Annotated in this window: 50 protein-coding genes and 2 pseudogenes; 37 read left to right on the top strand and 15 right to left on the bottom strand. The window is 71.8% G+C overall.

The features are described 5' to 3' along the window. Positions 1-207 precede the first annotated feature (207 nt). A complete protein-coding gene (locus ACFU5F_RS10610) occupies positions 208-621 on the bottom strand; it encodes a TIGR03618 family F420-dependent PPOX class oxidoreductase (RefSeq protein ID WP_383884873.1) in 414 nt (137 codons plus the stop codon). A gap of 210 nt (positions 622-831) precedes the next feature. Between ACFU5F_RS10610 and clpB the strand changes: the two genes are divergently transcribed. Continuing rightward, entirely contained in the window at positions 832-3,447 is a 2,616-nt protein-coding gene (gene clpB / locus ACFU5F_RS10605; protein WP_383884870.1) for an ATP-dependent chaperone ClpB, read from the top strand. A 203-nt stretch (positions 3,448-3,650) separates the two neighbouring features. Further along, complete coding sequence (locus ACFU5F_RS10600; RefSeq protein ID WP_383884867.1) at positions 3,651-4,190, top strand: YbjN domain-containing protein; 540 nt, start codon at positions 3,651-3,653, stop codon at positions 4,188-4,190. Between the two features lie 143 nt (positions 4,191-4,333). Here ACFU5F_RS10600 and ACFU5F_RS10595 read toward each other — a convergent pair. Then, a pseudogene (locus ACFU5F_RS10595) lies at positions 4,334-4,768 on the bottom strand (aminotransferase class I/II-fold pyridoxal phosphate-dependent enzyme); the annotation flags it as partial. A gap of 179 nt (positions 4,769-4,947) precedes the next feature. On the opposite strand from ACFU5F_RS10595, the gene ACFU5F_RS10590 reads away from it, so the two are divergent. The 3 genes from ACFU5F_RS10590 (at position 4,948) to ACFU5F_RS10580 (ending at position 8,698) form a co-directional block, all read left to right on the top strand. Beyond that, complete coding sequence (locus ACFU5F_RS10590; protein WP_228968564.1) at positions 4,948-5,502, top strand: Uma2 family endonuclease; 555 nt, start codon at positions 4,948-4,950, stop codon at positions 5,500-5,502. 242 nt (positions 5,503-5,744) lie between these two features. Then, on the top strand, positions 5,745-7,832 hold the full coding sequence (locus ACFU5F_RS10585) for a hypothetical protein (protein ID WP_383884864.1): 2,088 nt from the start codon (positions 5,745-5,747) through the stop codon (positions 7,830-7,832). 119 nt (positions 7,833-7,951) lie between these two features. Beyond that, the gene (locus ACFU5F_RS10580; protein ID WP_383884861.1) at positions 7,952-8,698 is read left to right on the top strand and encodes a UPF0158 family protein; all 747 of its coding nucleotides are present in this window, start codon (positions 7,952-7,954) and stop codon (positions 8,696-8,698) included. A gap of 224 nt (positions 8,699-8,922) precedes the next feature. On the opposite strand, the gene ACFU5F_RS10575 is transcribed toward ACFU5F_RS10580, so the two are convergent. Next, positions 8,923-10,167 (bottom strand): pyridoxal phosphate-dependent aminotransferase, encoded by a 1,245-nt coding sequence (locus ACFU5F_RS10575; protein ID WP_383884858.1) that lies wholly within the window; start codon positions 10,165-10,167, stop codon positions 8,923-8,925. A gap of 386 nt (positions 10,168-10,553) precedes the next feature. Between ACFU5F_RS10575 and ACFU5F_RS10570 the strand changes: the two genes are divergently transcribed. The 20 genes from ACFU5F_RS10570 to ACFU5F_RS10475 all read left to right on the top strand — a co-directional run bounded on the left by ACFU5F_RS10570 (position 10,554) and on the right by ACFU5F_RS10475 (position 31,940). Continuing rightward, complete coding sequence (locus ACFU5F_RS10570; protein ID WP_383884856.1) at positions 10,554-10,757, top strand: hypothetical protein; 204 nt, start codon at positions 10,554-10,556, stop codon at positions 10,755-10,757. A 307-nt stretch (positions 10,758-11,064) separates the two neighbouring features. Further along, positions 11,065-11,460, top strand: coding sequence for a hypothetical protein (locus tag ACFU5F_RS10565; RefSeq protein ID WP_383884853.1), 396 nt, complete (start codon positions 11,065-11,067; stop codon positions 11,458-11,460). Positions 11,461-12,019: 559 nt separating this feature from the next. Further along, entirely contained in the window at positions 12,020-12,571 is a 552-nt protein-coding gene (locus ACFU5F_RS10560; RefSeq protein ID WP_383884850.1) for a DUF2617 family protein, read from the top strand. 226 nt (positions 12,572-12,797) lie between these two features. Next, the gene (locus tag ACFU5F_RS10555) at positions 12,798-14,432 is read left to right on the top strand and encodes a polyamine aminopropyltransferase (RefSeq protein WP_383884847.1); all 1,635 of its coding nucleotides are present in this window, start codon (positions 12,798-12,800) and stop codon (positions 14,430-14,432) included. 159 nt (positions 14,433-14,591) lie between these two features. Beyond that, on the top strand, positions 14,592-15,455 hold the full coding sequence (locus tag ACFU5F_RS10550) for an SRPBCC family protein (RefSeq protein ID WP_383884844.1): 864 nt from the start codon (positions 14,592-14,594) through the stop codon (positions 15,453-15,455). 56 nt (positions 15,456-15,511) lie between these two features. Further along, positions 15,512-16,306, top strand: coding sequence for an aldose 1-epimerase (locus ACFU5F_RS10545; protein ID WP_383884841.1), 795 nt, complete (start codon positions 15,512-15,514; stop codon positions 16,304-16,306). Between the two features lie 118 nt (positions 16,307-16,424). Next, complete coding sequence (pyrE, locus tag ACFU5F_RS10540; protein WP_013001905.1) at positions 16,425-16,979, top strand: orotate phosphoribosyltransferase; 555 nt, start codon at positions 16,425-16,427, stop codon at positions 16,977-16,979. 180 nt (positions 16,980-17,159) lie between these two features. After that, a complete protein-coding gene (gene fbaA / locus ACFU5F_RS10535; RefSeq protein ID WP_319366426.1) occupies positions 17,160-18,182 on the top strand; it encodes a class II fructose-bisphosphate aldolase in 1,023 nt (340 codons plus the stop codon). A gap of 226 nt (positions 18,183-18,408) precedes the next feature. Further along, positions 18,409-19,881: an MFS transporter gene (locus tag ACFU5F_RS10530; protein WP_383884835.1), complete on the top strand. Its 1,473-nt coding sequence runs from the start codon at positions 18,409-18,411 to the stop codon at positions 19,879-19,881. Between the two features lie 101 nt (positions 19,882-19,982). Beyond that, positions 19,983-20,396 (top strand): DUF3151 domain-containing protein, encoded by a 414-nt coding sequence (locus tag ACFU5F_RS10525; RefSeq protein WP_383884832.1) that lies wholly within the window; start codon positions 19,983-19,985, stop codon positions 20,394-20,396. Between the two features lie 167 nt (positions 20,397-20,563). Continuing rightward, the gene (locus ACFU5F_RS10520) at positions 20,564-21,409 is read left to right on the top strand and encodes a tryptophan 2,3-dioxygenase family protein (protein ID WP_383884829.1); all 846 of its coding nucleotides are present in this window, start codon (positions 20,564-20,566) and stop codon (positions 21,407-21,409) included. After that, a complete protein-coding gene (gene kynU, locus ACFU5F_RS10515; protein WP_383884826.1) occupies positions 21,402-22,682 on the top strand; it encodes a kynureninase in 1,281 nt (426 codons plus the stop codon). Before ACFU5F_RS10520 ends, kynU begins: the two co-directional genes overlap by 8 nt. A gap of 375 nt (positions 22,683-23,057) precedes the next feature. Then, on the top strand, positions 23,058-23,954 hold the full coding sequence (locus tag ACFU5F_RS10510; RefSeq protein ID WP_383884825.1) for an alpha/beta hydrolase: 897 nt from the start codon (positions 23,058-23,060) through the stop codon (positions 23,952-23,954). Between the two features lie 187 nt (positions 23,955-24,141). Further along, positions 24,142-25,245, top strand: a complete 1,104-nt coding sequence (locus ACFU5F_RS10505) for an alpha/beta hydrolase (protein WP_383884823.1) — start codon at positions 24,142-24,144, stop codon at positions 25,243-25,245. Next, the gene (locus ACFU5F_RS10500; protein WP_383884820.1) at positions 25,238-26,461 is read left to right on the top strand and encodes an acyltransferase; all 1,224 of its coding nucleotides are present in this window, start codon (positions 25,238-25,240) and stop codon (positions 26,459-26,461) included. Before ACFU5F_RS10505 ends, ACFU5F_RS10500 begins: the two co-directional genes overlap by 8 nt. Positions 26,462-26,471: 10 nt before the next feature. After that, complete coding sequence (locus ACFU5F_RS10495) at positions 26,472-27,836, top strand: sensor histidine kinase (RefSeq protein ID WP_383884819.1); 1,365 nt, start codon at positions 26,472-26,474, stop codon at positions 27,834-27,836. Beyond that, on the top strand, positions 27,833-28,507 hold the full coding sequence (locus tag ACFU5F_RS10490; RefSeq protein WP_383884817.1) for a response regulator: 675 nt from the start codon (positions 27,833-27,835) through the stop codon (positions 28,505-28,507). The genes ACFU5F_RS10495 and ACFU5F_RS10490 overlap by 4 nt, the downstream gene beginning before the upstream one ends. Positions 28,508-28,629: 122 nt before the next feature. Further along, entirely contained in the window at positions 28,630-29,979 is a 1,350-nt protein-coding gene (locus tag ACFU5F_RS10485; protein ID WP_383884814.1) for a sensor histidine kinase, read from the top strand. Continuing rightward, on the top strand, positions 29,976-30,641 hold the full coding sequence (locus tag ACFU5F_RS10480; RefSeq protein ID WP_383884811.1) for a response regulator: 666 nt from the start codon (positions 29,976-29,978) through the stop codon (positions 30,639-30,641). The genes ACFU5F_RS10485 and ACFU5F_RS10480 overlap by 4 nt, the downstream gene beginning before the upstream one ends. A gap of 81 nt (positions 30,642-30,722) precedes the next feature. Next, complete coding sequence (locus tag ACFU5F_RS10475) at positions 30,723-31,940, top strand: cytochrome P450 (protein ID WP_383884808.1); 1,218 nt, start codon at positions 30,723-30,725, stop codon at positions 31,938-31,940. Here ACFU5F_RS10475 and ACFU5F_RS10470 read toward each other — a convergent pair. From ACFU5F_RS10470 to ACFU5F_RS10460, 3 genes are all read right to left on the bottom strand, one after another. Beyond that, on the bottom strand, positions 31,923-32,171 hold the full coding sequence (locus tag ACFU5F_RS10470; RefSeq protein WP_383884805.1) for a hypothetical protein: 249 nt from the start codon (positions 32,169-32,171) through the stop codon (positions 31,923-31,925). The two genes, ACFU5F_RS10475 and ACFU5F_RS10470, sit on opposite strands and share 18 nt — an antisense overlap. A gap of 192 nt (positions 32,172-32,363) precedes the next feature. Then, the gene (locus ACFU5F_RS10465; RefSeq protein WP_383884802.1) at positions 32,364-33,989 is read right to left on the bottom strand and encodes an ABC transporter permease; all 1,626 of its coding nucleotides are present in this window, start codon (positions 33,987-33,989) and stop codon (positions 32,364-32,366) included. Continuing rightward, on the bottom strand, positions 33,986-34,930 hold the full coding sequence (locus ACFU5F_RS10460) for an ATP-binding cassette domain-containing protein (RefSeq protein ID WP_383884800.1): 945 nt from the start codon (positions 34,928-34,930) through the stop codon (positions 33,986-33,988). Before ACFU5F_RS10460 ends, ACFU5F_RS10465 begins: the two co-directional genes overlap by 4 nt. Positions 34,931-35,053: 123 nt before the next feature. Here ACFU5F_RS10460 and ACFU5F_RS10455 point away from each other — a divergent pair, with 123 nt between their 5' ends. Beyond that, entirely contained in the window at positions 35,054-35,596 is a 543-nt protein-coding gene (locus ACFU5F_RS10455; RefSeq protein WP_383884797.1) for a GbsR/MarR family transcriptional regulator, read from the top strand. A gap of 85 nt (positions 35,597-35,681) precedes the next feature. Here the strand turns inward: ACFU5F_RS10455 and ACFU5F_RS10450 are convergent, their stop codons facing one another. Together ACFU5F_RS10450 and ACFU5F_RS10445 are read right to left on the bottom strand one after the other, a co-directional pair. Further along, positions 35,682-36,029, bottom strand: coding sequence for a VOC family protein (locus tag ACFU5F_RS10450; protein WP_383885041.1), 348 nt, complete (start codon positions 36,027-36,029; stop codon positions 35,682-35,684). A gap of 101 nt (positions 36,030-36,130) precedes the next feature. Then, a complete protein-coding gene (locus tag ACFU5F_RS10445) occupies positions 36,131-37,117 on the bottom strand; it encodes a LysR family transcriptional regulator (RefSeq protein WP_383884795.1) in 987 nt (328 codons plus the stop codon). Between the two features lie 68 nt (positions 37,118-37,185). Between ACFU5F_RS10445 and ACFU5F_RS10440 the strand changes: the two genes are divergently transcribed. Further along, the gene (locus tag ACFU5F_RS10440; protein ID WP_383884793.1) at positions 37,186-37,386 is read left to right on the top strand and encodes a hypothetical protein; all 201 of its coding nucleotides are present in this window, start codon (positions 37,186-37,188) and stop codon (positions 37,384-37,386) included. A 285-nt stretch (positions 37,387-37,671) separates the two neighbouring features. Then, positions 37,672-37,800 (top strand): hypothetical protein, encoded by a 129-nt coding sequence (locus tag ACFU5F_RS10435; protein ID WP_383884791.1) that lies wholly within the window; start codon positions 37,672-37,674, stop codon positions 37,798-37,800. A 92-nt stretch (positions 37,801-37,892) separates the two neighbouring features. Here the strand turns inward: ACFU5F_RS10435 and ACFU5F_RS10430 are convergent, their stop codons facing one another. Next, positions 37,893-38,336: a DNA-binding protein gene (locus ACFU5F_RS10430; protein ID WP_383884789.1), complete on the bottom strand. Its 444-nt coding sequence runs from the start codon at positions 38,334-38,336 to the stop codon at positions 37,893-37,895. Positions 38,337-38,513: 177 nt separating this feature from the next. Here ACFU5F_RS10430 and ACFU5F_RS10425 point away from each other — a divergent pair, with 177 nt between their 5' ends. After that, complete coding sequence (locus ACFU5F_RS10425) at positions 38,514-38,729, top strand: hypothetical protein (RefSeq protein WP_383884786.1); 216 nt, start codon at positions 38,514-38,516, stop codon at positions 38,727-38,729. Positions 38,730-38,871: 142 nt separating this feature from the next. On the opposite strand, the gene ACFU5F_RS10420 is transcribed toward ACFU5F_RS10425, so the two are convergent. After that, a complete protein-coding gene (locus tag ACFU5F_RS10420; protein ID WP_383884784.1) occupies positions 38,872-39,462 on the bottom strand; it encodes a hypothetical protein in 591 nt (196 codons plus the stop codon). Between the two features lie 608 nt (positions 39,463-40,070). Between ACFU5F_RS10420 and ACFU5F_RS10415 the strand changes: the two genes are divergently transcribed. The 3 genes from ACFU5F_RS10415 to ACFU5F_RS10405 are packed head-to-tail and all read left to right on the top strand — an operon-like array spanning position 40,071 to position 41,415. Next, on the top strand, positions 40,071-40,454 hold the full coding sequence (locus tag ACFU5F_RS10415; RefSeq protein WP_383884781.1) for a hypothetical protein: 384 nt from the start codon (positions 40,071-40,073) through the stop codon (positions 40,452-40,454). Between the two features lie 3 nt (positions 40,455-40,457). Further along, positions 40,458-41,027: a hypothetical protein gene (locus ACFU5F_RS10410; RefSeq protein WP_383884778.1), complete on the top strand. Its 570-nt coding sequence runs from the start codon at positions 40,458-40,460 to the stop codon at positions 41,025-41,027. A gap of 16 nt (positions 41,028-41,043) precedes the next feature. Next, entirely contained in the window at positions 41,044-41,415 is a 372-nt protein-coding gene (locus tag ACFU5F_RS10405; RefSeq protein WP_013001880.1) for a peptidase inhibitor family I36 protein, read from the top strand. Positions 41,416-41,495: 80 nt separating this feature from the next. Here the strand turns inward: ACFU5F_RS10405 and ACFU5F_RS10400 are convergent, their stop codons facing one another. Further along, positions 41,496-42,599, bottom strand: coding sequence for a diacylglycerol kinase (locus tag ACFU5F_RS10400; RefSeq protein ID WP_383884775.1), 1,104 nt, complete (start codon positions 42,597-42,599; stop codon positions 41,496-41,498). A gap of 197 nt (positions 42,600-42,796) precedes the next feature. Between ACFU5F_RS10400 and ACFU5F_RS10395 the strand changes: the two genes are divergently transcribed. Together ACFU5F_RS10395 and ACFU5F_RS10390 are read left to right on the top strand one after the other, a co-directional pair. Then, entirely contained in the window at positions 42,797-44,080 is a 1,284-nt protein-coding gene (locus ACFU5F_RS10395; protein WP_383884772.1) for an adenylosuccinate synthase, read from the top strand. A 195-nt stretch (positions 44,081-44,275) separates the two neighbouring features. After that, positions 44,276-44,569: a DUF3303 family protein gene (locus ACFU5F_RS10390; protein ID WP_383884770.1), complete on the top strand. Its 294-nt coding sequence runs from the start codon at positions 44,276-44,278 to the stop codon at positions 44,567-44,569. A 3-nt stretch (positions 44,570-44,572) separates the two neighbouring features. Here the strand turns inward: ACFU5F_RS10390 and ACFU5F_RS10385 are convergent, their stop codons facing one another. The 4 genes and pseudogenes from ACFU5F_RS10385 to ACFU5F_RS10370 form a co-directional block, all read right to left on the bottom strand. Further along, on the bottom strand, positions 44,573-45,223 hold the full coding sequence (locus tag ACFU5F_RS10385) for a hypothetical protein (protein WP_383884767.1): 651 nt from the start codon (positions 45,221-45,223) through the stop codon (positions 44,573-44,575). Positions 45,224-45,484: 261 nt separating this feature from the next. Continuing rightward, positions 45,485-46,219 (bottom strand): annotated as a pseudogene (locus ACFU5F_RS10380) (dolichyl-phosphate beta-glucosyltransferase); the annotation flags it as partial. Positions 46,220-46,392: 173 nt separating this feature from the next. Beyond that, positions 46,393-47,094 (bottom strand): GntR family transcriptional regulator, encoded by a 702-nt coding sequence (locus tag ACFU5F_RS10375; RefSeq protein WP_383884765.1) that lies wholly within the window; start codon positions 47,092-47,094, stop codon positions 46,393-46,395. A 153-nt stretch (positions 47,095-47,247) separates the two neighbouring features. Further along, positions 47,248-48,603 (bottom strand): aspartate aminotransferase family protein, encoded by a 1,356-nt coding sequence (locus ACFU5F_RS10370; protein ID WP_383884762.1) that lies wholly within the window; start codon positions 48,601-48,603, stop codon positions 47,248-47,250. 428 nt (positions 48,604-49,031) lie between these two features. Here ACFU5F_RS10370 and ACFU5F_RS10365 point away from each other — a divergent pair, with 428 nt between their 5' ends. From ACFU5F_RS10365 to ACFU5F_RS10355, 3 genes are all read left to right on the top strand, one after another. After that, positions 49,032-49,637, top strand: coding sequence for a DJ-1/PfpI family protein (locus ACFU5F_RS10365; protein ID WP_383884760.1), 606 nt, complete (start codon positions 49,032-49,034; stop codon positions 49,635-49,637). Then, positions 49,634-50,119, top strand: a complete 486-nt coding sequence (locus tag ACFU5F_RS10360) for a MarR family winged helix-turn-helix transcriptional regulator (protein ID WP_383884758.1) — start codon at positions 49,634-49,636, stop codon at positions 50,117-50,119. Before ACFU5F_RS10365 ends, ACFU5F_RS10360 begins: the two co-directional genes overlap by 4 nt. Positions 50,120-50,235: 116 nt before the next feature. Continuing rightward, on the top strand, positions 50,236-52,485 hold the full coding sequence (locus ACFU5F_RS10355) for a serine/threonine-protein kinase (protein WP_383884754.1): 2,250 nt from the start codon (positions 50,236-50,238) through the stop codon (positions 52,483-52,485). Positions 52,486-52,685: the final 200 nt, after the last annotated feature.

The following is a 52,685-nucleotide window of genomic DNA, read 5'->3' as shown; positions in this document are numbered from 1 at the left end:
GCTGTCCCTTACGCGATCCCCCCGTCGTTTAAAATCGCACCGCCGCTCCCCCCCCGCCGCGGCGCCCCCCGCACCTGAACACGGTGACGCCGCTGCAGGCTTACGGGGACATTTCTGGATGTCCGCCGGTATCGGAGCGGGCCCGCCCGTTCGTCCATCTGTCCGAAAGAAGGTCAATCGGCAGCGGACGGTGACCGTCGGCGACCGTCAGCCGCGCCCCAGTGCTCCGGTCAGTTCGATCTCGATGACGACCCGGAGCGGGTTGGGCCGCGGCTGCCTGCCGTAGCGCTCCGCGTACCGCCGTTCCGCCTCCGCGACCCGCTCCCGGTCCTCGTGGACGCGGCCGAGCCCCTCCAGGGTGGCCCAGCGAGCCCCCTCCAGCTGGCACACCGCGACCCGCGCGCCCCCGGCGCCCGCCGCGCGCACGTGCCGTGCCTTCGCGCTCCCCGAACGGGTGATCACCCGAGCGATCCGGGCCTCCGGGTCGTATGTGACACCGACGGGCACCACATGAGGGCTGCCGTCGGCGCGGAGGGTGGTCAGCGTGCACAGGTGGCGCTCCCGCCAGAAGGCGAGGTACGCGGCATCGGGGTCACCGGGGTCCACTCGATAAGTACTCACGGCCTGGAATCTAGCGGGATCGCGGGATACCCGGTCCCCACAGGCACTCGCAGGGGACTTCCCCGGGGTCGGTCGGAAACCCGAACCCGCCCGGAACCCTCCCCGCTCCACACTTGAGTGGAATAGACTCAACTTTATGTACGTTGCCCAAGTCACCGTGACCGGCGCAACGGCTGACGCAACGGCCGACGCCAGGAGGGAAACGCGAACGTGGACGCCGAGCTGACCAACAGGAGCCGGGACGCGATCAACGCGGCCAGCAACCGGGCCGTGTCCGAGGGACACGCCGACTTCACCCCCGCCCACCTGCTGCTGGCTCTGCTCCAGGGGCAGGAGAACGAGAACATCACCGACCTGCTCGCCGCCGTCGACGCCGACCAGGCGGCCGTCCGCGCGGGCGCGGAGAAGATCCTGGCCGGTCTGCCCAGCGTGACCGGCTCCACGGTCTCGCCGCCCCAGCCCAACCGCGAGCTGCTGAGCGTGGTCGCCGAGGCCCAGGCCAAGGCGAAGGAACTGGGGGACGAGTACGTCTCCACCGAGCACCTCCTGATCGGGATCGCCGACAAGGGCGGCCAGGCCGGCGACGTACTCTCCCGGCAGGGGGCGAACGCCAGGAAGTTGCAGGAGGCGTTCCAGAAGGCAAGGGGAGGACGCCGGGTGACCACCGCCGATCCGGAGGGCCAGTACAAGGCCCTGGAGAAGTTCGGGACCGACTTCACCGCCGCCGCGCGGGAGGGGAAGCTCGACCCCGTCATCGGCCGGGACCAGGAGATCCGGCGCGTCGTCCAGGTGCTCTCCCGCCGGACCAAGAACAACCCCGTCCTCATCGGTGAGCCCGGCGTCGGCAAGACCGCCGTCGTCGAGGGCCTCGCCCAGCGGATCGTCAAGGGCGACGTGCCCGAGTCGCTGAAGAACAAGCGGCTGGTCTCGCTCGACCTCGGCGCCATGGTCGCCGGGGCCAAGTACCGGGGCGAGTTCGAGGAGCGGCTGAAGACGGTCCTCGCCGAGATCAAGGACTCCGACGGCCAGATCATCACCTTCATCGACGAGCTGCACACCGTCGTCGGCGCGGGCGCCGGCGGCGACTCCGCCATGGACGCCGGCAACATGCTGAAGCCGATGCTGGCCCGCGGCGAGCTGCGCATGGTCGGCGCGACGACCCTCGACGAGTACCGCGAGCGCATCGAGAAGGACCCGGCGCTGGAACGCCGCTTCCAGCAGGTGCTGGTCGCCGAGCCGACCGTCGAGGACACCATCGCGATCCTGCGCGGCCTCAAGGGCCGGTACGAGGCCCACCACAAGGTCGTGATCGCGGACGCGGCCCTGGTCGCCGCCGCCACCCTCTCCGACCGGTACATCACCTCCCGTTTCCTGCCCGACAAGGCCATCGACCTCGTCGACGAGTCCGCCTCCCGGCTCCGGATGGAGATCGACTCCTCGCCCGTCGAGATCGACGAGCTGCAGCGGTCCGTGGACCGGCTCCGCATGGAGGAGATGGCCCTCGACAAGGAGACCGACGCCGCCTCCCGCGAGCGCCTGGAACGGCTGCGCCGCGACCTCGCCAACAAGGAGGAGGACCTGCGGGGCCTCACCGCCCGCTGGGAGAAGGAGAAGCAGTCCCTCAACGCCGTCGGTGAACTCAAGGAGAAGCTCGACGAGTTGCGCGGCCAGGCCGAACGCGCCCAGCGCGACGGCGACTTCGACACCGCCTCCAAGCTGCTCTACGGCGAGATCCCCACCCTGGAGCGGGCGTTGGAGGAGGCGTCCGAGGCCGAGGAGGAGGCCGCCGCGTCCAAGAACACCATGGTCAAGGACGAGGTCGGCGCCGACGACATCGCCGACGTCGTCGCCTCCTGGACCGGTATCCCGGCCGGCCGCCTGCTGGAGGGCGAGACCCAGAAGCTGCTCCGTATGGAGGACGAGCTGGGCCGCCGCCTCATCGGCCAGACCGAGGCCGTACGGGCCGTCTCCGACGCCGTGCGCCGCTCCCGCGCCGGCATCGCCGACCCGGACCGCCCCACCGGCTCCTTCGTCTTCCTCGGTCCGACGGGTGTCGGCAAGACGGAGCTGGCGAAGGCGCTCGCCGACTTCCTCTTCGACGACGAGCGGGCCATGATCCGCATCGACATGTCGGAGTACAGCGAGAAGCACAGCGTCGCCCGGCTCGTCGGCGCGCCCCCCGGGTACATCGGCTACGAGGAGGGCGGCCAGCTCACCGAGGCAGTCCGCCGCCGCCCGTACTCCGTCGTGCTGCTGGACGAGGTGGAGAAGGCGCACCCCGAGGTCTTCGACATCCTCCTCCAGGTGCTGGACGACGGCCGGCTCACCGACGGACAGGGCCGTACGGTCGATTTCCGCAACACGATCCTGATCCTCACCTCGAACCTGGGCAGCCAGTACCTGGTCGACCCGGTCACCCCCGAGGCCGAGAAGAAACAGCAGGTCATGGACGTGGTGCGGGCCTCCTTCAAGCCGGAGTTCCTCAACCGGCTCGACGACCTCGTCGTCTTCTCCGCCCTGGACAAGGCGGAGCTGGAGCGCATCGCCAAGCTGCAGATCGACCGCCTGTCCAAGCGTCTCGCCGAACGCCGCCTCACCCTGGAGATCACCCCCGAGGCCCTGGCCTGGCTCGCGGACGAGGGCAACGACCCGGCGTACGGGGCACGCCCGCTGCGCCGCCTCGTGCAGACCGCCATCGGCGACCGCCTGGCCAAGGAGATCCTCTCCGGCGAGGTCAAGGACGGCGACACGGTCCGCGTGGACACGTTCGGTGAGGGCGAGGGGCTGATCGTGGGCCCGGTCCCGTCGATGGAGAAGAAGCCGTGACGGGGAAGGACCGGGAGAACCCGCGATGCGGAAAGAGCCCGTGACAGGGACGGATCGGGGGTACCCGAAAGGTTCCCCGCCACGCTCGTAGCTGAATCCCCCGGCGGATCCGGCCAAGGGCGACGAACCGCGCGGGGCGGGGGTTGCCACCCCCCGCCCCGCATGGGAGAGGATGGCGGAATCCGTACGAAGGGAAAATCACGGTGAGCATCGACCCGTCCTCGATTCCGAACTTCGGGGGCCAGCCCGAGCCGCAGCCCCAAGGGCCGGCGGGCCCCGTCGTCCCGGATCAGGACCTCGTGAAGCAGCTCCTGGACCAGATGGAGCTGAAGTACGTCGTCGACGACGAGGGTGACCTCGCGGCGCCGTGGGAGGAATTCCGTACGTACTTCATGTTCCGTGGCGAGGGTGACCAGCAGGTCTTCTCGGTGCGCACGTTCTACGACCGCCCGCACCAGATCGACGAGAAGCCGTCTCTGCTGGAGACCATCGACGACTGGAACCGCCGCACCCTGTGGCCCAAGGTCTACAGCCACACGCACGACGACGGCACGGTCCGCCTCATCGGCGAGGCCCAGCTGCTCATCGGCACCGGCGTCAGCCTGGAGCACTTCGTCTCGTCGACGGTCAGCTGGGTGCGGGCCGCCATCGAGTTCGACAAGTGGATCGTCGAGCAGCTCGGCCTGGCCGAGGACGTCGACGAGACCGACGACAAGCCCAAGGACGGCGACGACGGGGAGTAGTCGCCGCCGCACGCCCCGCAGACCTCCGAGAGCCCGGCCAGGGCGCCCGCCGCACGGCGGCGCGCCAGGGCCGGGCTCTCGCCGTCTTCCGCCGGCCTGCCCTCTCGCTGTCTCCCGTCGGCCTGCCTCTCGGCGTCTCGGCGTCAGAACGCCGCCTTGAGCCGTTTGGCCGCCTCCTCCAACACGCCTGTCCGCTTGCAGAACGCGAAGCGAACAAAGGGGGCGCCCTGCTCGCGGTGGTCGTAGAAGACCGCGTTGGGGATGGCGACGACTCCGGCCCGCTCGGGCAGGGCCCGGCAGAAGGCGAAGCCGTCGGTCTCGCCGAGGGGGCGGATGTCGGTGGTGACGAAGTACGTGCCGGCGGTACGGAACACGCCGAAGCCGGCGTCCGCGAGCCCCGCCGACAGCAGGTCGCGTTTGGCCAGCATGTCCGCCCGGAACGCCTCGAAGTAGCTGTCCGGCAGCGCGAGGGCCTCGGCGACGGCGTACTGGAAGGGCCCGGACGCCACGTAGGTGAGGTACTGCTTCGCCGAGCGCACGGCGGTCACCAGCGCGGGCGCGGCCGTCACCCAGGTCACTCCTCGTTGGTCTGCCTATTCCTCTTCCTACGTCGTGCGACAGGCCCCGCTGCGGATCTCCGGCACCGGCGGTGAGCGGGCCGCGCAACCCGTCCGGTCCGGTCTGGCGGCCATCCCGACGGGCTCGGTGACACGGCACTGACCGTCGTATCCTGACCACACACGGGAAGGAGCCGTTGATGAGCGTCGACGCGATCGTGCACACCGAGTTCCCCAAGGGGTACACGGTTCTGTTCGGGGCCGACGGAAAGGTGATCATGACCCCGCAGAGCGAAGAGCACTCCAGCACCATCAGGTCGATGCAGATCGACTCCGCTCTTGCCCTCGGCCGTCACGCGAAGGTCACCTCCGATGTCTACATCGACTTCCCCGCCGACGAGAACTCCGCCCCCGATCTGGCGATCCTTCGCGAGGACGCCCGCCGGGAGGGCAAGCGCTACAGCTTCGAGGACGTCCTGCTGATCTCCGAGGTCGTCTCGACCTCCTCCGCACGCAAGGACTACGACGACTGCACCGCGAAGTACGGCCGCTACGGAATCCCGATCTACCTGGTCGTGGACCCTTACGCCCAGGAAGTCGTCCTCCACACCCAGCCGACCGCCACGGGTTACATCGCGGCCCACACCCACAAGTACGGCACGGGCAAGCTCCCCATCCCCCTGGCCGACGGCCGCACCTTCACCCTCGACCTCGACGAGCTCCCGCGCCCGGAGCCCGAGGCGGACGGCCGCTGACGAGGGACTACTCCCCGCCGGCCAGGCCACGCCAGGCCCGTGCCGTTCCGTGCCGCGAGCGCGTGCGACGAAGTCCGGTTCGCCGCAAGGAGGTTCGAAGCCGCGTTCGCTGCGGGCGACCACCACACGCACTGCCCTGAGGTAGCGGGCCCGCTCGTCCTCGGCCGAGTTGCCGGCCCCGGTTCGGCGATAGCGTGGCACGGCAAGGACTGCTGCTGACAGGTTGGACGAGTTTCATGCGGATGCGGTTCGAACCCGAGGCCGAGGAGGAGTTCGAGGCGGCGTGCGGGCTGCTGGTCGACCGCCTGGTCCGCTGGGCCGGGGAGCAGGGGCTGCCGGTGGACGGATTCACTGCCGAGGAGGCCCTGGACTACCGACACCGGGCGACTGCCGACGGCCGACTGGGGCTGTGGGAGCCGCGCCATGTGGAGGAACTACTGCTCTCCTGGCTTCCCCACCAGGTCACCGAGCTTCCCGGGGAGGAACGCGGCGACGCCCCGGGCACCTTGCGGACCCTGCTGCGCTATCTGCACGCCGCGCAGTTGGCGGACCCGCGCGGCCCCTCACTCCAGGATTCCCTTGCCGCGGTCGACAGGGTCGCGGACCGGCATCTGGCGGCGATGACGGACCGCACGCGCTGGGGACTGGCGAAGTTCTGGGCGATGACGGCCGCGGAGCAGGGCGTGGACGTCCAGGACGGGGCGGCGTTTCAGCGCTTCGCGGACCGGGCGCAGCGTGGGGAGGTCGCCTACGATCAGCAGGCCCTCGCCACGATCATGGAACGGCGGCTGACCGGCCGCGCGCTGTCCGGCGTGACCCGGGCCGAGCCGCAACTGCCCGTGATGCTTCCCCCGGACGACGGACTGCGCCGCCGGGCCGAGGCGTCGACGACCGTGGCGCAGTTGCGCGGACTCGCCGAATGGGCGGGGCAGGGCGGCCGACCGGTGACGGCGACGGGACGGCTGCGGATGGCGGAGGCCCGCGAGCTGGTGGACGTACTCGGCACCGGCGACAAGATCGAGGGGGTGCGCTCCTCTGCCGACCTGCCGCAGCTGGGCCTGCTGGTGGAGTGGGCGAAGAAGGCGCGCCTGGTCCGGGTGGTCAAGGGGCGGTTGTACGCGGTGGCCAAGGCCCGGCCGGTGCTGGCCGACCCGCTCCGGCTGTGGCTGCGCGCCTTCGACGCGTGCTTCGAGCTGCGGCAGGGCCTGATCGGGGCGCGTAGCGGCTGGCACGTCGAGTCGATGCTCTTCGACGTCTACGAGGATGTCCTGGAGGATGTACTGAACACGCTCTACAGCCTGCCGTACCCGATGCCCTGGCCGCGACTGCGCGACACGGTGCACCTGGCCTATCGAAGCTCCTTCCAACTCGACCGCGGGTTGGACCTTCAGCGCCGGATGTGGTTCGAGCACGCCGACCGGGACCTGCGCGCGGTGCTCGATCTGCTGGACGACCTGGGCGCGATCGAGCGTGACCGGGGGATGGCCGATCCGGTGTTCCTCGACATCGACCTCTCCGATGCCGGTCCCGAGCTGCTCGCGGACATGCCGCCGGAGCTCGCGGAGCTGCTGGGCGTCGCGGGGGCGGCAACGGACCCGGCGGCGCGGGAGCGTGCCGATGCCCGGCGAGAGGAGCTGACCGCCGGGCCGGTCGAGCTCATCCGTCTCACCGAGCTCGGTACCCGGGCCGTACGACAGCGGTTGCTGGCGGCCGGCAGGGACGCCCCGTTGGTCGGTGAACTGGCCCAGGCGCCGGCGGCCGGCCTGCTGGGGGTTCTGGCCGAGGAGTACGACCCGGACGCCGCCCGCACGGAACTGGCTGGCTGGATCACGGCCCGCGGCGAGCGGGAAGGGGCCCTGCGCCAACTGACCGACGCCGTAAGGACCATGACCTTCCGCACGCGTGCGCAGGCGATGCTCGACGTGCTGCTGACGGCGTTGCCGGACGGTGAGGGCGAGCGGCTGCTGCACACGTTGCGGCGGGACACACAGCTGGCGCCGCCGGCGCTGAACGCGCTGGCGCACCGTGAGTTGCTGTCCCCCGAGGACATGACCGATGCCGAGCAGCTGCTGGTGCTCGCCGAGAGCCTGCTTCAGCTCGTGGAGTTGGCGGGCGGCGGGGACGGCGCCGAGGAGACGCTGCGCGCCCAGGGCCTGCAGGCCAGGGACGCGGTTGCCGCCGCGTTGGACTCCGCGCACCCGGACCGGGCCGGACTCGACGAGCTCAGGCAGCTGGCGGCCCGGGCACTGGGTACCCACGGCGCCCGCACCGGCCGCGCGTGGAAGGCCCGGCGCTCGTCAGGCAAGAGCGGCCGCAAGCGGCGCCGCTGACCGGGCAACACCGCCTGCCCCCCAGGTGCCGGGTGCGCCGGCACTGGCACGGAGCCGGGCGGAGGGAAACCGATGGGTCCCGGCGCCGTACTTCTCGGTGGCGCGTTACCGTCGGGGTCGTGGATGAGGGATGGGGCGAGGACGGGCTGCGGGCCCTGCGTGGCGCGCTCCACGCGCAGGACGGAGTGGCGTTGCTTGCGGCGTTGCGTCGTGGACCCGTGCGTGAGGTGCTGCAGCTGGCCGGCGATGGTGTGGCCGGGGCCGCGGCGCAGGGCCTGCCGGGGACTGCGGAGATGGCGGCCTTGTTTCTCGGCGCGCACCTGGAGCGCGGCTTCCGGGGCGATGAGGAGCTGGCGGACCGGTTGCGCGCGGCTACGGGAGACGCGGCGGTGCCCCTCCTGCGCCCGCTCGCGGTCGATCTGGAGATGCTCGCCATGCTGCTGGAAGGCGACCCGGCCGAGTCCGGTGGCCGGATCGATCTGTCCACCGGGGAGTGCTGGCCTGCGTTCACCGATGAGCTGGGGCCTGGGCCCGAGGCTGAGGAGGACGACGATCCCGAGCGATGGCTGTACGTGCCGGCTCCGGGATCCCGGGCCGGTTACCGGGACATGGAGCTGTTCATCGAAGAGGTCGAGGACGTCGCCCTTGCCGACAGGCTGCGGATCGCCATGGGCGGGCGGGGTACCTTCCGGCGCTTCAAGGACGTCCTCGCTGGTGACGAGCGCTCCTGGAGCCGGTACCACCGGTTCCGCGATGAGCGACAGCGCGGACGGGCCCGCGCCTGGCTGGCCGAAGAGGGCTACTGCCCGCACATCACCTTCTTCGTAGAGCCCAGCTCGACTTCGTACCCTTCGGGGCCGGTATGACTCGTTGCTGCCCCTGTCCTGCATGATCCGGGGGCGCTGTCAGCGGGCCTGGCGGCGCCGGTTGATCGCTGATGGAAGCGTGTACGCCGACAGGCGGGTTGCGTGACATGACTGCCGAGCACCGGTGTCCCGACTCGACCAGGCGGCAGTCGGGTGCGGGTGCGCGGCGGCTCGGAGGCAACCAGGCCGTGCGGCCCGTGCATACGCTGGTACGTCTGTGGCTGTCAGGCGGCCAGCGTCTTGAGTCGGGAGGCCGCCTCCTCCAACACGCCTGTCCGCTTGCAGAACGCGAAGCGAACAAAGGGGGCGCCCTGCTCGCGGTGGTCGTAGAAGACCGCGTTGGGGATGGCGACGACTCCGGCCCGCTCGGGCAGGGCCCGGCAGAAGGCGAAGCCGTCGGTCTCGCCGAGGGGGCGGATGTCGGTGGTGACGAAGTACGTGCCGGCGGTACGGAACACGCCGAAGCCGGCGTCCGCGAGCCCCGCCGACAGCAGGTCGCGTTTGGCCAGCATGTCCGCCCGGAACGCCTCGAAGTAGCTGTCCGGCAGCGCGAGGGCCTCGGCGACGGCGTACTGGAAGGGCCCGGACGCCACATAGGTGAGGTACTGCTTCGCCGAGCGCACGGCGGTCACCAGCGCGGGCGCGGCCGTCACCCAGCCGACCTTCCATCCCGTGAAGGAGAAGGTCTTGCCCGCGGACCCGATGGTCACGGTCCGCTCCCGCATCCCCGGGAACGTGGCGAGCGGCAGGTGCTCGGCCTCGTCGAAGACCAGGTGCTCGTACACCTCGTCCGTCACGACCAGCAGATCCCGCTCGACGGCCAGCTCGGCGATCGCGGTCAGCTCCGCCCGGGTGAGGACGGTGCCGGTCGGGTTGTGCGGAGTGTTGATCAGCAGCAGTCGGGTCCGGTCGGTGACGGCGGCCCGCAGTTCGTCGAGATCCAGCCGGAAGCGCCGCTCCTCGCCCGTGTCACCGGACCCCCCGGCGGTTCCCTCGGACGGCCGTAGCGTCACCGGTACGCGCGTTCCGCCCGCCATCGCGATGCAGGCCGCGTACGAGTCGTAGTACGGCTCCAGGGCGACCACCTCGTCGCCCGGCTCCAGCAGGCCCAGCAGGGCTGCCGCGATGGCCTCCGTGGCACCCGCCGTGACCAGCACCTCCGTGTCCGGGTCGAACTCCAGCCCGTACCGCCGCCGCTGATGGTCGACGATCGCGGTCCGCAGCTCGGGGACGCCCGGCCCCGGCGGGTACTGGTTGCCCCGGCCGTCGCGCAGCGCCCGTACGGCGGCCTCGCGGATCTCCTCGGGGCCGTCGGTGTCCGGAAAGCCCTGGCCCAGGTTGATGGACCCGGTCCGCAGGGCGAGCGCCGACATCTCGGCGAAGATCGTCGTTCCGAACTCGGCGAGCCGCCGGTTCTGCGCCGGACGAGGGGTGCGGGCGGAGCTTGCGCTGGAGGTCATGGCCGTCATCCTGCGCCGAACCTCTGGAGTTCCTCAACTTCGCTTTGGCCGGTGGGACGACAGGGCATCCCCACGTCACGCACGGCTCATGGGGGGCCTGCACGGGGGAATGAAAGGCAGGTGCCGACATGGAGGTCGTCTTCTTCTTCGTCGTCGTGGGCGCGGTCGTTCTGATCAGCATCGTTTCGAGGGCGGGCAGCGGTGGCTCGCGGACGAGCCGGCGTGCGCACAGCTGGTGGGCGGACGGCGGATCGTCCCGCCACCGCGGTGGATCGTCCTGCAGCAGCGGGTCGTCCTGTGGTAACGGGGGTGGTTGCGGTGGTGGGGGTGGCTGCGGCGGCGGAAGCTGACCGCGGCGTCGCGACCCACAGGGGGCGGTGGCCGTGGACGAGGACATGAGACTGCTGCTGGTCGTCTGGGCCGGGTTCGCCGTGTTCATGGCGGTGATCGTCGTGGTGGGCCGCTGGCGCGAAGCCCGTCGCGACGCGGGTCGTGACGGGCGCCGCAGCTGGTGGACGGACGGCGGGGGATCGTCGGGCGGGTCGTCGTGCGGGGGCGGGTCCTCCTGCGGCGGTGGCTGCGGGGGCGGAGGGGACTGAGCGATGGCCGAGATGTTTCCGGTGTTGGGTGTCCTGCTGTTCGTGGCCCTGGTGCTGCTCGCCTCGCTGGTGGTGCCGATCGTCGTACTGGTCACGCGGGGCGGTGGCGGCGGTTCGTCCTGTGGGGGAAGCTCGTCCTCCTCGTGCGGCGGCAGCGGCGACCGACCTCGCGAGAGGCAAGCTCTGGACTTGCTCAACTCGGCTTTGGGCGGTCCATGGCGGGGGAATCCCCGCGACACGCAAGTGAGCGAGGCGCCCACGGGGGGCCGCTTCGGGGGACTCGGAAGAAAGAGGGGAGGGTGACGCCATGAACGCGATCGCGGTGATCGGCATCATCCTGGTGGTGGTCTGTGCGGTACTGGCGCTCATCGTGGCCGACAGCCGCCGCAGGACGCGCGCGGCACGGGCGGGGGCCCGAGGCGGCAGGACGTCCGGCCGCGGTGGCAGCGCCCACCGCGGCGCCCACCGCAACGGCGGCCGCGGCGACAGCGGCTCGTCGAGCAGCGACAACAGCTGGTGGGTGCTGGGGGCGGCCGGCGTCGGTGACAGCGGCTCGTCCCACTCCTCCTCGAACGACGACCGGGGTTCGTCGTCCGGGGGCTCGTCCTGCGGCAGCAGCAGCGGCTCGTCCTGCAGCAGCAGCTCGTCCTGTGGTGGGGGGTCCTCCTGCGGCGGCGGGGGCGGATGCGGTGGAGGCAGCTGACACGGGGCAGCTGAGCTCCACGACACGAGCGCCCGCCGGGAGGACCGACTCCCGGCGGGCGCTCGCGTGTGTGGTGCCTGCGGACGTCATGCCGCCGCGTGTGTAGCGCCGCGCGGACGGGGCAGACGGTCCGGTGTCCCGCACGCTGCCCGGGGCCGGCGCGCGGGTAGCACTTCTGTTCACGCCTGGGTGCGCCGGGTGGGCCCGGTAGTCCGACGGGCGCTTCCCCGTGTTCGCGCGCCTGGCGCGGCGGGCGCGTGGGGAGTGTGTCGGCCGACGGGGCGTACGCCTGGTTGAACAGTTGAGCTGGGCTGCCCTCGGGGGGATGGAAAGCACGCCAAGTTGGGTAAAAACGCTGTGGTTGCACCACAGTTCATGATTCCCTATAAATCGCCAACGCAGCCCCCGGACGTCCCTCCCGGCAGGCCTGACACGGCTGACCGGACCGACGGGGACGTCGTCCTCACCCGACCTGGCTGACCGGGCCACGATTCCCGGTGCCGACCGGGGTGCGCCGGACCCACTCCTCTTCATCGTTGCGTCGCTGCGGAGCCGACCCATGCTCACGACCCTGAACACCGCCTACACCGACACGCGCGCGGCAGACCTCGCCTGGGCCCTGGGCCGCGAGCCGCTGCCCGCGCTCGCCACGCTCGATCTCGAACTCACCGGCGCAAAGCTGCAGTTGCGGCTGCTCGGCGCGTCCCACCAGGTGCTCCTGGAGGAGGAGCGGGGCAGCCACTGCTCGGAGACGGTCGCGTGCATTCCGGGGTCCAGCACGCCCCTTCCGCTCGGCGTGGCCAAACGGGTGGGTGACTGGGAGTACGAATTCGCCGCCCGCGTCGAAGTGCTGTCACCGGGTTCCTTCGCCGGCCGCGCCCAGGAACTGCTGGCCCTCGTCTCCGACCACCCGCACGGCCTGGCCGGGGTCTTCCCCGGCAGCCCGCACGCGTTCACGGCGATGCTGGCGCAGCGGCACGAGGGGCAGGTGCACTGGCGTACGTGGCACGCGTATCCCCAGGACGGTCAACTGGTGGCAACGAGAACGAGGGTGGGGGTGAGGGTGCCGGTACCTGTGCCTCTGCCGGTGCCGATGCCCGCGGTGCTGTGAGGGTGCCTCATGGCTCGGTCCGGCTGGTTGGGCGGGTTCGGCTCCGGTGGGTCTTCTCGCGCAGCCCCTGTTTTTCAGGGGCGCGGGGAACTGCGCGAGAACGCTCCACGCACCCGCAGCCGCCCAACCACCCGAACTCCCGAGCTATGAGGCACCCGGCCAAGCGTCGCAGACCACCCGTGTGGGTGACCCGGCGGAGCGCGACCGTGACGGTAGCGTGCCAGGAGTGATCGAGCCGCACGCCCCCGCACCCCCCGGCGCCCCTCCCCCCTGGCGCGGCGACGGAGGCCCGGGCGCCCAGGCGTGGTTACCGGTCCGCCCGGGAGTCGGCCGCTTCCTCGTCCTCGCGGGCGTCTTCGTCTGCGCCGCCTGCGGACTCGTGTACGAACTGGAACTCGTCGCCCTCGCCTCGTACTTGATCGGGGACTCGGTCACCCAGGCCTCCGTGGTCCTCTCGGTCATGGTGTTCGCCATGGGCATCGGCTCCCTCGCCGCGAAACGCCTCTGCTCCCGTGCGGCCCTCGGCTTCGGTGCCATCGAGGCCGCCCTCGCTCTGGTCGGCGGCTGCAGTGCCCTCGCGCTGTACGCGGTGTTCGCCTGGACCGGCGACTGGGGCGGGATGTGGGCGAACGGCTCCCGCTACCTCCTCGTCGCGTTCTCCCTGGCCATCGGCCTGCTCATCGGCGCCGAGGTGCCCCTGCTGATGGAGCTGATCCAGCGCATCCGCCGCCAGGACGCGGGGGGCGCGGTCGCCGACCTGTTCGCGGCCGACTACGTGGGCGCGCTGGTCGGCGGCCTCGCCTTTCCCTTCCTCCTGCTGCCCTGGCTCGGCCAACTGACCGGCGCCCTGCTCACCGGCACGGTGAACGCCCTCGTCGGCGGCGCCCTCGTCCTCGGACTGTTCCGGCACGACCTGAGCCGCCGCGACCGGCGGCTGCTGCTGGCCGCCAATCTCGCCGTCCTCGGCCTCCTGGCCACCGCGGCCGCGCACGTCGACGACTTCGAGCGCGCGGCCCGGCGCGCGGTGTACGGCAAGGACGTACGGGTCGCGCTGCAGACCGACGTGCAAGAGGTGGTCCTCACCGGCGGCAGGGACGGCCGCCCGCTCGCCCTCTTCCTCGACGGCCGCCTGCGCATCAGCGGCCACGACGAACAGCGCTACCACCGGGCGCTCGTCCGCCCGGCCATGGACGCCGGACCCCACGCCCGCGTCCTCGTCCTCGGCGGCGGCGACGGCCTCGCCGCCCGCGAGGTGCTCCGCCACGAGGACGTCCGCCGGGTGGACATCGTCGAACTCGACCCGGGCGTGGTGCGTCTGGCCCGCACGGACCCCGCGCTCTCCGCCCTCAACGGCCACGCCTACGCCGACGACCGTGTCCGCGTCGTCACGGAGGACTCCTTCGCATGGCTGCGCGGCGCCCGTCCGGCCCGGCCGTACGACGTCGTGATCTCGGACCTTCCCGATCCCGGCATCACCGCCAGCACGAAGCTCTACTCGCGGGAGTTCTACGGCCTGGCTCGTGAGGTCCTGGCCCCCGACGGCCGCATGGTGGTGCACGCGGGCCCGGTCGCGTCCCGGCAGCGGATCTTCTGGACGGTCGACGCGACCGTGCGTGCCGCCGGCCTGCGCACCACGCCCTACCGGGTCACCGCCGGCGCCCCGGGCTTCGTCACCGGCCCCGACCGCACGGCCCACACCTCCCGCGCCCCCCACGACTGGGGTTTCGTCCTGGCGACGTGGCCCGGCGCCGCCCGCCCCCCGGCAACGGAGCTCGGCAGCGGGGCCGCCCGGCTCGACCCCGCCGACCGGATGCCGGGCCTGCCACCGTCGACGCTGGTGCACCCGAGGTACACCGGCTGAGCCGGGAGAGGCGTGTGAGGCGGGAGAGGCATACGGGAGGGGAGAGGCATACGGGGTGGAGGAGGCGTTCAGGTCGCATGGGGCCGGGTGGGGCGGAAAACGAGTGAGAACGCGTATGTACGGGTGCGGTGCCGTGTCACGTGGGTAGGCTCGGATTCCATGGAGCATGAGGTGTTCGTTCCGGTTCCCGTCGGCCGCCTCCGGGAGGCGCTGTCCGACCCCGAGCGGGTGGCCCGAGCGGTCCCCGGGCTCCAGCAGGACGCGGGCACCGCACCCGTTGCCGGCCGAATGAAAGTACGGATCGCCGGCCACACCATCACCTACCGCGGCACCCTCAGCGTCACCGCCCGGGACGACGGTTCCTACGCGGTGGAGGGCGACGCCACCGAGGCCCGGGGCAATGGCACCGTGCGGCTCGCCCTGACCCTCCGCCTCACCCCGGCCCCTGACGGCACCACCCTCACCTGTGCGGGCACCGCCACCGCCGACGGCCGTATCACCGAACTCCCGGCCGACTCGGTGTCCTCGGCGGTGACACGGCTGCTCGGAAGGTTCGCGGAGAACCTGGCCACGACGGCCGAGACCGAACCGAAGTCCACGGCCGACACAGACACCGGCACCGAATCCACGGCCGAACCAGCCTCGGAGACCGCGGAAACCGCCGACGAGCACCACGCCCCCGCCGAGTCCGAGCCCGAACCGCCCACCCAGTCCGAGTCCGAGCCCGAACCCCCCGCCTCCGTCTTCGAGACCGACGTCCCGGCCTCCGCCCTGGACCCCTTCGACGAGGAGGACTTCGTCGCCGGGGGCGAGCCGCCCGCGGAGGCCGCGCACGCCCGCCGGACGATGATCGGCCGCAGCGCGGAGGAGGTTGACCACGCGCCGCCCCGCGGCCGCTACGCCCCGGTCCCGGCCCCCGAGCCCGTCTCCGCGAGCGCCACCCTCCGCTGGGCCGCGCCCGCGGCGGCCCTCGCCGTGGCCTCCGCCATCATCGTGAGCCGGGCTCTGCGCAGGCGCCGCTGACGACACCGGCCGCGGGCGGCCAACTCCTCGGCGGGGTCGGCCAGTAGGGTCGAGGGGTGAGTAGCGAAGAGATCACGTTGGCCGCGGGTGACGCGGAGGTGGTGCTCGCACCGGCGAACGGTGGCCGGGTGGCGGGCCTGCGGGTCGGTGGCGCCGAACTGCTGCGGCAGGGCGAGCGGTTCGGGTGCTTCCCGATGGTGCCGTGGTGCGGACGCATCCGCGACGGACGGTTCCGCGACGGCGGCACCGTGCGGCAGATGCCCCTCAACGCCCCGCCGCACGCCATCCACGGCACCACCCGCGAGGGAGCCTGGCGCGTCGCGAGCCACCGCGGCACCGAGGCCGTGCTCACCTACGACCTCGTCGAGCCCTGGCCCTACCCCGGCCGCGTCACCCAGGTGGTGACCCTCACCCCGGACGCCCTCACCCTCACCATGTCCGTCGAGGCGTACGACTCCTCCTTCCCGGCCCAGATCGGCTGGCACCCCTGGTTCAACCGGAGCCTGGACGGCGACGGCGCGGACGTCACGGTCGACTTCACGGCCGCCTGGCAGGAGGAGCGCGGCGCGGACCACCTGCCCACCGGCAACCGCCTCGACCCCCGGCCCGGCCCCTGGGACGACTGCTTCGGCATGCCCGGCGGCGTGGACGTCACCCTCACCTGGCCGGAGCGGCTGGAACTGAAGGTCGCCTCCCGCGAGGAGTGGGTCGTGATCTACGACGAGCAGGCGGAAGCCGTGTGCGTCGAACCCCAGACCGGGCCGCCCGACGGCCTCAACACCCACCCCCGGCTGGTCACCCCCATCGACCCCCTCGAAGCCACGACGACCTGGACCTGGCGCCGCCTGTGAGCGGAGAGCGGGTGCGGGGGCGGATGCCGGGGCGCGCGAGCGGACGCGGGTGCGGGCGTGGGGGCGGGGCGCGCGGGGGCGTATAGCGGGCGTACCGGCCCCCCTTAAGCTGACTGCCATGACTGACGTGGACGTACGTGGATCTTTGCTGCAGCAGATCAAGGACAAGGCCGTGGTGCACGGCAGGGTGACCCTGTCGTCGGGTCTGGAGGCGGACTACTACGTCGACCTGCGCCGCGTCACCCTGGACGGCGAGGCCGCCCCGCTCGTCGGTCAGGTGCTGCTCGACCTGACCGCCGATCTCGACTTCGACGCGGTCGGCGGGCTGACCATGGGCGCCGACCCCGTCGCCGGCGCGATGCTGCACGCGGCCGCCGCGCGGGGCCGCCGGCTGGACGCGTTCGTCGTCCGCAAGGCGGCCAAGGCGCACGGACTGCAGCGGCGCGTGGAGGGGCCGGAGATCAGCGGCCGTCGCGTCCTCGTCGTCGAGGACACCTCCACCACCGGCGGCTCCCCGCTGGCCGCCGTCGAGGCCGTGCGCGAGGCCGGGGCCGAGGTCGTCGCCGTCGCCACCATCGTCGACCGGGCGACCGGGGCCGCCGAGAAGATCGAGAAGGGCGCCGGGGTCCCGTACCTCTTCGCGTTCTCGAAGGACGAGCTGGGCCTGGACTGACCGGCTGCCCGACGGCCGCCGGTACCGGGGGGAACCCCGAGGTCAGGGGTTACCGAAGAGTTCTGGACGCCCTGACCGGAGCATCGGGTCCCGTCTGGAAGGATGGGGCCGACGATGACGTCGCAACCCTAGGTCAGGGACCGTAAGCACAACGCCACCCGCACATACAAGGAGCGGACCATGCCCATCGCAACCCCCGAGGTCTACAACGAGATGCTCGACCGGGCGAAGGCAGGCAAGTTCGCCTACCCGGCCATCAACGTGACCTCGACCCAGACGCTGCACGCCGCGCTGCGGGGCTTCGCGGAGGCGGAGAGCGACGGCATCGTCCAGATCTCGACCGGCGGTGCCGAGTTCCTGGGCGGCCAGTACAGCAAGGACATGGTGACGGGCTCCGTCGCCCTGGCCGAGTTCGCGCACATCGTGGCCGAGAAGTACCCCGTCACGGTCGCGCTGCACACGGACCACTGCCCGAAGGACAAGCTGGACGGCTACGTACGTCCGCTGATCGCGGTGTCGGAGGAGCGGGTCAAGGCCGGCCGCAACCCGCTGTTCCAGTCCCACATGTGGGACGGCTCGGCCGAGACCCTCGCCGACAACCTCTCCATCGCGCAGGAGCTGCTCGCCCGCGCCGCCGCCGCGAAGATCATCCTCGAGGTCGAGATCACCCCGACCGGCGGCGAGGAGGACGGTGTCTCCCACGAGATCAACGACTCCCTCTACACGACGGTCGACGACGCGATCCGCACGGCCGAGGCGCTGGGCCTGGGCGAGAAGGGCCGCTACCTGCTGGCCGCCTCCTTCGGCAACGTCCACGGCGTCTACAAGCCGGGCAACGTCGTCCTGCGCCCCGACCTCCTCAAGGAGCTGAACGAGGGCGTGGCCTCCCGCTTCGGCAAGGAGTCCCCGTTCGACTTCGTCTTCCACGGCGGCTCGGGCTCCACGGAGGAGGAGATCCGCACCGCGCTGGAGAACGGCGTCGTCAAGATGAACATCGACACCGACACCCAGTACGCCTTCACGCGTCCGGTCGCCGCCCACATGTTCCAGAACTACGACGGCGTCCTGAAGGTCGACGGCGAGGTCGGCAACAAGAAGACGTACGACCCCCGCACCTGGGGCAAGCTCGCGGAGGCGTCGATGGCGGCCCGCGTCGTCGAGGCGTGCGGCAACCTGCGCTCCGCCGGCACGAAGATCAAGTAGCCCGACCGGGCCCGGACCGACCCGGGCCCCGGCTCCGGCCGCGTACCACCGCCCCTGCCCGCAGCCGCACACGCGCGGCCGCGGGCAGGGGCGTGTCCATGCCCGCGGCCGGGCGGCTCCCTCTCCCTCTTTGGCGCCGGCTCCGGTCCTCCGTACCGCTCCCGCCCCGGTCCCGCCCCGTCTCCGCACCTGGCCCCGGCGCCCGGCGCGCGGCATGATGCGGACCATGGCCGATGTACGCCTTGCCTCTGCCCAGGGCAAGTGGATCCTGCTGACCACGGTGCTCGGCTCCAGCATGGCCATGCTGGACTCGACGGTCGTCAACGTCGCCCTCCCGCGCATCGGCCTCGACCTGGACGCCGACCTCGCGGCCCTCCAGTGGACCGTCAACGCGTACATGCTGACCCTCGCCGGTCTGATCCTCCTCGGTGGTGCGCTGGGTGACCGTTTCGGCCGTCGCAAGGTGTTCGTCGTGGGCGTGGTGTGGTTCGCCGCGGCCTCGCTGCTGTGCGGCATCGCCCCGAACGGCGGTGTGCTGATCGCCGCCCGCGCCCTGCAGGGCGTCGGCGGCGCCCTGCTCACTCCCGGGTCGCTGGCGCTCATCCAGGCGTCGTTCCACCGCGAGGACCGCGCGAAGGCCGTCGGCCTGTGGTCCGGCTTCGGCGGCATCGGCGCGGCCGTCGGCCCGTTCCTGGGCGGCTGGCTGGTCGACGGCCCCGGCTGGCGCTGGGTCTTCCTCCTGAACGTCCCCCTGGCCCTGCTGTGCGTCCCGATCGCCGTCCGCCACGTACCGGAGTCGGCGGACAGCGGCAGCCACGACCGCGGCTTCGACATCCTGGGCGCGGTGCTCGGCGCCGCGTCCCTCGCGTTCCTCACCTACGCGCTGATCGAGGCCCGGGCGGGCACGCTCGCGGTCGCGGTCACGGCGCTCGCCGGAGTGGTGACGGCCGTGGCCTTCGTCCGCGTCGAACGCCGTCGCCCCGACCCCATGATGCCGCCGGAGATGTTCGCGTCCCGCCAGTTCACGGCGGTCAACATCGTCACCCTCTTCGTGTACGCGGCCTTCGGCGGCTTCTTCTTCCTCGCCGCCCTGCAACTCCAGGTGGTCGCCGGGTACTCCGCTCTCGGCGCCGGCACGGCCCTGCTCCCCATCACCGTCCTGATGCTGTTGCTCTCCGCCCGCGCGGGCGCCCTCGGCGAACGCGTCGGCCCCCGCATCCCCCTCACCGTCGGCCCCCTGCTGTGCACGGCGGGCGTGCTGCTGATGCTGCGCGTGGGCCCCGACGCCGTGTACGCCACCGATGTGCTCCCCGCCCTGCTGGTCATGGGACTCGGCATGGTCACCCTCGTGGCCCCGCTGACCGCCACCGTCCTCGCCTCGGTCTCCACCGACCACGCCGGTGTCGCCAGCGGCATCAACAACGCCGCCGCCAGGGCCGCGGGTCTCCTGGCCGTGGCGGCGCTGCCGCTGATCGCCGGGATGGGCCCGGAGGCCTACCGCTCGCCCACCCAGTTCGACAGCGCGTTCGACAAGGCCATGCTCGCCTGCGCCCTGGCCCTCCTGGCCGCCTCGGCCCTCGCCTACGCCACGGTCCGCCGCCCCACCCCCGACTGCCACCACCCCGAATGCCGCACCCACGGCTGCGTGACGGCTCCGCCGCTGGAGGGCCGGCAGAAGGGCGAGACCGCGCCGGAGTAGCGGGGAGCGAGCGGGAAAGGCGGGTGCGGTGTCCCGGGTCGCGCCGGGGTGGGGTTCGGACCCGGCGAACCACACCCTCCGCATGGGCCAGACTGGAGCCCATGACGATTCACGAAAACCTTCTCGGCGGCCCACCCCCGACCCACCTCCCCGACGCCCCGGAACCCCGCGAGCTCCTCGCGGGCGGCACACCCCCGGCCGACGTCGCCGCCAAGTACCCCACCTCCTCCCTCGCCTGGGCCCAGCTCGCCGACGAGGCGTACGAGCGGGGCAGCGTCGTGGAGTCGTACGCCTACGCCCGTACGGGCTACCACCGCGGCCTGGACGCCCTGCGCCGCAGCGGCTGGAAGGGTCACGGGCCCGTCCCCTGGGAGCACGAGCCGAACCGCGGGTTCCTGCGCGCCCTGCACGCCCTGGCCCGCGCCGCGGGTGACATCGGCGAGCAGGAGGAGTACGAGCGCTGCTCCCAGTTCCTGAAGGACTCCTCCCCGACGGCGGCGCAGACGCTGGGCTGACGCGCTGCACTGATCGAAGGGTTGTTCGGGCAGGTCCGCCTGGTGTGACCAGGCGGACCTTGCGGTGCGGGGGTGGTATCACCGAACATGCGGGTGGGGACCGGGGCCCCCGTGTCGGAATTCGGCAGGGGCGGACCGCTACCCGGAGCACACATCAGGAGACAGCGATGTCCCTCACGGCTCAGCCCCACGAGGCTTCGGAGCCCGAGACCCCGCATCTCGACTTCCAGGGCACGACCCCGTACGAGGACTACGTCCAGGCGGACGTCCTCACCCACCTCCAGCACCCCCTCTCCGACGACCCCGGCGAGATGGTCTTCCTGGTGACCACCCAGGTCATGGAGCTGTGGTTCACCGTCATCGTCCACGAGTGGGAGACCGCGACCGCCGCGATCCGGAACGACGACGTGGCGAGGGCCAGGGACGCGCTCAAGCGTTCCGTACGCGAACTGGAGGCCCTGAACGCCTCCTGGCGCCCGCTCGCCCAGCTCACCCCCGCCCAGTTCAACTCCTATCGCGCCGCCCTCGGCGAGGGCTCGGGCTTCCAGTCGGCGATGTACCGCCGGATGGAGTTCCTGCTCGGCGAGAAGTCCGCCTCGATGCTCGTCCCGCACCGGGGCGCCCCCCGCGTCCACGCCGAGCTGGAGAAGGCGCTGCACGAGCCGAGCCTCTACGACGAGGTGCTGCGGCTGCTGGCCCGCCGCGGCCACGCGATCCCCGAGTCCGTCGTACGCCGTGACGTCTCCCAGCGCTACGAGCCCTCCCCCGAGGTCGAGGAGGCGTGGACCGAGCTGTACTCCGGCGACCCCGACCACGAACTCGCCCGCCTCGGCGAGGCGTTGACCGACGTCGCCGAACTCGTCTGGCGCTGGCGCAACGACCACCTCGTCGCCACCCGCCGCGCGATGGGCTCCAAGGCCGGCACGGGCGGCTCCGCCGGTGTGGCCTGGCTGGAGAAGCGCGCCCGGAAGAACGTCTTCCCCGAGCTGTGGACGGCGCGCTCCCATGTCTGACATCACCGCTTCCCGTACTGAACTGGCCTCGCTGGCACAGGAGTTGGACGCGGCCGACGAACTGTCCGGCCTGCGCTCCCGCTTCGTCCTCGACGACGCCGTGTACCTCGACGGCAACTCGCTCGGCGCGCTGCCGGCGTCGGTCCCCGGACGGCTCACGGACGTCGTCCACCGCGAGTGGGGCGAGCTGCGCATCCGCTCCTGGGACGAGAGCGGCTGGTGGACCGCGCCCGAGCGGATCGGCGACCGTATCGCTCCGCTGGTCGGCGCGGCGCCGGGCCAGATCGTGGTCGGCGACTCCACGAGCGTCAACGTCTTCAAGGCGGTCGTGGCGGCGGTACGGATGGCGGACGAGGACTCCGGCTCCGCCGCCGACCGCCGCGACGAGATCCTGGTCGACGCGACGACGTTCCCGACGGACGGCTACATGGCCGAGTCGGCGGCCCGGATGACCGGCCGTACCCTGCGCCCGGTGACCCCGGCGGAGGTCCCCGCCGCCCTGAGCGACCGTACGGCCGCCGTCCTGCTCAACCACGTCGACTACCGCAGCGGCCGCCTCCACGACCTGCCCGCCCTGACGGCGGCGGTCCACGAGGCCGGCGCGTACGCCGTCTGGGACCTCTGCCACAGCGCGGGCGCCCTCCCCGTGGGCCTGGACGAACACGGGGTCGACCTCGCGATCGGCTGCACCTACAAGTATCTGAACGGCGGCCCCGGCTCCCCGGCCTACCTCTACGTCCGCCGGGACCTGCAGCCCCGTTTCGACTCGCCCCTCCCCGGCTGGACCTCCCACGCCGCCCCCTTCGCCATGCGTCCCGCGTACGAGGCCGCGGCGGGGGCTCCCCGGGGCCGGGTCGGCACGCCCGACATCCTGTCGATGCTGGCCCTGGAGGCGGCGCTCGACGTCTGGTACGGGGGCGGCGACGGCGGTTCCGCCGGGGCCGGGGTGACGACCGGCGCGGTGACGATCGACGCGGTCCGTGCCAAGTCCCTCGCCCTGACGGACTTCTTCCTGCGCTGCGTGGCGGCGTACGTCCCCGAGGGCCGGGTCGAGTCCATCACCCCCCTCGCCCACGCGGAGCGCGGCAGCCAGATCGCCCTGCGCTGCGACGACGCCGGTGACGTCATGAAACGCCTCATCCACCGGGGTGTCATCGGCGACTTCCGCCACCCCGACGTCCTCCGCTTCGGCTTCACCCCGCTCTACGTCACCTTCGCGGACGCGGAGCGCGCGGCGCGCGTGCTGGGGGAGACGCTGGGGGAGGCGGGGTAGCGGCGGAGGTGGGCCGGCGGGGGCGCCCCTGCCGTTCGAGTCCGAGGGTGGTCCGGTCGTTCCGGCGGCGGGGGATCCGCCGCCGGGGCGCCGGTGAGCGGCACCGCTCAGCTCCGACCGGGAGCCGGTGAGCGAGACCTCTCAACCCTCCGGCCCCCTGCCCTTGAGCCCCCGGCCCCGGCAGCTCCGCCCAGCTCTCGGCGCGTGCCTTGCGTCAGCCCGCGCCGCCCCACCCCGGGCTCCTGACCCGGCGTCACATGCCGGTGTCGACGCACGTCACGGGCCTGATACCGTCCCGCCAACGGCAGGCGCCCCCTTCCCAGGAACGCGCCCACCCAAACCCTTCCAAATCCGTTTCACCCGAGAGGTTGGCGCATGCCGGACGACGACGCCGCAGCCCGCGATGCCGCCGAAGAGGCATCCGCCTTCTCGCACCCGCCGGTCGCCCCCGACGCCACCGCGGCCTACGGCGACCACCCCGACCAGGTGATCGACTTCTACGCCCCCCGCACCCCCGACGCGGACGCGGGCCTCGCCCCGGTGGTCGCGGTCCTGCACGGCGGCGCCTGGCGAGCCCCCTACGACCGGCATCACATCACCCCCTTCGCGGACTTCCTCGCCCGCCACGGCTTCGTGGTGGCCAACATCGAGTACCGGCGAGGAAGTTCGATCCCCGCCCAGACCGGCCTCAACGGCACCCCCGCCCCGACGGCGGGCCGCTGGCCGGAGACGTTCGACGACATCGCCGCCGCCCTCGACGCCCTGCCGGACCTCGTCCGCGCGGCCCTGCCGCAGGCGGACCCCCGCCGTACGGTCGTCACCGGCCACTCGGCCGGCGGTCACCTCGCCCTGTGGGCGGCCGCCCGCCATGTACTCCCGCCCGACACGCCCTGGCGCACCTCCGGCCCCGCCCCCCTGCGCGGAGTCGTCGCCCTGGCCCCCATCGCCGACTTCGCCGTGGCCGAGAAGCTGGACGTCTGCGGCGGCGCTGCCGGTCAACTCCTCGGTGGTCAGAGCAAGTTCACCGAGCGCCGCCCCTACGCCGACCCCGCGCTCCTCCTCCCGACCGGCATCGCCACCACCCTCGTACAGGGCCGCTCCGACATCGTCGTCCCCCAGGCCGTCGCCGAGGCGTACGCGGACGCCGCGGCCAGGGCGGGCGAGGTCGTGGGGCTGACGCTGCTGGAGGACGTGGGTCACTTCCCGCTCATCGACCCGGCGGCGGACGCGTGCGCGGTGGTGGTGGAGGAGATCGCCCAACTGGCCTGGTGAACACCCGGCCCTGCCCCGGACCGGGGCACCGCCCCGGCCCCTCCCCGCTGATACCCGTAATACCTGAGAGCTACATGCCAGGTGAGCTCCCTGGCGGGACGCCGACGACGGCCCCCCTTCCTTAGCTTCCTTGCCAGAGCGGTCCGATGACGGGCCGCGTTGGCCGGGCAGGGAAGGGGCGGAAGACATGGGGGGCGCGAGCGCGACCCGGCCGGAGGCGGATCTCCGACCACCCACCGAACCACGCCCCACGGCGCGACCACCGTGGCCGTCCCCCACACCGACGGCGCGTCGGCGTCCCACCTCCGGGCTCCGGCGGTCCTCCTGGTTCCGGCGCCCCGCGACGGCCCGGCTGCGCCGGACGCTGCTCGCCCTCCTGGTGGCGGCGGCCGTGATCGTCCCCGTCTCCGCCGCGGCCAGACCGCGGATTCCGGCCCCGCCCCCGGCACCGCTCGCCCCGCCGACCCCGACGACGCTCCGGTCGACGTACGAGGCCAACCGCGCGAACGCCGCGGAGGCCGCCCGTATGGCCGAGGCTCACGGGGACCGCGGCCGAGCCGCGACCGACCGGTGGCTGGCGGCACCCACCCGCAGGCTCCTGATGTTCGACGGCCGGGGACCCGGGCAGGCCGTGGAGGTCCTGGGCGACCTGCTGACGGCCGACCACACAGCCGTCCTGGTCCCGGGCTCGGACACGAACCTGGACACCTACGACCGCTTCCACGGAGCCGCGCGGTCCCTGTACGACCGCACGGGCCCGGACACGGCGGTGATCGCCTGGCTCGGCTACGAAACGCCCGGCACGATCAGCACGACGGTCCTCACCCCCACCCGAGCCGAGCAGGCGGCCCCCCGCCTGCGCTCGTTCCTGCGCGAACTACGCGCTCTGGTGGGCGACTCCACCAGCCTCACCCTCATCTGCCACTCGTACGGCACGGTCGTCTGCGCCCACGCCGTCACCGGTCTCGACGACGCCGACGGCGTCGACGACATGGCCCTGATCGGCAGCCCCGGCACGGGGGTGGACAGCACGGCCGACCTGCGCACCTCGGCACGCGTATGGGCGGCCCGGGGCACGGACGACTGGATCGGCACGGTGCCCCACACCCGGACCGACCTCTTCGGCACGACCGTCGGTTTCGGCCCCGACCCCACGTCCCCCTCCTTCGGCGCCCGTGTCTTCACCGCGGGCACGGCCGGCCACAGCGACTACTTCACCCCCGGCTCCACCTCCCTCGACAACCTGGCCCGTATCACCCTGGGCACCCGCGCGGAGGTCACCCGTGCGTGACCACATCCGCCCGCTCACGGCATCCCGTACGGCCGCCCGCCGGGCCGTCCGGCGCATCGAGGCCGCCACCCCACCCCACCGGGACCGCGCCGTGGACGCCCTCCGGGCCCTCGCCATACTCGGCGTCATCCTGGGGCACTGGCTGGTCACCGCCCTGGTCGCGGACAGCGGCACGCTCCGCACCACCAGCCCCCTCCAGCACCTTCCCCGACTGGCCCCCGTCTCCTGGCTGTTCCAGACCCTCGCCGTCTTCTTCCTGGCGGGCGGCCACGTGGCCACCAGGAGCCACGCCTCGGCCCGGGCGCGCGGCGTCACCTACCTTCCCTGGCTCCGCGCCCGTCTGGCCCGTCTGTTCCGCCCGGTCGCCGCCCTCCTGACCCTGTGGACGGCGGTCACGATCGCCCTCCTGGCCGCGGGCACCCGCGTCGACACGGTCCACACCCTGGTGAAGCTGGCCCTGTCCCCGCTGTGGTTCCTCCTGGTCTTCGCCGCCCTCACAGCGGCGACACCCCTGCTGACCCGTCTCAACCCGCTCTGGCCCCTGGCCGTCGTCCTGCACGTGGACCTCATCCGTTTCGGCCTCGGCGGCCCCCAGAGCCTCGGCTGGATCAACCTGGCCGCGGGCTGGCTGGTCCCGTACACGCTGGGCGCCGCCTGGACCCGGGGCGAACTGGAGCACCCGCGCGCGGGCTGGACCCTGCTGCTGTCCGGCACGGCGGCGACGGCGGCCCTGGTCCTCTGGGCCGGCTACCCCGCGTCGATGGTCGGTGTCCCCGGGGCAGAGATATCCAACCTGAACCCGCCGACCCTGGCCGCCGTCACCTTCGGCCTGGCCCAGTGCGGTCTGGCGCTCCTGCTGCGCGGTCCGCTCCGTCGCGTCCTGCGGCGCCGGCCACTGACCTGGGCGGCCGTGGCGGTCGTCAACCTCTCGGCGATGACCGTGTTCCTCTGGCACCAGACGGCGATGATGGCGACGACCGCCACCGGTCTGACGGCAGGCCGCCTCCCCGGCCTGCACACCCTTCCCGACGACCTCCTCTGGGTGGCCGCGCGTCTCACCTGGCTGCCGGTGTTCGCCCTGGCGCTGCTGCTCTGCCGGGCGGCCTTCCACAACCACGAGAACCGCAGTCCCCGTACCCCGAACCAGGACACGGACCAGACCGCAGGGACGAGGACGGAGAGCGCGACGGTGACCAACGGGGTGCGACATGCCTAGGGTTGTGCGGATGAACGGGGTGGAGAAGCGGCTGACCAACGGCCTACGGGTGTTGCGTCAGGACCTGTGGAGCGGCAAGCCCCACCCTCTGCCGCCGTCGGTCTGGCTCCGCTGGCTGCCGCACGGGACTGTCTTCCTGGTCGCGTTCGGGACCACGCTGGCCGGCGTCGATCTCATGGCCGACAGATACGGACTGGGCCCGGAGTACAGCCTGCTGTGCGCGGCCGCGCAGGGCGTGGCCGTGTCGCTCGCGCTGTGGTGGCCGGTACCGGCGTGGTGGCTGTCGACCACGGTCATGGTCGTGGCGGCCGTGGGCGCCCGTGCCCACCTGACCGTCAATCCGCCGTCGGACAACGTTCCCTTCTGGCCGTGGAGCGGGCCCGGGATCTTCGCGCACGCCATGCTGCTGTTCCTGCTCGCACTGCGCCTGCCCACCCGCGTGTCCGCCGAGGTGTTGGCCCTCACCGTGCTGCTCACGTATGTCCTCCAGGAAGCCGTCGGCAGCCCGAACCAGGAGCCGTCGGGCGCGCTGGCGCTGGCGATGTTCGCCGGGGTCACCATCCTCGGCGGCGCTCTGCGAGGCCGCCGCGAGGCCCGCACCCAACTCGTCAGACAGACCAGCATCACCGCCGAGGAGCGCGCCCGCCGCACCGTGCTGGAGGAGCGCAGCCGTATCGCGCGCGAGCTGCACGACGTGGTCGCCCACCACATGTCTGTGATCTCCATCCAGGCCCAGGTCGCCCCGCACCTGACGGAGAACCCGTCCGAGGAACTGAAGGAGAACCTCCACGGCATCCGGCAGAACGCGCTGGAGGCCCTCACCGAACTCCGCCGCGTCCTCGGCGTACTGCGCTCCGAATACCCACCGGACGCCGGCCCCGACGATCCGCGGGGGAGAGCGGGCGTCACCGAGGGCACCGCCCCGCACGCCCCGCAGCCCACCCTGGACCGTCTCGATGCGCTCGTCGACAACACCCGCGCGGCGGGCCTCGCGGTCGTCACCGAGATCCACGGAGAGGTACGCCCGCTGCCTCCCGGCGTGGAACTGTCGGCGTATCGCATCGTGCAGGAGGCGCTCAGCAACGCCCTGCGGCACGCGCCGGGTTCGACCGTCCGCGTGGAACTCACCCACTTTCCGCGCGGTCTGCAGGTACGGGTCATCAACTCCCGTCCCGCCCGCGAGGCCCCACCGTCCCCCGGCGCCGGCCACGGGCTGCTCGGCATGCGCGAGCGGGCCGCGATGCTCGGTGGCACCCTCATGGCGACCGAGACCTCCCACGGCGGCTTCGCCGTCGTGGCCTTCCTCCCCCGCGACGGCCACCCCGGCGGCGAGCTCCGGCTCGCACCGGACACGACAGGAGAAACGAGTCCATGACGAGCAGCACCATCCGCGTACTGATCGCCGACGACCAGCAGATGGTCCGGCAGGGCTTCTCGGTGCTGCTCGACACCCAGCCCGACATCGACGTGGTCGGCCAGGCGGTGCACGGCCTCGACGCGATCGACAAGGTCGCCGAACTCGCACCGGACGTCGTCCTGATGGACATCCGCATGCCCGAGCTGGGCGGCATCGAGGCCACCCGGCGCATCACCACCGAGCGCCCGCACATCCAAGTCCTAGTCCTCACCACCTTCGACCTCGACGAGTACGTGTACGAGGCGCTGCGCGCCGGCGCGTCCGGCTTCCTCCTCAAGGACGCCTCCGCCGACCAGCTCGCCGAGGCGGTACGGGTCGTCGCGGCGGGCGACGCCCTGCTCGCGCCCGGTGTCACCCGCCGGCTCATCGCCGAGTTCTCCCGCCTCGGCACCACCCCCCGCGCCCCGCTCAAGGAACGTGTCGGCGACCTGACCGAGAGGGAGACCGAGGTGCTCTCCCTGATCGCGCAGGGCCTGTCCAACGCCGAGATCGCCCAGCGTCTCGTCGTCGCCGAGCAGACCGTGAAGACCCACGTGGGCCGCATCCTGGTCAAACTCGGCCTCCGCGACCGCACCCAGGCAGCGGTCTTCGCCTACGAATCGGGCCTGGTCCGCCCCACGGGTTACTGAGCGGACGACACCACCGGGGACACGCACGCCGCCCGGCGGTACCCGTAGTACCTGAGACGGACCCGGACAGACCCTCCTCACTGGTGACGACGCCGGCCCCGCCCTCCGCCTACCGTTTTCGTGTGACCGAGACGACCCAGACCCAGACGATGCCCTTGCGAGGCGGGGACAAGCCGAGCAGCCCGGAGTTCCGAGTGGCCATGGACGCATGGCGCAGGCTGCGCCAGGACCTGCTCCACGACGGGTTCGCCTATCGGCCGATGCCGCCGATGAAGATGGACGGCCCGTTCACCGGCCGGCTCTCCGGCCGTCTCCGCCAGTACGTGGCCTGGGCCCCGCACGCGGCCGTGGTGGCGGCCGGTCTGCTGTCGATGACGATCGCCGCCTCCTCCGGGGACGGAAGCGGGCTCACCAACGTCCTGGCCGCCGGCTTCGCCCTGTTCCCGGTCCTGCTCACCATGATCAGGCCCGTGGCGGCATTCTGGGCGTCCATGATCGCGGCGCCTCTGACCGCGGTGGGCAGCGGCCTGTGGGACGACTGGCCGTGGACGGCCGGCAGCTTCGCGACCCACCTCGTGGTGATGACGGTCGTGGCCCTGCGCACACGGCCGCGCATAGCCGCCTGGATGTGGGGCCTGACCGCGGCGTACGGAGCCTTCCTGGAGGCCACCATCGGCGGCGGCCACTACGCGGCGAACAACACGGTCCCGCTGCTCGTCGTCTCCGCCATGACCCTGCTGGCAGCCTCCGCCCTGTCCATACGCCGCACGGCCCAGCGCGAGGTGACCGCCCAGCAGACGGTGACCGAGCACGAGCGCTCCCGGCGCACCCTCCTGGAGGAGCGCACCACCATCGCCCGGGAGCTGCACGACGTGGTGGCCCACCACATGTCGGTGGTCGCCATCCAGGCCGAGGCCGCGCCCTACCGCGTGGAGAACCCGCCGCCGGAGCTGGAACAGGCCTTCGCCACCATCCGGGAGAACGCCGTGGCCGCTCTCACCGAGCTGCGCCGTGTCCTCGGTGTGGTCCGCGCCGAGGACTACGAGGCCCCGGACGCCCCCCAGCCCACCCTCGCCGACCTCGACGCCCTGCTCGCCAACGTGCGGGAGGCGGGGCTCACGGTCGACAAGGCGGTCACCGGAGCGGTCCGTGAGCTGCCGCAGGGCGTGGAGCTGTCGGCGTACCGCATCGTGCAGGAGGCCCTCAGCAACACCCTGCGGCACGCGCCCGGCGCCTCGGCCCGCGTGGAGATCGGCTACGTCCTCGGCGGGCTCGGCCTGCGCATAGTCAACGGACCGTCCCAGGACGTGATCCTGGTGAAGTCCCCCCACGGCACGGGTCACGGCCTCACCGGCATGCGCGAGCGCGTCGCGATGCTGAACGGCGAGATGACCACGGGCGGGACGGAGGACGGCGGGTACGAGGTGACGGTGTTCCTGCCGGTCTCCAGTGTGAGCGAGGGCGACGCATGACGATCCGCGTGCTGATTGCCGACGACCAGATGATGGTCCGCGAGGGCTTCTCCGTGCTGCTCAACGCGATGCCGGACATCGGGGTGGTCGGCGAGGCGGTGAACGGCCGGGAGGCGGTCCAGCGGGTCCGGGAGCTGTCGCCCGACGTCGTCCTGATGGACATCCGGATGCCCGAGCTGAACGGCATCGAGGCCACCCGGGAGATCGTGGCGTCGAACGGCGGGGCGAAGGTGCTGGTCCTGACCACGTTCGACCTCGACGAGTACGTCTACCAGGCACTGCGGGCGGGAGCCTCCGGCTTCCTCCTCAAGGACGCCTCGGCCCGCCAACTGGCCGACGGGGTGAGAGTGGTGGCCGCCGGGGAGGCGCTGCTCGCCCCGTCCGTCACCAAGCGGCTGATCACGGAGTTCTCCAAGCTGGTCCAGGCCCCCCGCCCCTCGGCGGCCACCCAGCTGGCGTACGGCGAACTCACCGACCGCGAGACCGAGGTCCTGGTTCTCATCGCTCAGGGCCTGTCCAACTCGGAGATAGCCGAGCGCCTGGTGGTCGCCGAGTCCACGATCAAGACCCATGTGAGCCGGGTCCTGGTGAAGCTGGGTCTGCGGGACCGCACCCAGGCGGCGGTGTTCGCCTACGAGGCGCGGCTGGTCACCCCCGGCTGACGGGCCCCGGGAGCGGGTTCTCCGAGGTCACGTGTCGGTTCCCCCTGGTCATGGGGCCCGCTCGCGGGTTAGCGTCCGGTCATGGCAGCTGCTTCCGATCTCGCTTTCGACCCGTGGGACCCCGACTTCGTGGCCGACCCGTACCCGGCGTACGCGGAGCTGCGGGACCGGGGCAGGGTGCAGTACTTCGAGCCCACGAACCAGTGGCTCGTCCCGCACCACGCGGATGTCTCGGCGCTGCTGCGGGACCGCAGGCTCGGGCGGACGTACCAGCACAGGTTCACTCATGAGGACTTCGGCCGGGTCGCGCCGCCGGCGGAGCACGAGCCGTTCCACACGCTGAACGACCACGGCATGCTCGACCTGGAGCCGCCGGACCACACCCGGATCCGGCGGCTGGTGTCGAAGGCGTTCACACCGCGCACGGTGGAGCGGCTGAAGCCGTATGTGGAGGGGCTGGCCGGTGAGCTGGTCGCCGGGCTGGTCGAGGCCGGTGGCGGCGACCTGCTCACGGATGTCGCGGAGCCGCTGCCGGTGGCGGTGATCGCCGAGATGCTCGGTGTCCCCGATTCGGACCGGGATCAACTGCGGCCGTGGTCGGCGGACATCTGCGGGATGTACGAGCTGAGCCCGTCGCAGGAGACGGCGAAGCGGGCGGTGCGGGCGTCGGTGGAGTTCTCGGAGTTCCTGCGGGAGCTGATCGCGCACCGCAGGGCGGAGCCGGGTGAGGACCTGATCTCGGGCCTGATCGCCGCCCATGACGAGGGCGACCGCCTCACCGAGCAGGAGATGATCTCCACCTGTGTGCTGCTGCTGAACGCGGGCCACGAGGCGACGGTGAACGCCACGGTGAACGGCTGGTGGGCGCTGTTCCGGAACCCGGAGCAGCTGGCGGCGCTGCGCGCGGACCACTCGCTGGTGCCCGGGGCGGTGGAGGAGCTGATGCGGTACGACACCCCGCTGCAGCTGTTCGAGCGGTGGGTGCTGGACGACATCGAGATCGACGGGACGACGGTTCCGCGCGGCGCGGAGATCGCGATGCTGTTCGGCTCGGCCAACCATGACCCGGCCGTGTTCACCGCCCCCGAGAAGCTGGACCTCACTCGCACGGAGAATCCGCACATCTCCTTCAGCGCGGGCATCCACTACTGCATCGGGGCGCCCCTCGCCCGTATCGAACTGGCCGCCTCGATGACGGCTCTCCTGGAGAAGGCCCCGACGCTCACCCTCACGACCGAGCCGACCCGGAAGCCCAACTTCGTGATCCGGGGCCTGGACGGCCTATCCGTCGAGATCTGAGAAGCTCCCACCGCCCGATCCCGATCCTGATCCCGACCTTCGTCGCCGGGCCGCCAGCAGGGCGATCACCAGGCAGACGGCGGCCGGGAGGGCGGCTCCGGCCAGGGCGACGAAGGGGAGTTCGGTGGCGAGGACGGTGTAGTCCATGTCCTCGCCCTCGAAGCCGCCCCGGAGATGGCGGCGCGTGCGGTCCGAGGTGCTCCAGGCGAGCGTCGCGGCCAGCATGCCCACCGCGGACAGCGCACAGCCCCCACACCCCAGGGCACTCTGCCGATCCACCGCCCGGCCCGGTCGCGTCCCCTGTTCCCCTGGCGCCGATTGCCCCGCTCGCCCCGCTGCTTCGGGCTGCTTCGGTTGCTCCATGGCGGACATGAGAGAAGGGACGCGCCCCGGTCGGCTGTGGTTCTCCCGGGCGCCCCGCCCTCAGCCGCTCAGATCCCGCCGCCGCAGCCCCGCCAGACCTCCCGCCACGAGCGCTACCGCGAGCCCGGCCAGTACCAGCACCGGTGTCCATTGCATCTCGCCGCCCGGCAGCTTCGGGAGGTGGCCGAAGGGGGAGAGGTCGAGGACGGCCTGAGGGGCGTCGAGGGCGGGCCCGATCCAGCCGATGAGGAGGACGGCGCCGGCGAGGCCCCAGGCCGCCGGTGCCGCTCGGGGCGCGAGCCCGTACAGCAGGACGGCGCTGCCGCCGATGACCCACACCCCGGCGACCTGGACGAGGCACCCGGCCAGGATCGGGCCGGCCTCCTTGCCGTAGCCGAAGGTGAAACCGAGGCCGGCGAGGAGCATGATCCACACGGTTCCACCGAAGGCGACGGCCAGGTGTCCGGCGGCCCAGCGCAGCCGGCCCACCGCGTTGGCGAGGAGGGGTTCGGCGCGCCCGGAGGTCTCCTCGCCGTGCAGGCGCAGCACCGAGCCGACGATGTACAGCGCGGCGATCAGACCGAGCATGCCGATCATGGAGGCGAGGAAGGCGTTGGTCAGACCGGACTGGCCTCCCATGCGTTCGAAGATCTCGCGGGCGCCCTCGTTGTCGCCGACGAACTCGGCCGTGCCCTCGGTCAGTCCGCCGTAGACGAGCCCGGCGAGGAAGAAGCCGATGCTCCAGCCGAGGACACCGCCGCGCTGCAACCGCCAGGCCAGCGCGCCGGCCGTGGCCAGCCGTCCGGCCGCCGGTCCCGGCCGGGTCGGCAGAAAGCTCATGCCGACGTCCCGCCGCCCGGCGAGTGCGTAGGCCACCGCGCCCTGAAGGACCGTCGCCGCTACGAACAGCAGCAGCACCCACCACCGCTCATCCGCGAACGAACGCTCGTTTTCCAGCCACCCCAGCGGCGACATCCAAGTCAAAAAAGACGAACCTTCGTTCGCGGAAGCGTCACCCGCCGCCCGCAGCACGAACGCCCCGCCCAGCACCCCCGCCGTCAGCCCCCGCGCCAGCCGCGCGCTCTCCGTCAGTTGGGCGACCACCGCCGCCATCGTCGCGAACACCATCCCGACGCCCGCGATCCCCAGCCCGAAGGCCAGCGCACCCGCCGCCCCCTGCCCGGCCAGCCCGAGCGTGACGATGAGCACCAGTCCGCCGTTCGCCACGGCCGCCGTGAGGAGGGCGGCGGTCAAGGACGACCGGCGCCCCACCATCCCCGACGCGACCAGCTCCTGCCGGCCGCTCTCCTCCTCGTCGCGGGTGTGGCGGATGACGACGAGGAGGCTCATGACGGCGGCGAGGAGACCCGCGTAGACGCCGACGCGCCAGGCGGTCAGGGCGCCGAGGGAGTCGTCGTAGACGGGGCCGACCAGGGCGCGCAGGGACGAGTTGGTGGTCATCTGGCGCATGAGGTCGGCGCGTTCGGCGGCGGTGCCGTACAGGCTCTTCAGGCTGTTCGGCATGGAGAGGACCATCAGCCCGGTCACCGCGACCCAGACCGGCACCATCACCCGGTCGCGGCGCAGGGCGAACCGCAACAGCGTGCCCGTGCCGGCCAGTTGGCGCGCCCCGCCGGACCGTACGGCGAACGGGCCGACCGGCTCGGCGGCCGTCCCGGCGGTCATCGCGCGACCACCCCTGCCGCCTCTCCTGCCTCTCCTGCCGTTCCTGTCTCTCCTGCCTCCTCCGCCTGGTAGTGCCGCAGGAACAGTTCCTCCAGCGTCGGCGGCGTCGACGTCAGGGACCGGACGCCGGACTCGGTCAGGGAGCGGAGTACGGCGTTGAGTTTGTCGGTGTCGACCTGGAGGTGGACGCGGTGGCCCTGGACGTCGAGGTCGTGGACGCCGGGGAGGCGGGTGAGGCCGTTCGGCGGGGCGGCGAGTTCGGCGGTGACGGTGGTCCGGGTCAGATGGCGCAGATCGGCGAGGGAGCCGCTCTCGACGGTGACGCCCTTGCGGATGATGCTCACCCGGTCGCACAACTCCTCGACCTCGCTGAGGATGTGGGACGACAGCAGGACCGTACGGCCCCGGTCGCGCTCCTCCCGTACACAGCGCTGGAAGACCTCCTCCATCAGCGGGTCCAGGCCCGAGGTCGGCTCGTCCAGGATGAGGAGGTCCACGTCGGAGGCGAAGGCGGCGACGAGGGCGACCTTCTGCCGGTTGCCCTTGGAGTACGTCCGTCCCTTCTTCGTGGGGTCGAGTTCGAACCGCTCGACGAGATCGGCCCGGCGCCCCGCGTCCAGTCCGCCCCGCAGCCGTCCGTACAGGTCGATGACCTCGCCGCCGGACAGGTTCCGCCACAGGGTCACGTCGCCGGGGACGTACGCGATCCGGCGGTGCACCTCCACCGCGTCCGCCCACGGGTCGCGGCCGAGGACCTGTGCGGCGCCCGAGTCGGCGCGCAGCAGGCCCAGCAGGACACGGATGGCGGTGGACTTTCCGGCGCCGTTGGGGCCGAGGAAGCCGTGGACCTCGCCGGTCTCGACCGTCAGGTCGAGGCCGTCCAGCGCGTGGGTCCGCCCGAAGGACTTGTGCAGTCCCGAGACGGTGATGGCCTTCGTCATGTTCGGAACGTACGCTTACTTCAGAAATTTGTGAAGTTAAGGAAGGGTGCGAATCGCCGGTAGGCTGGTCGGTGCTGTCTGACCAGGGGATATCGAGGAGATACCGAGGGAGTTGATCCAGGGATGACGGAACCGACGGCCGGGGCGGATGCAGGGGTGGATGCCACGGCGGCCGGTGCGGAGGCCCTGGGGCGTGATCCCGAGACGGTCTCCCGTTTCGTCGAGCACTTCGCGGCGCAGCTTGTCGAAGCGGGGATGCAGCGCATGGCGGCCCGGATCTTCGCCGCGCTCCTCGCCTCCGACACCGGCGCGCTGACCTCCGTCGAACTGGGTGAACAGCTGAAGATCAGCCCCGCCGCGGTCTCCGGCGCGGTCCGCTACCTCGCCCAGGTGCACATGGTGTCCCGCGAGCGCGAGCCGGGTTCACGGCGCGAGCGATACCGCGTCCACAGCGACCAGTGGTACGAGGCCCTCACCAACCGCGAGGCCATCATCAAGCGCTGGGAGGAGGCGCTGCGCGAGGGGGTCGTCAGCCTGGGCCCCGACAGCCCGGCAGGACGCCGACTCGCCGAGACCCTCGCCTTCTTCGAGTTCATCGAGACCGAACTCGAAGAGATGATGGACCGCTGGCGCGTCCACCGCGACGAGAAGTTCGGCCGGGGCTGACCGGCTCCCGGCGCCCAGCTCCCGGCGCCCGTGACCGATGGCTGGAGGCCAAGGTTAAGGCCAAGGCCAAAGCCGAGGCCGAGGCTCAAGATGATCTCCGGTCGCCGTGGGAGCGACGCCGGTCGAAGGCCGCTGCCGAGCTCCACCTTGAGGGACACGGGGCTCTCCACGGCGGTCCCGACGCGGCCCGTTGCCCCTTGACGCAGAACCGGTTGCCTTCCGGGCCGGCCTGTACGACGTACGGCCGTTCCGCAAGCGGTGGGCTCTGCGCATAGTGCCGCCAGTCGACACGCTGGGCACCCAGAGCCACCAGGCGGTCGACTTCCTCGTCGAGATCGAAGGGATGCGGGGACCCACCTCCGCAGGGCTCTCGCTCACGTCCCTCGCGATGGAGACACCGGGCTCCCCGGCGAGAGGTTCCAGGACGATCCAGTCGTCACCTTCCCTATCGGCAGCCCGGGGCTTCCCCGCGGCCATGGCCGCACTCCGGACACTGCCACATCGGCGGCGAGGCGGTGCGTCAGCCTCCCCGCGTCATACGGCTTCCACGAAACCGCGGCTCGTGGCTTCTTGTGCGGCTTGCCGAATGGCTCTGATGGTGAATTCGGAACGTCTTCGCCGCAACCAGGCGAGGGCGGATGTGGAGGGGGCGAGATCGACGACGTCGATGTATCTGATGCCGGGTCGTGGAAAGTACTCGCGGGCGGCTGCCGGCAGGAAGCACATCGCTTCCCCGGCGGCCACCGTGTGCAGCAGTGATTCCATGTCGGTGACGACCGGCCCGTAGTGAACGCGGCTGCCGTTGGGGCGGGGAACGACCGCCCAGAAGTCCCACCACAGCCGCGGAACCTGCTCGGGCATGTCGACCACCGGAACGCCGTCGAGCTGAGCCAGCGTGAGCCGCGGCAGGGCCGCCAGGGGATGCCCGGCGGAGAGGCAGGCCACTCGCGGCTCGGTGGCCAGGTGGTGCAGTTCGATGTCGTCCGTCACCGGAGGGCGGAGGAAGAACACGTCGGCCTCCTGCTGTGCCAGCGCGGCCATGTGGTCGCCGAATCCGAGGTTGACCAGTTGTACGGTCGTCCCGGGGTGACGGTCTCGCAGCAGGCCGAGTACGGCACGGGTGTGCGCCATGGACGCCTCGGCTCCCATGGTTCCCACGACGAGCCGTCCTGATGTCTGTCGCAGCTGTGCGTCGGCGACGCGCCGCAGCCGGTCGACAGCCGCGACCGCCGCCCGGGCTTCGCGGAGCAACGCCTGCCCTGCCTCGGTGAGAGTGATCGTCCGGCTGGTGCGCTCCACCACGCGCACCCCCAATCGTTTCTCCAGCTCTCTGATCTGCTGACTCAGCGCCGGCTGCGTGATGAAAAGGCGCGCGGCAGCACGCCCGAAATGGAGTTCCTCACTCAGCGTGAGATAGAGCCGAAGCTGATGAATGCTCGGTTCCTTCGATATGGATGCCCCCACGGAGAAGCCCCCTCTCACTCTCCAACTGGCTGCCATAACAGGCGCCTTATCGATCACCAGGCATCATGCGCTCCGGATTCGATGACATTCCTGTGTCGACCGTGTGATAGTCGACGGGCGGCCAGGTGATCAGTCTGATGGCGGTGGGGACCGTGGGCCAGGCCCGCCCCATGGAAGCCATAATGATCGGCGTGAGCTCCGGAGCAGTGAAGGGTCGGGCTCACGTCCAGAACATCGGCTGGTTGGCACCGCAATCCGATGCCATCATCACCCTGGGTACCACACGTGAGACCCGCAACCTGGAAGCCATCCGCATCTGGCTCTGATCCTCGCTCAGCTCCGGCAGAGTGACGGCCCGTCGAACCGGACATCACGCGACTGCGCCGGAGTCTCGCCCCCGGAGAAGCCTCCCTTTTCGCTCTCCAACCTGCTGCCATAGCAAACGGGTTATCGATCGGCAGGCGTCATGTATTCCTGATTCGATGACAGCCCTGTTCTGGTCATGTGATAGTCGACGACGTCACCTGATCAGTCTGACGGCACCTCGGTTCGGAAGTTCGGAGCAGGGGGTGCCGGTCTGTCTGATGTTCCCTTTCGGCAAGGAGAAGCACATGCGTATGCGTAAGGTCGTATTCGGCTTGTTCGTGGCGCTGGCGGTCGTGCTCGCGGTGGCACCGCTCACCAGCGCTGACAAGACCGAGACCCAGACCGTCGCCAACGGCAGGCCGGGCCCTCTGTAAAGGAGATATCGCCAGCGGAACGGCTGGGTCAGGTTTCCCTTTTCGTGAACAGGCGTTTCTTCCTGGTGCTGTGGCCGACTCCGAAGGCGACGCTACTGCCCGTCCGTTCTCTCCGTCCGGCTCGCCAGGCGTTCGTGGCGCTGCCTCGCCGCCTGGGGGGTCCGGAGGCCGAGGCCGAAGGCGATCTCCGGCCAGGTCATGCCGCGGCCCCGGGCCATGTCGAGGAGGCCGAGCTCCAGTTCGTCCATCTCGCCGCGGGCGAGGGGGATCAGGGTCAGGGCGGCGGTGATGTCGGCGCGGTCGACCTCGGCTTCGCCGTCGTCGAGGAGTGCGGCGCCGCTGAGCAGGAACGAGACCAGCCTGATCGCCTCGTGCGGGCCGAGGACATGGGGGTGGACCTGGCGGCGGCGCTGCCCGTCCGTGGCAGCGTGCCGCTCGGCGATGCGGAACAGGGACGTGTAGACGCGCTGGGCCCGGGCCTCGTCCGCGCTCGGGGGTGAGAAGGGATCGTTGGGCTGCGAAGGTGTGGACGGCATGTGTCCAGCATCAAATGCAAACAACTTGTTGTCAACGGTTTATTTACGCCCCGCTTCTTCCGCTCGCCCTTCCCCTTCCGCATCACCGGCTTTGGCAGCTGGCACGGCTCGGCGCCGCAACCCCCTGCTCGCCGCCCTCGCCGCGCCCTGTGAGCAGCGGGGCTACGAGCGCTTCGAATGGTGGGTGCTCGCCTGGAACGAGCCGCGATCGACTTCTGCAAGTCGCTCGGGGTGGAACTCCTGTGCGAGTGGACGGTGTGCCGGCTCACCGGTGAGCCCCTCACGTCCCTCGCCGCCCAGGCCCCGCCCGTCGTACGCGGCGCTCCCGCCACGGAGAGCGCCGGCCGGCGTGCCTTGCTCGACGTCGCCGGGAACAGTGCACGAGTGGAGTAATCATCAGCTCGTGGCCATGCCGCACGGATTAGCATGGAACGGTCATCCCCAAGGGATGCCTCCGTGCCGGAACCCCGGCTCGATTACGGCGAGCCGGGGTTTCCGCTGGTGCGGTGAGGCCTTTATGCCTCCGCTGTCGGACTCAGTGGTGACCGTGGATCACGCGGAAGCTGCCCACGACCGCCACGCCCTGCAACGGCTGCTGTCCGGCTACCGAGTGGCTGGAGCTGCGCGGGCCGACCGTGGCGACGGGAGCGCCGTTGTCGCAGGTGACCCCGTTGAAGAACTCGACGGTCCGGTCGCTTTCGTTCCGGATGTTGAAGCTGGTGGTGTTGATCGGCGGGACGATCAGGCTGTTCACATTGACCACGGCGATGCAGGAGCCGGGGTCGGCGGAGTAGGACCGCTCGTTGATGTAGATCCGTCCCTCTTCCCGGTTGTCACCCCGTCCCTCGCCGTGGCTCTCACCCCGGCCCTCGCCGCGGCTCTCACCCCGGCTCTCGCCCCTCTTGCCGCCCCAGCTCTCCTTGCCCCCGGAGTCGGACGAGGCGTTCGAGCCGGCCTCGGTGCCGGTGCCGTTGCCGCCGCGCGGGGCGACGGGGGCCGCGTCCTGGACGAGCGAGGTGGTCTTCGGGGCGGACTCCAGAGCGGAGCTGGCGTACGTGACACCTGTGGCGGCCGCGACTGCCACGCCGACGGAGGCGGCGATCACCGTGACTTTACGAGTGCGCAATGCACTTCCCCTTCTCTTCGTTCTCGTCGACAGGACCTGCCGACGAGAACGAACGTAATGAGGGCCATTTCCGCTGTCATGTCGAGAGAGCCAGACCCGGTGTGAAAATAGGGCTGGACGGCCGTATGAATCGTCGCCCCGGAGGGTGATGGTCGGCGCACCTGACGCCACATCAAAATATGGCAATGAGCTGGTGTTTTGATCCGAGCGGGACGTCATTCCGAAAGGCGCTGACGCATCGTCACTCTCATGGGGGTGCCGGTGGGGCCCCCATCTCTGAGCATCCGTCAGTCCTGCGTCGAGAGATGCGTCGCGGGACATGGCTGACGGACTCTCAGAAAGCTTCGGTGCGCGAGGAAATGGCCTTGCGTCCCCTCGCGTGAATTCACCGGAATCGGATCGCCGCATCGGCGTGTCGCGCACTCACCAAGGCATTTCTGTGTCTAAGGTGACCGCCTCTCTGTCGAGGTCGCGGCGTAGGCGACGCACGCCCCCCGCGCGCTCGCCTGAAGGGGTGGAAGCGGGCATATCGCCGGGTGCGCTGGGCAGGTCGCCGTGTCAGCTGTGGCTGGCCCCAGCCGTCCGACACCGTTCCCGGGAATCCGCCCATGCGCCAACTCGCCGTCCTGTCCGCGACCTTCGCCGTCCTCTTCCCCGCCGCCTCCCCGGCGGTCCCGGCCACCGCGCCGGCCGCCCCCGCCGCCGTTCCGCCGGGGCACGTGTACTTCTGGCCCGAGCGCGGTCAGATGGGTCCGGGCGGTGCCTGGGACTACGCGCCGCCCGGCTACCGCGAGGCCGACGCCCGCGTGAAGCGCCACGCGTACTCCTTCGACTCCCACGCCTCCATCAGCGTCTTCGCCATCCACTACAGGTCCGGCGGCGGCTGCCTCTACCGCGAGATCCGCCCCGACGACTACGACGACGACTGGAGCGAGTGGGCGACGAAGTTCGACGGTGTCAGCGACACGCGGATGGGCTGCGAGGCGGGCTGACCGATGGCAACCGCCGAGCGGACGGAGCCCGCGACGAACCCTCGCCGCCGTACGTTCTCCACCGCGCTCCTCGTCTGCGGGCTGCTCCTCGCCGCCGGCGCCACCGCGTGTTCGGCGCCCCCGGCCCCGCCCCGGCTCTCCCCGGACGACGTCATCAAGGCCGCCACACAGCGGCTCACCGACGCCTGCCTGACCGGCCAGGGGCTCACTCCGCCGCGCCCGGGACAGGGCGCGCCCCCGGACGCCGAGCGGGCAAGGGTCGCCGAGGCGCTGTTCGGGGCGGGGCGTACGGAGCTGTCGTTGCGGCTGCCCACCGGATACGTCGTCCGCGCCCACACCGACGGCTGCCTGGCCGCGGCCCAGCGCAGGCTCTACGGCGACCAGAGCCGCTGGTTCCGTGCCTCGACGATCGTCAACAACCTCAGGCCCGAGGCCGACCACACCGACCGCACCCTCGCCGAGGTCCGCGCCGCACACCGTACGGAACTCGCCGAGTGGGCGCGGCTGCGCGCCCGCGCCCTCACCGAAGCCACCCCTCTGATCCGAGCGGCCATGGCAATCCCCCACCCCTGAAGGGAAAAACAGCACAGTGAAGCGCTTCACCGCCCTGTTCTCCGCAGTCCTCCTCTCCGCCGGAGTGGTCCTCGCGTCGTCGGGCTCCGCCCAGGCCGCCGCTTGCGGCAGCGGCAACTTCTGCGTCTGGACGGACGCCAACTTCTCCGGAATGAAGATCGAGTGGCCGGGCGACGACCACTGGTGGGAGAGCAACATCGCCGACGCGGACTCCTCCTGGGCCAACCACGGCATCTCCGGCGCCGGCATCAAGGACCACGTCAAGGTGTACTCCAGCGGCAACCTCGGCGGCCACATGACCATCTGCCTCACCCCCGGCCAGGAGGTCGGCTACAACGGCGCCGCCAACGACGACGGCGACTCCCACACCTGGGCCGCGAGCTGCTGACCCCGTCACCCCGTCAGCCTGAGGGCGCCCGGCACGCACCGGGCGCCCCGCCCCGCCCGGTCTCGCCCACGCCCACGTCCCTACCCCGGCAGCGTCAGCCCCCAGGCGCCCTCCCGTACCGTCCACGTCCGTGTCCGCACCGGCCCCGCCACCAGGGAGTCGGCCCGGTAGCGGAAGTCCGGGCCCGACACGGTCACCCGGTGGCCGACCGCGTGCAGCGGGGACGCCTCGGCGCCCACCGACACCGGCCGGATCTCGACGTCGGCGCCGCCGTCCGTGCCCGGCGTGATCGACACGGTCTCCACAGGCTGGTCGAGGTCGACGAGCAGGACACCGTCCACCTCCACCCGCAGCCGTGAGGGCCCTCCACCGCTCCCGGCGGCGACCCGTATGCGGGCCGGCCGCAGCGGACGGGACAGCCGGGCGGGCCGCGCCTGCCGCGTCGACAACGTACGGGCGAGGGACTGGGGCCAGGCGCGCAGCCAGTGGGGGGAGCCGGGCGGGGAACCGTCGTCCGCCGGCCCCTCTTCCACCGGCCCTCCTTCCGTCCCCGGGCCCCTGTCCGCTCCCGTGCCCGCAGCCGCGCCGGTGCCCGTCCACGGGCCCGCTCCTCCGCCCGGGCGCCCGGGCCGCCCCGGACGCCCCTTGCCCGTCCCCAGCCCCGTCCCCGCTCCGGCACCCGGGCCGGTGTCCCCGGCCGAGGTGCCCTCCCTGCCCTCCGTCCTGTCCGTCCGGTGCGGAGCGGACGTGCCCGGCAGGACCGGGATGCGCAGCGTGCCCAGCACCACCCCGTCGCTGTCGTCGACGAGCAGATCAAGCCGCCGTTCGACGCCGTCGAGGGCGGCGCGCGCCGCCGCGACCGCGCCGGTGGGCACGCCGAGGGAGTGGGCCAGACCCAGGGCGGAGCCGACGGGGACCAGGGAGAGGGCACACGCCCCCAGCTCCCGCCGGCGGTGCAGCAGTGCCACCGCCCGCAGCAGCGCGCGGTCGTCGCCGACCACCACCGGCCGTCGCGCACCACGTCGGACGAGTGCCCGCGCGAATTCCTCGGGCCCTTCGGGAAGACACACTTTCGTGCTCGCCGCACCCGCGCTGAGCACGTCTTTCGCGATCCGTACGGCCTCGCCGTCCGTGCGACGGGCGAGGGGGTCGATGACCACGAGGAGCTGGTCGGGAGTCGCCACCTCGGTCCTGCCTCGCTTCCTCGGGTAGCATCTTTGTGCAAGAGCCCCTTGCGCTATTGCGCCAGGGGCTTCGTCTATTCCGGGGCATCCGGGTCCTACAGGTGCGACCAACGGCGGTCGCGGTGCACGCGATGGATATGAGCCACCGCGTACGCCCCCGACCTTGGACATGCCCCGCCCGGAAGGGGTGTACGCGCGTGCCCGCACTTGTGCTGCTCGGTGCTCAGTGGGGTGACGAAGGCAAGGGAAAGGCGACGGACCTGCTAGGTGGGTCCGTCGACTATGTGGTGCGCTACCAGGGCGGCAACAACGCCGGCCACACGGTAGTCGTGGGTGACCAGAAGTACGCCCTCCACCTCCTCCCTTCCGGGATCCTCACTCCGGAGTGCACTCCGGTCATCGGTAACGGTGTCGTCGTCGACCCGTCGGTCCTGCTCTCCGAGCTGAGCGGTCTGAACGAGCGCGGCGTCGACACGTCCAAGCTCCTGCTCAGCGGCAACGCCCACATCATCACGCCGTACAACGTGACCCTCGACAAGGTCACCGAGCGCTTCCTCGGCAAGCGCAAGATCGGCACGACGGGGCGGGGCATCGGCCCGACCTACGCGGACAAGATCAACCGCGTTGGCATCCGCGTCCAGGACCTCTACGACGAGTCGATCCTCACGCAGAAGGTCGAGGCGGCCCTCGACGTCAAGAACCAGGTCCTCACCAAGCTCTTCAACCGCCGGGCCATCTCCACCGACCAGGTCGTCGAGGAACTGCTCGTCTACGCGGACAAGCTCGCCCCGTACGTCACCGACACGGTCCTGGTCCTCAACCAGGCCCTGGAGGAGAACAAGGTCGTCCTCTTCGAGGGCGGGCAGGGCACGCTCCTCGACATCGACCACGGGACGTACCCGTTCGTCACCTCGTCCAACCCCACCGCGGGCGGCGCCTGCACGGGCACGGGCGTCGGGCCGACGAAGATCAGCCGGGTCATCGGCATCCTCAAGGCGTACACGACCCGGGTCGGTGCGGGCCCGTTCCCGACCGAGCTGTTCGACGAGGACGGCGAGGCGCTGCGCCGCATCGGCGGCGAGCGGGGCGTGACCACGGGCCGCGACCGCCGCTGCGGCTGGTTCGACGCGGTGATCGCCCGCTACGCGACCCGTGTGAACGGCCTGACGGATTTCTTCCTCACCAAGCTCGACGTCCTCACCGGCTGGGAGCAGATCCCGGTCTGCGTCGCGTACGAGATCGACGGCAAGCGTGTCGAGGAACTTCCCTACTCGCAGTCCGACTTCCACCACGCGAAGCCGATCTACGAGAACCTGCCTGGCTGGTCCGAGGACATCTCCTCGGCCAAGTCCTTCTCCGACCTGCCGAAGAACGCCCAGGCGTACGTGAAGGCGCTGGAGGAGATGTCCGGCGCGCCGATCTCCGCGATCGGTGTCGGTCCGGGCCGCGACGAGACGATCGAGATCAACTCGTTCATCTAGCGGTTCGCGTGGGGCGGCGACCCACGGGCGACGCACCTCGGGCCGGGCACGCGCACGTGTGCCCGGCCCGACGTGCGTCGGCCCGACCCTGCGCGGCGTCGGGCCGATCCGGCCGGGCCGAGTGTACGTACCGGGCATATCCTGATATGGGGCGCGATCCGCGCTCGTCACACGGCCGGAGGGAAGGTGAGTGCGATGCGCATACTCTTCAAGGCACGCTTCGACACCGAGAAGTCGAACGAGGCCATCCGGAACGGCACGCTGGGGAAGCTGATGCAGGCTTCCATGGAGCAGGTCAAGCCGGAGGCGGCCTACTTCACGACCGACCAGGGGCAGCGCACCTGTTACATGGTCTTCGACATGCAGGACAGCTCCCAGATGCCGGCGATCGCCGAGCCGTTCTTCCTCGAGATGGGCGCCGAGGTCACCTATACCCCGGTCATGAACCCCGAGGACCTGCAGAAGGGGCTCTCGGCACTGGGACGCTGATCCTCAGCTGAACACGATCATCGATCCCTGCGCCAGACTCCGGGTCGCCGCCGCGTGCAGCCCCAGCCAGACGTGCCGTTCGCGGGCGAACGGGCTGGGATCGTAGGGCGCCGGAACGGCCGGCTCCTCCAACTCCGTGGGCGCGAGCGGCGCCTCGGGGCGGGCCGGCGGGTTCGCCGGGTCGATGCCGATGGCCGCGGCCACGAACTCCAGTTCCCGCAGCAGACCCTGGGACGAGCCCAGGGGACCGCCCCCGGCGAGGAGTTCGTCGCTGGACAGGGGCTGCGGGAAGTCGACCGGGACGTAGGCGCCGGCGTGGTCGTAGTGCCAGACCAGATGGGACTGCTGGGCCGTGGTCTCGAACATCTCCAGCAACTGCTCGTAGTCACCGCCCAGCGCGTCCACCGGGGTCACCTCCAGCCCGCAGACCTGGAGCAGATAGGCCCGGCGCAGGAAGTGCAGCGCGTCGTAGTCGAAACCCGCGACCGGGGCGACCTCCCCGGTCAGCCCGGGCATGTACTGGTACACCGGGACCGGCGGCAGCCCGGACTCTCCCAGCAGCTTGTTGTAGAGCGCGAGTTCCTCGGCGAAGGGATTGTCGGGCGTGTGGCACAGCACGTCGACGAGCGGGACCAACCAGAGGTCACAGGCCAAAAGAGAACTCCTCGGTCATCCGGCACGCACACGGACGGTGAAGACGTGTTCGCGTACGGCGCACAGTGGTCAGGGAAGCGTAGTCGCTGAACGTGGCTTCGGTCCCCTGCGTGAAGGTCCCATACCCACACTCCGGCCACCCACTTACCCGGTCGCCCGACGAGCTTGTCGGCGGCCTCGCGCAACCGCTCGTCGTACGGCTGCGGACGCGGGACCCACGCGGGCGCCTTGGCCTTGTGTCCACAGCCGTACGGTCCGGTGGACGGAACGGGCCCGCAGGACGGCGAGTTCACCGAGGACCCGGGCGTAGTCGCCCGGCCGTATCTTCGAACCGGGCTGGTGGGACCAGCGGACGGGGACCTCGGCGACGGGCCAGCCGCTGCGGCGGAAGTACCGCAGGATCTCCACGTCGATGCCGAACCCGTCGAGCCGGGAGGCGGCGAACGCCTCGCGGGCGCGGTCGCCGTCGAACAGTTTGAAACCGCACTGGGTGTCGCGGATGCCGGGCACCGCCACCCCGCGTATGAGCAGGTTGCCGGCCCGCCCGAGCGCCTCGCGCAGCCGGTGCTGATGGCGCTCGACGGTCGCGCCGGGTGCCTCGCGCGAGCCGATCGCTGCCGTGCACCCGTCGGAGAGCGCCTTGTCGAGCCGCTCCAGCTCGTCTATGGGCGCGGCGAGGTCGGCGTCCGTGAGCAGAACCCGGCGGCCGTGCGAGGCGAGGACGCCGAGCCGCAGGGCGTGCCCCTTGCCCCGGTTGCGGAGCCCGCCGGAGACGAGCCGGACCCGGACGTCGCGGGCGGTGACGGCGGCCACGACCGCGGCCGTGCCGTCCGTCGACCCGTCGTCGACGACGATGACCTCCCAGGCGGCCCCGGCCTCGGTGGCCGTGAGGTGGGCGACGATCGCGTCGAGGGTGGGGGTGAGGCGCTCCTTCTCGTTGTAGGCGGGGACGACGACGGAGAGATCGACACCCGTCTGTTCGCAGCCCGCCTTCAGAAGCTTGCGTGGCTGCCCGTCGCCCGCCGTCCGGGCGGTGCGTGCCTGCTCGTCGCCCGCTGTCTGTGCCGTCTGTGCCTGTTCGTCGCCCGCCGTCCGGGCGGTGCGCGCCTGTTCATCGCCTGCCGTCCGGGCCGTGGTCATCGGTCCGCCACCCGCATCGGGGACCGTGCTCATCCGTCCGCCAGGCGTTCCACCAGCGTCAGGGACCGCTCGTCGTACCCGGCGATGATCTCCTGCGCGGACTGCGCGTCGCGGCGGGTGAGGGCGTCGACGAGGTCGGGGTGGTCGGCCCACAGCCGGCCCTTGAGATCGTCCGTCCAGTCGCTTCCCTGGCGCAGGTGCTGGACCGCGCACACCCAGGCCTGGACGCGAAGCCGGTGCAGGAAGTCGGTGAGGTACGGGTTGCCGAACAGGGCGCTCAGCTCGCGCCAGAACCGCAGGTCGTAGCCGATCAGGATGTCCAGATCCCCGGCGGTCGCGGCCCGCCGCGCCTCCTCGCCGCGCCGCCGGACCCCGGCGAGCGCGGCGGCCGTACGGGGATCGACCTCGCGGTTGCCGAGCCGCCGGAACATGCCCTCGGTGACCAGGATGCGGGCCTCGACCATGTTCCGGTAGTCGGTCACGGAGTACGCGTGGACTTCGAAGCCCCGGTGCTGCACGGCGTCCAGCAGCCCCTGCGCGGACAGGTCCACCAGCGCCTCGCGCACGGGCGTCGCCGACACCCCGTACTGCTCGGCGATCTCCTTGACCGTGAACTCCTGCCCCGGCTTCAGCCGTCCGGCCAGCACCTCGTCACGGAGCGCGTCCGCGAGCTGTTGCCGCAGGGTGCTACGGGTCACGGCGCCATTGCCGCCGGTGCCGGTGCCGGGCATCGTGGTCTGGATCCCCCATCCGCGTACGCGTACGCAAGCTGTGTGTGCTCTCCGAGTTCTCTTACGAGCACGTCACCTTACGCGTTCGGCTTCGGGGGAGGAGTTTTCGCCCTTCCGCTCAGACTCCGCCCGGCACCGGGGAGGACGGCGGCCTCACCCGGTGTGCTCGTCCGCCACGGACAGGGCCGCGTCGAGGGCGGCGAGCCCCTCCTTGAACTCGGTCTCCGTGATGTTGCACGGGGGGACGACATGGGTGCGGTTCATGTTGATGAACGGCCACAACCCGTGGGCCTTGGCCGCGGCGCCGAGGGCGAGCATGGGGGCGTTCGCCTCGCCGGTGGCGTTGTAGGGGACGAGGGGTTCGCGGGTCTCCTTGTTCCGCACCAGCTCCAGCGCCCAGAACATGCCGGCGCCGCGCACCTCGCCCACCGAGGGGTGGCGCTCGGCGAGTTCGCGCAGGGCGGGCTCGACGACCGAGGCGCCGAGACGGGCCGCGTGGGTGACCACGCCTTCCTCCTCCATGACGGTGATCGTCGCGACGGCGGCGGCGCAGGCCAGTGGGTGTCCCGAGTACGTGAGACCGCCGGGGTAGGGGCGCCGGGCGAACGTCTCGGCGATCGCGGGGGAGATGGCGACGCCGCCGAGGGGGACGTAACCCGAGTTCACGCCCTTGGCGAAGGTCATCAGATCGGGGACGACGCCGAAGAGGTCGGCGGCGAACCAGGTGCCCGTCCGCCCGAAGCCCGCCATGACCTCGTCCAGGACGAACACGATCCCGTACTTGTCGCAGAGCTCGCGGACCCCGGCCAGATAGCCGGGCGGCGGGACCATGATCCCGGCCGTACCCGGGATCGTCTCCAGGATGATCGCGGCGATGGTCGACGGCCCCTCGAAGGTGATCGTCGTCTCCAGGTGCTCAAGGGCTCGCGCGCACTCGACCTCCTCACTCTCCGCGTGGAAACGGGACCGGTAGAGGAACGGCGCCCAGAAGTGCACGACCCCCGCCGTGCCGGTGTCGGAGGCCCAGCGGCGCGGGTCGCCCGTGAGGTTCACGGCCTGCTGGGTGCCGCCGTGGTACGAGCGGTACGCGGCCAGCACCTTGGGGCGGCCGGTGTGCAGCCGGGCCATGCGGACGGCGTGCTCGACGGCGTCGGCGCCGCCGTTGGTGAAGAAGATCTTGTCCAGGTCGCCGGGGGTGCGCTCGGCGATCAGCCGGGCCGCCTCCGAGCGGGCCTCGACGGCGAACGCTGGGGCGAAGGTCGTCATCGTCGCGGCCTGCTCCTGGATCGCCGCGACGACCTTCGGGTGCTGGTAGCCGATGTTCGTGTAGACGAGGCCGCTGGTGAAGTCGAGGTAGCGCCTGCCGTCGTAGTCCCAGAAGTACGAGCCCTCCGCGCCGGCGACGGCGAGCGGGTCGATGAGCTCCTGCGCGGACCAGGAGTGGAAGACGTGCGCACGGTCCGCGGCCTTCACCGCGGCGCCGGCCTGGGGGTTCGGCTGAGGGGTCATGGGGGCGAGGGTAGAGGGCGGGGAGGGGGAGGGGACATCGGCGACGTGTATGGGGCGGGCTCCCACCGCACGACACAGTGTCGCCCTTCGCGTCGACGTTCCTGTGCGGGTGGGCGGTGCTTCGCGCGCAGCTCCTCGAGCCCCTGGAAGCCGGGGCCGCGCCGCGCCGGGATGGCTTTCCAGGCCCGTAGGGCCTGGCTTTTCAAGCCCCGCAGGGCCGGGCCTTTTCAGAGGCGCAGGGTTCAGAGGCGCAGGGTCTGGTTCTTCACAGGCGCGGGGCCTGGCTTTTCAGGGGCGCGGGGAACTGCGCGAGAAGCCCCACCGGCCCGCGAACGGCACCCTGTCCATTCCACCTCCCCTTCATTGACAACATGCTGTCGACATGGCAGCATGTTGTCATCAAGGGGTCGAGGACTTCAGGAGGAGCCGTGACCGAGCACAAGCCTGTTCATCTGGCCGTGTACGACACCTACGCCGACTGGGAGACCGGCCACACCACCGCCTGGCTCGCCCGGGCCGGCCGGCGGATCCAGACGGTCGGGGTCGGCCTCGATCCCGTGCGGACGCTCGCGGGCGTGCGCATCCAGCCCGACCGCGTCCTCGGTGAACTGCGGCCCGAGGACAGCTCGTTGCTGATCCTCACCGGCGCGGACCTGTGGGACACCGGCGACGATCTGGCGCCGTTCGCCCGGAAGGCGAGGGAGTTCCTGGAGGCCGGCGTGCCGGTCGCGGCGATCTGCGGGGCGACCGCCGGGCTCGCGAGGGAGGGTCTGCTGGACGACCGGGACCACACCAGCGCGGCGCCCTTCTACCTGGCGGCCACCGGATACCAGGGCGGCGGCCGGTACGTGGAGGCGGACGCCGTCACCGACGGGACGCTCGTCACCGCCGGACCCACCGAACCCGTCGCCCTCGCCCGCGAGGTCTTCCGCCTCCTCGGTGTCTACGAGGGCGAGGTCCTCGACGCCTGGTACCGCCTCTTCCACGACTCGGACGCGGAGGCGTACGCCGTCCTGGAGGCGGCGGGACGGTGAGCCGCGACCAGCAGGACCTGCTCAGCCGCACGGCCGTCGGGATCTTCCGGCTGAACGGCCAGTTCCTCTCCGTGGCCGACGAGTTGACGCGCCCGGCCGGGCTGACGGCCGCCTGGTGGCAGGTGCTGGGCGCGGTGCTGCCCGAGCCGCTGCCGGTCGCCGGGGTCGCCAGGGCCATGGGTGTCACCCGGCAGGGCGTCCAGCGGATCGCCGACCTCCTCGTCGGGCGGGGCCTCGCCGAGTACGTGCCGAACCCGGCCCACCGCCGCGCCAAGCTCCTCGCCCCCACCCCGGCCGGCCGTGCCGCCATCGACCTGGTCGAACCCGGCCACGCGGCCCTGGCCGCACGCCTCGCGCGGGAGCTGGGGGAGGAGGAGTTCGCGGAGACCGTACGGGTGCTCGAACGGCTGTCGGGCGCCCTCGACCGTCTCGCCACGTCACCGGGGGCCGACGCGGCCCCGGCCGCTGTTATGGAACCGTAGACACCGCTCCATCCGCCTCCCCGTGCGGCCACACTACGATCGGTCCGTTGCGCACGTACACGACGTACCCGTACGTACGCGTACACATCTGCAGGGGGAGACGGGGGACGGTGGCCATGGAGAAGCTCGGGCCTGGGGATCCGCAGCGCATCGGGGCGTACCGGCTGCTGGCGCGGCTCGGGTCGGGCGGCATGGGCAACGTGTACCTGGCCCGGTCCGAGCGCGGCCGTACCGTCGCCGTGAAGCTGGTCCGCCAGGAGCTGGCGGAACAGGAGGAGTTCCGCGCCCGGTTCCGGCAGGAGGTGCGGGCGGCACGGCAGGTGGGCGGGTACTGGACCGCGCCGGTCCTGGACGCGGACACCGAGGCGGGCGTCCCGTGGGTCGCCACCGGGTACGTCGCCGGCCCGTCCCTGCAGTCCGTGGTCGGACGGGACCACGGGGCGCTGCCCGAGCGGTCCGTACGGATCCTCGCGGCGGGCCTCGCGCACGCGCTGGAGGACATCCACGCGGCGGGCCTCATCCACCGCGACCTCAAGCCGTCCAACGTGCTGGTGACCATCGACGGGCCGCGCGTCATCGACTTCGGCATCGCGCGGGCGCTGGAGACCGTCACGGACGGCGGGCTCACGCGCACCGGCGCGCTCGTCGGTTCACCCGGCTTCATGGCCCCCGAGCAGGTGCGCGGCGACCGCATCACCCCCGCCTGCGACGTCTTCTGCCTCGGTTCCGTCCTCTCCTACGCCGCCACCGGCACCCTCCCCTTCGGTGCCGCCAACTCCGGCGTCCACGCCCTGATGTTCCGCATCGCCGAGGAGGAACCGGATCTGGCGGGGCTGCCGGAGGGGCTGTACGACATCGTCCGCGAGTGCCTGCGCAAGGACCCCGCCGCCCGCCCGACCCTGGCCCAGATCCTCCAGCGCACCGGCGCCGAGGACACGGTCTTCGCGGGCCGGTCGCGGGATCCCTGGCTGCCGAGCGCCCTGGTGGCCCAACTCGGGCGCCACGCGGTCCAGTTGCTGGACGCGGAGGATCCGGAGGAGTCGGCGGGCGGTACGGGAGAGGCGCCGGGAGGTGCCGACGGTGCCGCTCGTGCCGACGGCGTCGTGGGGGCCCCGGCGGCCTCGGGTGGCCCGGGCGCGTCAGGCGGCTCGGCGGACGGTGGCGGTCCTGCGGACGGCGGCGGTCCGGGTGCGTCCGATCCCGCCGGGCAGCAGGCCGGGGCCGCCCCCTCGGTCCCGGCGGCCCCCTCGGTCCCGGCGGCCCCCTCGGTCCCGGCCGCTCCCGCGGTCCCGCCGTCGGCTCCGCCCGTGTACCCGCTGGGCGCGCCCGACGCCCCCTACGGCGGGTCCGGCGCCGCCGCGTCCCCCGGCGCCGGTGAGGCGGCGACCCCGCACGGTCATCCGGCCTCCGCGCCCGGGGCGGTACCGCCCTCGCCGGAGGCGCCGGGTGTGACGCCCCTGGACCGGATGCCGACGCGGACCGTGGGGACGGGGGCCGGCTCCCAGCCGCCGCCGCCCGGCGCCCCGCCGGGACCCGCGCCCGCCGGGTACGGCTTCCCGCAGCACCACACCCAGCAGCCCGCCGGCGGATACGGGCAGCAGCCCGTCGCCCCCGGTTACGGCTACCCGCAGAGCGCGCCGTACGGGGCGTACGGGCAGGGTGCGTACGGCGGTGGGCAGGGGGCCGGTGCCGCTCCCGGCGGAGGGCTCGGCCCGACCCCGCCCTACGGGCCGAACCCCGTCTACGGGCCCGGCCCCGGAGCCGCTCCGGGCGGGCAGCCCGAGCCGCCGCGCGGCAGCCGGCGTTCCTCCGTGCTCCTCGTCGCCGTCGCGCTGGTCGTCGCGCTCGGTGCGGGCGGCTCGGTGTACGCGTTGATGAACAAGGACGACAGCGGGGGCAAGGACGACGACGCGAAGGGCGGGGCGACGACGAACGCGCCGGAGACGCCGGGACCGACGTCGCCCGAGCCGACCGATCCGGGGACCTCCCCGGAGGAGACCACCGAGTCGCCCGACGCCGGCTCGGTCCCGGAGGGCTTCCTCGGCACCTGGAGCGCCACGCTGCCCGGCTCCGGCAGCCGCCAACTGGTTCTGCGGCAGGGCGAGGTGGGCGACACGGTGCTCTCCCTGACCGCGGACGGCCCGCTCGAAGGGGGCGGCACGTACCACTGCGTGTTCGAGGCGGCGCTGACGGACGAACCGGCCGACGACGGGCCGCTCAGCATCGGCCCCTCCACGGTCACGACCGGCGAACCGGCCACGTCCTGCTCCCCGGGCGCCGCCACCACGGTCACCCTCCTGCCGGACGGGCGACTCCGCCGCGTCGACACGGCGGGCAAGTCGGTGACCTACACGAAGTCGGACTGAGCGGCTGCCTCCGGCTCGCTGCGGGTGGGGTGCGCTGTCGGGTGCGGGTGCGGGTGCGGGTGCGGGTGTGTGGTGCTTCTCGCGCAGTTCCCCGCGCACCTGAAAGCCCAGGCCCCTGCGGGCCTGGAGACCAGCCCTACGCGGCCTGGAAGGCGACCGGCGGCCTGAAAAGCACGGGGCGCAGCCCCGTGCTTTTCAGG

Source organism: Streptomyces sp. NPDC057438, assembly GCF_042802995.1.
Classification (GTDB): domain Bacteria; phylum Actinomycetota; class Actinomycetes; order Streptomycetales; family Streptomycetaceae; genus Streptomyces.
Note: the sequence above shows the minus strand (reverse complement) of the source record. Positions and strands in the feature narration are given on the sequence as shown.

Bases quoted from the DNA above. Each gene is read 5' to 3' on its own strand.
- ACFU5F_RS10510 (WP_383884825.1), top strand. From the start codon at position 23,058: ATGCCGGACGACGACGCCGCAGCCCGCGATGCCGCCGAAGAGGCATCC.
- ACFU5F_RS10460 (WP_383884800.1), bottom strand. From the start codon at position 34,930: ATGACGAAGGCCATCACCGTCTCGGGACTGCACAAGTCCTTCGGGCGG.
- ACFU5F_RS10550 (WP_383884844.1), top strand. From the start codon at position 14,592: ATGGAGCATGAGGTGTTCGTTCCGGTTCCCGTCGGCCGCCTCCGGGAG.
- ACFU5F_RS10475 (WP_383884808.1), top strand. From the start codon at position 30,723: ATGGCAGCTGCTTCCGATCTCGCTTTCGACCCGTGGGACCCCGACTTC.
- ACFU5F_RS10530 (WP_383884835.1), top strand. From the start codon at position 18,409: ATGGCCGATGTACGCCTTGCCTCTGCCCAGGGCAAGTGGATCCTGCTG.
- fbaA (WP_319366426.1), top strand. From the start codon at position 17,160: ATGCCCATCGCAACCCCCGAGGTCTACAACGAGATGCTCGACCGGGCG.
- ACFU5F_RS10590 (WP_228968564.1), top strand. From the start codon at position 4,948: ATGAGCGTCGACGCGATCGTGCACACCGAGTTCCCCAAGGGGTACACG.
- ACFU5F_RS10430 (WP_383884789.1), bottom strand. From the start codon at position 38,336: ATGCCGTCCACACCTTCGCAGCCCAACGATCCCTTCTCACCCCCGAGC.
- ACFU5F_RS10505 (WP_383884823.1), top strand. From the start codon at position 24,142: ATGGGGGGCGCGAGCGCGACCCGGCCGGAGGCGGATCTCCGACCACCC.
- ACFU5F_RS10455 (WP_383884797.1), top strand. From the start codon at position 35,054: ATGACGGAACCGACGGCCGGGGCGGATGCAGGGGTGGATGCCACGGCG.
- ACFU5F_RS10435 (WP_383884791.1), top strand. From the start codon at position 37,672: ATGCGTATGCGTAAGGTCGTATTCGGCTTGTTCGTGGCGCTGGCGGTC.
- ACFU5F_RS10355 (WP_383884754.1), top strand. From the start codon at position 50,236: ATGGAGAAGCTCGGGCCTGGGGATCCGCAGCGCATCGGGGCGTACCGG.
- ACFU5F_RS10570 (WP_383884856.1), top strand. From the start codon at position 10,554: ATGAGACTGCTGCTGGTCGTCTGGGCCGGGTTCGCCGTGTTCATGGCG.
- ACFU5F_RS10375 (WP_383884765.1), bottom strand. From the start codon at position 47,094: ATGCCCGGCACCGGCACCGGCGGCAATGGCGCCGTGACCCGTAGCACC.
- ACFU5F_RS10425 (WP_383884786.1), top strand. From the start codon at position 38,514: ATGGTGGGTGCTCGCCTGGAACGAGCCGCGATCGACTTCTGCAAGTCG.
- ACFU5F_RS10560 (WP_383884850.1), top strand. From the start codon at position 12,020: ATGCTCACGACCCTGAACACCGCCTACACCGACACGCGCGCGGCAGAC.
- ACFU5F_RS10565 (WP_383884853.1), top strand. From the start codon at position 11,065: ATGAACGCGATCGCGGTGATCGGCATCATCCTGGTGGTGGTCTGTGCG.
- ACFU5F_RS10490 (WP_383884817.1), top strand. From the start codon at position 27,833: ATGACGAGCAGCACCATCCGCGTACTGATCGCCGACGACCAGCAGATG.
- ACFU5F_RS10585 (WP_383884864.1), top strand. From the start codon at position 5,745: ATGCGGTTCGAACCCGAGGCCGAGGAGGAGTTCGAGGCGGCGTGCGGG.
- kynU (WP_383884826.1), top strand. From the start codon at position 21,402: ATGTCTGACATCACCGCTTCCCGTACTGAACTGGCCTCGCTGGCACAG.
- ACFU5F_RS10390 (WP_383884770.1), top strand. From the start codon at position 44,276: ATGCGCATACTCTTCAAGGCACGCTTCGACACCGAGAAGTCGAACGAG.
- ACFU5F_RS10410 (WP_383884778.1), top strand. From the start codon at position 40,458: ATGGCAACCGCCGAGCGGACGGAGCCCGCGACGAACCCTCGCCGCCGT.
- ACFU5F_RS10575 (WP_383884858.1), bottom strand. From the start codon at position 10,167: ATGACGGCCATGACCTCCAGCGCAAGCTCCGCCCGCACCCCTCGTCCG.
- ACFU5F_RS10370 (WP_383884762.1), bottom strand. From the start codon at position 48,603: ATGACCCCTCAGCCGAACCCCCAGGCCGGCGCCGCGGTGAAGGCCGCG.
- ACFU5F_RS10495 (WP_383884819.1), top strand. From the start codon at position 26,472: ATGAACGGGGTGGAGAAGCGGCTGACCAACGGCCTACGGGTGTTGCGT.
- ACFU5F_RS10525 (WP_383884832.1), top strand. From the start codon at position 19,983: ATGACGATTCACGAAAACCTTCTCGGCGGCCCACCCCCGACCCACCTC.
- pyrE (WP_013001905.1), top strand. From the start codon at position 16,425: ATGACTGACGTGGACGTACGTGGATCTTTGCTGCAGCAGATCAAGGAC.
- ACFU5F_RS10480 (WP_383884811.1), top strand. From the start codon at position 29,976: ATGACGATCCGCGTGCTGATTGCCGACGACCAGATGATGGTCCGCGAG.
- ACFU5F_RS10465 (WP_383884802.1), bottom strand. From the start codon at position 33,989: ATGACCGCCGGGACGGCCGCCGAGCCGGTCGGCCCGTTCGCCGTACGG.
- ACFU5F_RS10520 (WP_383884829.1), top strand. From the start codon at position 20,564: ATGTCCCTCACGGCTCAGCCCCACGAGGCTTCGGAGCCCGAGACCCCG.
- ACFU5F_RS10415 (WP_383884781.1), top strand. From the start codon at position 40,071: ATGCGCCAACTCGCCGTCCTGTCCGCGACCTTCGCCGTCCTCTTCCCC.